The following is a 56,882-nucleotide window of genomic DNA, read 5'->3' as shown; positions in this document are numbered from 1 at the left end:
TGCAGGAAGGGCCGGATCCCGGGCCGCGCCGGTGGTACTGCGTCGTCGGGGCCCGGGTAGGTCATTGCTGGACGGCGTTCTTGAGCTCGGCGATGAGGCGCGGGCTGAGTGCGCCACCGGCGCGGGTGGCGAAGAGCGTCATCTCGTACGCGAGGGTGCCGAGGTTCGCGCTGCGGTCGGCGATCACACCGAGCACCGAGCCGGCGCTGATCGCGGTGACCAGCAGGTACCCGTCGGCCATGTCGATGATGACCCGGTTCAGGGCGCCCAGCCGGTACCAGCTCGCGGCGCCACCGGCGAGGCTGGTCAGGCCGGAGACCACAGCCGCGAGGCGCTCGGCGTTCGGCCGGTCCTTGATCGCGGACATGGCCATCAGCAGGCCGTCCGAGGAGACCGCGATGGCCTCGATCACACCCGCGGTACCGGAGGTGAAGGAGTCCAGCAGCCAGTTGAAGGTCTTGGCTTCAGCGCTGAGCTGGCTTTGTGCGGCAGCATAAGGGGAAGTCATCGCGGTTGTCCCTCGTGTTGTGGCTGGCTTTCATTCAGCGCGAGTGCGACGCCGTACTCGAACTGATCCATCAGAGCCCGCGCGGCTTCCGGGTCCAGTTGGGCCGGGGCCGGGGGCGGGGTCGGACGGTGCGGCTCGTCACTCGGCAGGGTGGCGCCGGGTACGCGACGAGTCAGCGGCATGCTGCCGGGCGTGGTCGGCGGAGCCGGCGGCGCGGGATCCGCCACCGGAACGTTCCACGCCGGGCTGCTGGCGGCCGGAGCCGGGGTGTTCCATTCCGGCTGGCCGGCCTGCGGGGCCGGGGTGTTCCACTCGGTCTGCGGGGCCGGGGTGTTCCACTCGGCCTGCGGAACCGGGGTGTTCCATTCGGCCTGCGGGGCCGGGGTGTTCCATTCGGCCTGCGGGGCCGGGGTGTTCCAGTCCGGCTGGCTGATCTGCGGCGCCGGCATGGAGACGCTGGTGTCGCCGGCGTCGAACTCGGCCCGGGAGACGCCCGCCTCGAACGCGTCGAAGGCGGCACGCGCCGCGAGGGCGTCGTCCTGAGAGGGCGCCGCGGCGTGCTGCTGCGGGGCGGTCTCGATCGGGAGCTGGCTGCCGGGAACCCGGCGGCGCAGCGGGGCGGACCCGTTACGGCCGGACGGCGCGGACGGCGCGACCGGCTCCGGGCCGGCCGACGTGTGGCCTGCCGGAGTGTTTCCGAAGGTGTCCGCGGTGCGCTGCTGCGGAAGCTGGGGGGCCTCCGGGGGAATGGCAGAAGCCATCGGGGCCTCCACGGCGGGAACGGGGGAGTTCCACGCCGGCTGTGCTTCGTTGCGGCTGAATGAGGTCTCGCTGTGGCCGGTCTCGTTCCAGCTCGCCTGGACCGGGGATTCGGTGTTCCAGGAGGTCCCGGCGGTCGGCGCGGACGGCAGTTCCGGCAGCGCGGCCGGACCCCGGCCCGCGACCGGGATGCCCCTGTCGTACGACGGGATCGGCTCCGAGTAGATCGGGGCGGACGGCTCCTGGTACGCGACACCGGGCGAGTAGATCGGCTCGGCGTCGTAGACCGGCGCGTTGACGTCGACGGCCGGCGAGACCGGCTGCGGCGCGAACGCGTTCCACGAGTGGCCGGTCTCCAGCGTCTGGGTGGCCCGGGTCAGGACGATCGGGTCGAACGGCTGGGCGCTGCCCGGCACCTGCCGGACGCCGGCGCTGGCGATCGCGACCTCGGTCGTGTTGCCACGCAGCGCTCCGGACCAGGCCGCGGCCGCGGGGACCGGCACCTCGGGCGCCTGGATCTGCGGCGGGGCGGCCGGCGCGGGGAACGCCGGAGCCGGAGCCGCGCTCAGGTTCTCCATCCGGGAGATGAGGTGCGACGGGTTGAGGTCGACCCAGGCGGTCAGACCGCCGTCCGGGGTGTCGGTCAGCGTGACCTCGATGCCGTGCCGGCGGGCCAGACGGCCGACCACGAACAGGCCGAGAACCTCGGTGGGCGCCAGGTCGAGACGCTCACGGCGGGTCAGTCGCGCGTTCTCCTCGGCCAGACGCTCGGGCGCGAGGCCAAGGCCGTGGTCGATGATCGCGAGACGGGCGCCGCCGCGCAGCTCCTCGGCGGTGACGGTCACGGTGGTGTGCGGCGGGGAGAACGCGGTGGAGTTCTCCAGCAGCTCGGCGAGGAGCAGCGTGAGGTCGGCCAGGACGGCCGGCACCACGACGATGTCCTCGGGGACGTCGACCTCGACACGGGTGTAGTCCTCGATCTCACCGAGGGCGAGACGGACCACGTCCTGCAGCGGCAGCGGCGCCATGTGCTCGTTCGCGCCGGCGCCACCGGAGAGCACGACCAGCGCGGACGCGTTCCGGCGCAGACGGCTGGACATGTGGTCCAGACGGTAGAGCTCGCGCAGGCGGTCGCTGTCGGTCTCCTTGCGCTCCAGGGAGTCGATCAGCGACAGCTGGCGGCCGACCAGGTTCTGGGTACGCCGGCCGACGTGCCCGAACATCTGGGCGACGTTACGGCGGCCGACCACCTGGCGTTCCACCAGCCGGGCGGCGGTGGTCTGCACCCGGTCGAACGCGCGGGCCAGGTCACCGATCTCGTCCCGGGCCTCCACGTCGACCGCGTCGAGTCGAATCGGGCGGACCTGGGCCTCGCCCTCGTCGTCAGCCACACGCTCGAGCTCGGACTCGGCCGCGCGGGCGATCCGGTCGGCGGAGACGGTCAGGCGGCGCAGCGGCCGGGCGACCGCGCGGGCCATGAAGATGCTCAGCGTGATAACCAGGATGAGCAGCAGGAACGAGCCACCACCGATGAGGATCGCCTGCCGGATGGCGCTTTCCCGGTTGTCGGTGGTGATGATGTCCACGTCCTTGGCCACGCGCTTCTCGACGAAGCTACCGAGGACGGTGACCGACTGCAGCGAGGGGAACAGCGTCTTGACGTCGAGGTCCCGGAGGGCCTGCGTCGGGTTCGTGGTGAGCGCCGTCTGGAACTCGTCGCCCACGCGGGACCGGAACGCGTCCTGGGTGTTGATGTACAGCTTGTACTGCGCGTCGGTGAAGTAGACCTTCGAGGTCGAGATGATCGACTCGATCTGGCTGAACGTCGAGCTGAACGCGCTCAGCAGCAGGCTCGCGGCCTGCGGGTCCTTGCCGAAGATCACCGCGGCGGCCAGGTAGCAGGACGCCTGGCCGATCAGGTCGTCGGAGCGCATGGCGCGTTCGAGTGCGTAGACCTGCCGGCCGACGCTGGTGGTGAGGTCGGCGTTCGTGGTCAGCCCGAGACCGTCGATCAGCGGGGTGATGACCTCGTTGTAGTCCTCCACGACCGCGGCCACGCTGGTGACGGCGTTGTTGAGGACGTTCTGCCGGGTCACGTTCAGTTTCGCGGCGCCAGCGATGGTGCGGCGCAGGTCCTGCGACAGGTCCTCGTTGTCGGCCAGCTTGGCCAGCGACTCGACGGCCTCGCTGCTCTGCACCACGAAGGTCGGGCGATCGACCACGCCGAGGAGGTAGCCGACCGCGAGCAGCCGGTCCTCCTGGATCTCGATCAGGGTGGAGCTGACCTCGGTGGCCAGCAGGACGGTGTCGGACGTTTCCTGGGCGATGCGTGCCGCATCGATTCGCTCGTAGATGACCGGGATGCTGAGGCCGACGACCCCGAGCAGCGGAACGAGCACCAGCAGGGCAAGTTTGCCCAGGATGCGGAACCTACCGAAGAGCACCGGAACGCTCCCGCCGCGTAGCGTTGTCGCCGTAGTTGGGGATCTCGCCGTAGTTCGGCGCCTGGTCGTACGGGTTGGGGCCGCTGTAGGGGTTCGCACCGGCGTCGCCCTGGACGGAGACGTCGCGGCTCGGCGCGTCGTCGATCGAGTCGGTGACCTGGCGGGCGCGGGCCCGGGTCCAGAACGTGGCGACCACGATCAGCGCGACGGCGACGGCGAGCAGGCCCCAGGCTTCGGCCCGGCGGTAGTTCAGCGCGTCGATGCGGTCGTCGAGCAGCGTCTTCATCTCCTTGAGCACGACGCCGGAGAGCGCGTTGAGCGCGGTCTGCAGGGTGCTCTGGGCGGTCACCATGGCGGAGACGTTCGGCGTGCCGCCGAAGTTGGCGCCACGGTTGGCGTCCTCGATGCCGCGCTTGAACGAGTTCAGGTTGGAGACCAGGTTGCCGGCGAGCGTCGCGCTCTCGGTGTCCTCCACCGCGGCCTGCAGGTTGTCGGTGAGCTCGTCACCGGCGTCCTGGACGGCGAGGACCTCGTAACCGAACCGGATGTTCAGCGGGGCCCGCTGCTTGGCCTTCGCGGCGGCGACCAGGTTCGCGGTGTCGCCCATCCGGCTCACCGCGGTGACCGCCTCCGGCATGTCGACGGCCGCGGCCTGCTGCAGGAACCAGACGTCGCTTTCCTCGTCACGGTTCAGCGTGGAGTTCTCGCGAACCGCGCTGTAGAGGGCGAGCGTCAGGTCGGAGACCTCGACGTGGGCCTCGTAGATGCTCGCCGCGTCGCCGGTGGCGTTCGGCAGGCGGCCGATCTTCTCCTTCAGGCCGGCCCAGCGCTCCGAGGTGTCCAGGGCCTCGCCGAGACGCGCGTCGGCGTCCTGCACGCGGGCCACCGCGGCCGTCAGCGAGGCGGGCTCCGCGGAGACGCCCTGCAGTGCCGACGACTGGGACTCGGCCAGGGCGCTGACCAGCGGCGAGAGCGCCATCAGGTACTCGACGCCCTGATTCTCGAGCATCAACCGGTCCCGCTGCTCCGTGTTGTCGTCCAGAACCCGCAGGAACAGGGCTGCGGCAGGCAGCAGGACGAGAACCGTCAGCACCACCGCGAGGGCGGAGCGTAAACGGGCTCGCCGGCTGTTCACCGAGACTGACATTGCTTTAGTCCTCCGCCATGCACACGCGATGGGCCATCAATTGACTACGGATAGTAGCCATGCGGGCGCACCGATCTGGGTCAATCTATCCGAGAAAACCTCGTAAAACCCCTTTCCAAGGGTCAGAGTTGTCTCGGCTGATCGGGGGATACGCGACGCTGCCGACTCGCCTGTACGGACGTCCATGATCGGGTCATAACTGAGAAGGCCCTGTCCATGGGGGCCCGGGAGTTGGAGTGACGAGCGCCGCGCAGATGGTATCCACACCCCGGGTGGCACGTGAATATGAGTTCTACTTCGGATTTGTTACGTCTTCCCCAGCTTGTGTTCACACAAAGTGTCGCCCTAATTGCTCTGGGCTAACAATTAACGGAGCGTGGTCATGCGCGTACATAAAGGTGGGCCTCTCCGTCCCGATTTCGGCGCGGAGAGACCCTAATGACTTAAATCCTCGCCAGTGCTTTTCGGAGTGGATCGAGGCCGAGCGAGCCGAGGTTGAGCGCGTCCCGGTGGAAGGTCTTGAGGTCGAAATCACTGCCTTTGCGGATCTTCGCCTCGTCCCGGGCCTGCAGCCAGATCCGTTCGCCGACCTTGTACGACGGCGCCTGCCCCGGCCAGCCCAGGTACCGCTTCCACTCGAACCGCAGGACGTCCTCGGGCTGCCGGGTGTGCGCCCGCAGGAACTCCCAGCCCAGTTCCGGCGTCCACCGAGCACCCGGGTGGAAGCCGAACGGGTTGTCCCGGGGGATCTCCAGCTCCAGGTGCATACCGATGTCGACGATCACCCGGGCGGCCCGCAGCGCCTGCCCGTCGAGCATGCCGAGACGGTCGCCGGGGTCGGTCAGATATCCCAGGTCGTCCATCAGTCGCTCGGCGTACAGGGCCCAGCCCTCGCCGTGCCCGGAGCACCAGCAGAGCAGCCGCTGCCAGCGGTTCAGCGAGTCGGCCCGGAGCAGCACCTGGCTCGTCTGCAGGTGATGGCCGGGAACGCCCTCGTGGTAGACGGTGGTCACCTCACGCCAGGTGGAGAACGAGGTCTGCCCCTCCGGCACGGCCCACCACATCCGGCCCGGCCGGGAGAAGTCCTCGCTCGGACCGGTGTAGTAGATGCCGCCGTCGCTGGTCGGGGTGAGACAGCACTCCAGCTTCTGGGCCGGCGGCTCGATGTCGAAGTGCGTGCCGTTCAGCTCGCTGATCGCCCGGTCGGAGAGGGCCTGCATCCAGTCCCGGAACTCCTCCTTGCTGGCGATGCTGCGGGCCGGGTCGGCGTCCAGCCGCGCGACCGCCTCGTCCACGGTGGCGCCACGGCCGGCGATCACGCCGGCCACCGCGCGCATCTCCCGCTCCAGCCGGTCCAGCTCGGCGAAACCCCAGTGGTACGTCTCCTCCTGGTCGACCTTCGCACCCAGGAAGTACTGCGAGGCGAGCGCGTAGCGTTCCGGGCCGGCGGCTTCCTTGTCCCGGCCGCGCGGGGCCATCTCGTCGATCAGGAACGTGCCGAAGTCGGCGGTGGCGGCGGTCGCGGCCTCCGCCCCCCGGCGCAGCTCGGTGGCGAGGGCGCCGGACGCCTCCAGACGCCGGGTCAGGCCGTGGAAGAAGTCGTCCCGGTTCGGGTCGGTCCACGCCACGCACTGCTCGGCCACCGCCAGCAACTGCGCGCGGGCGCTGACCTGACCGGCCGCGGCGCCCTCCAGGAGGGTCCGCCGGTACTGGTCCAGGGCCCGGGGCATGGCGTTCAGCCGGGCGGCGATGTTGGCGACCGCCTCCTCGCCCTCGGCCGGCATCATGTCGAAGACCATCCGCAGCCCGTGCAGGGCGCTGGTGATGACGTTGACCTCGGTCGCGGTGTAACCGGCGTCGTACCGCGCCAGCTCCAGGCCGAGGCGTTCCATCATGGCCTCCTTCGCGACCTCCTCCGACTCGTGCTCGGGGTCGGCCACGTCCAGGTCGTTGATGGCGCGGCGGGTCAGCTCGGCCTGCGCGGCGAAGCCTTCCGGCGAGAGGTCGTCGGTCTTGTCGTCGTACCCGGAGATGCCGACCGCTGTCGCCCCGGTGGGGTTGAGCGCGGCCCACTCATCGACGTAACGGTTGGCGATGTCGTCAATTCGTCCCACCCCGCCGACCCTACGGGAGTCACGTGTGCGAGCGGGTCCACTCCACCAGGCCGTCGGCGGTCCACGTGTTGACCACCCGGTCCGCAGGCACGTCGCAGAGCGCCGCCCGCTCGCAGCCGAACTCCAGCCAGTCCAGCTGACCCGGCGCGTGCGCGTCGGTGTCGATGCTGAACAGGCAGCCCGCCTCGACCGCCACGGTGAGCATCCGCTTCGGCGGGTCGAGCCGGTCCGGCCGCGAGTTGATCTCGATGGCCTTGCCGTTCTCGATCGCCGCGGCCAGCACCTTCTCCAGGTCGAACGTGCTCGGCGGCCGGGTGCGCGCGGCCCGGTGCGCGGCGTCGCCAGCACCTTTCGCGGACACCTTCCGCCCGGTCATGTGCCCGAGGATGTCCAGGTGCGGGTTGGCCAGCGCGGCCACCATCCGCCGGGTCATCCGGGGCGACTCGTCACGCAGCTTGCTGTGCACCGAACCGACCACCACGTCGAGCCGCTCCAGCAGCTCGTCCTCCTGGTCCAGCGAGCCGTCCTCCAGGATGTCCACCTCGATGCCGGTGAGGATGCGGAAGCCGTCCGGCATCAGCTCGTTCAGTTTCGCCACGTGGTCGAGCTGGCGGCGCAGCCGGTCGGCGGTCAGGCCGCGGGCCACGGTGAGCCGGGGCGAGTGGTCGGTGAGCACGAAGTACTCGTGGCCCAGCTCGGCGGCGGCCAGCGCCATCTCCTCGATCGGGGAGCCGCCGTCGGACCAGTCCGAGTGCACGTGGCAGTCGCCGCGCAGCGCCTCCCGCAACGCCGTGGCCGCCGCCGGCAGGTCACTGCCCTCGGTGCTGACCAGCCGGCGGAGGTAGACCGGCTCCTCACCGGCCAGTGACTCGGTGACACAGCGGGCGGTCACGTCGCCGACACCGGCGAGTTTCGCCAGGGTCCCGGCCGCGGCACGCTCGGCCAGCTCGTCCGGCGGGGTCTTCGCGACGGCCGCGGCCGCCGAGCGGAAGGCCTTCACCCGGTACGTCGCCTCGTTCGCCCGCTCCAGCAGGAACGCGATGCGCCGGAGATCGGCGACCGGATCACGGGATGCCATCCCGTCAGACTAGGCGCTTAAGCTCAGCGGAATGCGGACGATCGATTGGGTGAACGGCGCCGTCGAGATCATCGACCAGACGGCTCTCCCGGGTGAGCTGCGTGTTCTCCGGTTGCACACGGTGGGCGAGCTGATCGCGGCGATCCAGTCGCTGGCGGTGCGCGGCGCCCCGGCTCTCGGCGTCGCGGGCGCGTTCGGGGTGGCGCTGGCGGCGCGCGTCCATCATGACGACCCGGCGGCGCTGGCCGTGGCCGTACACAAGGTGGAAACCGCACGCCCGACGGCGGTGAACCTGGCCCGCGGAGCGCAACGTGCCGCCCGGCTGCTGCCCTATGGCCCCGACGCGGTGCTCGCCGAGGCCTGCGCGATCCGGGACTCCGAGATCGCGGCGTCGCAGGCGATGGCGGTCCTCGGCGCCGACCTGGTCACCGCGCTCTGCGGCGAGCGGCCACGGATGCTGACCCACTGCAACACCGGCGGCCTCTGCGCGGTCACCATCGGCACCGCGCTCGGCGTGGTCGGCGAGCTGCACCGGCGCGGGCGGCTGGCCGGGGTGATCGCGAGCGAGACCCGGCCGCTGCTGCAGGGCGCCCGGCTGACCTCCTGGGAGCTGACCCAGTGGGGGATCGAGCACCGGGTGGCGGTGGACTCGGCCGGGCCGTTCCTGATGGCGCGCGGCGAGATCGACGCGGTGATCCTGGGCGCGGACCGGATCTGCGCCAACGGCGACGTGATCAACAAGGTCGGCACCTACTCACACGCGCTCGGCGCGTGGCGGGCCGGCATCCCGTTCATCGTGGTGGCGCCGGAGACGACGGTCGACCTGGACACGCCGAGCGGCGACCGGGTGGAGATCGAGGACCGCGGTGCGGCCGAGGTCACCGCTTTCGGCGACGCGGTGAACCCGGCCTTCGACATCACCCCGCACGACCTGGTCACCGCGATCGTCACCGACCGTCGCGTGATCCGCCTGGACCGGGGTGAGAAGCCTTAGCTCACGCTTTCTTCCAGGGCTTCAGCCAGTCGGTTTCCGGCCAGCCTTCGGCGGCCGCCATCAACGGGTACGCCGTGGCCCCGTCCACACTCTCCCGGATGATGTCGGCGTGCCCGGTGTGCCGCGCGGTCTCCTGGATCAGGTGCAGGAGCACCCAGCGCAGCGACCAGAAGTCGGCGTCCTTCGGGTTCCACGGCACCGAGTGGTCGATCGGGACCGGATGGTCGAGGTTCGCGAGGTCCCGCACCGTCCTCTCGGTGGCGGCCGCGATCACGTCGTACCGGGTGAGGACGTCGTCGATGGTCTCCCCGCCGGCGAGCGCGAAGTTCGCCGCGTAAGCGCCGTAGTCGACCGGCTGCGGCTCGCCCCGGACGGTGGTCATCCAGCTCTCCTCGGTGGCGGCGCAGTGCTTGATCAGACCGCCGACGGTGAGCTCACTCGCGCTGGCGGCGGACCGCAGCTGCTCCTCGGTGAGCCCGTGAGCGGTCAGCCTGAGCACGTAACGCATCTGGGCGAGGTACGCGAGCAGGCCCTCCTGCTCGTTGGCGATCGGACCGACCTGACCGGGCATATCGACTCCTCGTGGGGTGGCGTCGTGCTGACACCTCACGTTAGGAGCTGTTGCGGTCACTTTCTGGCCGCAATGCTGCCTCTGGCCGCAATGCGACAACATCGGTGTCGCCCACCGACGTCACCCATCCGCCGGATCGTCCGAGATCCAGCAGGCTCTGAGTGGTGGCCGGGACCTTCTCCGGCCGGCCGGGCGTGGCCGGCCAGGCCCGCCGGGCCTGCGCGCCGAGCCGCAGATGAGGGACCAGCGCCGACACCGGATCGTCGGAATCCAGCGCGCCGGACATCTCCTCCAGGACCCCGATCAAACGGTGCAACTCCGTCCGCACCGCGTCCCGGTTGCCGCCGCACATCGCCGCGGTCAGCTCGGGTCGCGTCGCGGCCACCCGGGTCCCGTCCCGGAACGACCCCGCTCCCAGGGCGCCGGCCAGCGGGTTCGCCACGATCTGCTCGGCCAGCGCGGCGGCGAACAGATGCGGCACGTGGCTGATCTGTGCGGCCGCCGTGTCATGTTCGGCAGCGGTCACCGGCACCACGCGCGCGCCCATCCCGGTGAACAGCCGGGCCAGCGTCAGCCAGTCGCCGAAATCCGTCTCGTGCGGCTCCAGGCAGAGCACCCACGCGCACCCGGCGAACAGATCCTTCTCGGACGCCGCGAAACCGGACGTCTCCTTGCCGGCCATCGGGTGCCCGCCCACGAACCTCCGCACGCCATGCGCCTTCATCAGGTCCCGCACCGGACCTTTCACCGAGGTCACGTCGGTCACCAGGCCGTCGGCGCCGGCAAGCTGCGGAATCACTTCCGGCAGGACCGGCAGGGGTACGGCCAGAGCGGTCAGCTCCGAGCCCGCCGCTGCCCCGGCAACCGAGCCGGCGATCCGGAACCCTGCCGCACGGGCCGCCTCGCGCGTTGCCGAGTCGGCGTCGAAACCGGTCACCTCGTGGCCGGCCGCGGCGAGTGCCCGCAGCAGCGAACCACCGATCAGGCCGAGCCCGACGACCGCGACCCTCACGCCTTGCAGCCGTTCTTCTTCTCCCAGGCCTCGACTGTCGCGACCGGGCTCTTCTGCCCGCCCTTGCGCCACGACGTGAGGAAGGTGGCCGGCCAGATCACGCCGCGCCGCACCTTCCAGTCACCGGTCTCGGCGCACGGCGGCGAGATGCCGTAGTGCACGTGGCACACGTTGTTGGCGTTACCGGTCTTGCCGGTCATGCCCAGCAGCTGCCCGGCTTCGACCCGGGCGCCCGCCTCGATCCCGGACTGCACCTTGCTCAGGTGCGAGCCGTAGTAGCGCACCCCGTCGTCACCGAGGATCGACACCGACAGGCCGCCGTTGTTCGGGCCGTCCGGGCTGCCCTTCACGTACCTGTCGGTGAGGCTGATCTCCAGGACCACCCCGCTGGTCGTGGCGACGAACCGCTCGCCGCAGTCGACGAAGAGGTCGGTCGCCGGGTATTTCGAGTGCGTGGTGTGGAAGTCGACGTTCGACGCGTCGACCGGGAAGACGTACTTCACCTGCTGTGCCTTCGGCGCCGCGCTCGGGCTCGCGCTCGTCGCGGCGGCGCTTTCCGGGGCCGGGCTCGCGGCGGTCGCCGGGCTCGCGGCGGGCGGGTTCGCCGCCGCGGTCGCCGCGGTCGGTGCGGCGGCCGAGGTGGGTTCCACGAAGTGCGGCGTCGCCGCAGGCGATCCCGTACCGGCTGCGCCGCCGCATCCGGCCAGGCAGGCGGCCATCAGGGTCAGACCAGAGAGGGTACGGAGGTAGCGCACCGAGCCATCCTGACAGAAGCGACAGGGCACCGCCGAGTCGCGCTGGATACGCTGCAGGTGTCAGGCCCCGGTGACTGGGGGACACGGAGAGGGGAACCGGAATGGCTGACCGGCAGGGCATCTGGGCCGCGTCCGCGCCGCCGCCCGGCTACCTCCCGCCCTCGGACCGGCCGTTCGCGTCGAGTCCGCCCCGCCCGGTCTACCGCGAGCCGCACCCGGTCTCGGCCGGTGGGGTGCTCAGCGGGCTGGCCGCCGCGGCGATCTGGCTGATCATCTTCGGCAGCCTCGGGCGCGGTCTCGTGTCGTACGTGTGGTGGACGATCGGGGCGGCGGTCAGCGCCTGGCTCGTCGCGCTGCTCCTGACCGTGATCGGCGACCGCGGAGTGGCGGTCGGCGTGTCGGTGGCGAGCGGCCTCGGCCTGTCGGTCGCGATGACGTTCGTGGCGCTGCGATGGATCGGTACGAACGACTGGCCGCTGTGGTGAGAACCGGCCTCCGGTGACCACCTTTCGTGCCCTTCTCGTCGCGCTCGGAAGCGGGTCTGCCGAACTGTCCATCGACCCTTGACGAATGCCCTCCGGCTGGGCACTCTCGGCTTCATGGCCCCCTCGCCAGAACGGCTCGACCCCGAGCGCTGCCGTCGCCGACAGGCGTTGCTGGCGGCTCTCGCGCAGGCGAAATCGGTCCGCGAGTCCGACCCGTCACAACGCATGCGTGGCGTGCGGTTGCGTGAGCTGATCGCGACGCGCCGTCGTCCCGCGAACTGACTTCGTCACACGTGCAAGGCGTGGCGCGATGCGCCCGCCGTACTACCCGCTACCGTCAGGCGCTGAGGATAAGAACCGCGTTGGGGGAATCGTGTCGATTTTCGCTGCCGCCGTCAGCCGGACGAAGAGCGGGTGGACGGCGTCGGAGCTGGACCTTTCGGGCCTGGCCGACATTGACGAGGTGGTGGATGCGCTGCGCGATGCGGAGCCGGACGCCGACCTCGCGCTGCTGTTCGTCGAGAGCGACGACGAGTACCTCGCGATCCTGCGCCTGGACGAGGGCGAGGACCTGCGGGTCTTCGCGTCCGACTCGGCTTTCGCCGAGGAGTCCCGGATCGGATCGGTGCTGCTCGGCGAGGTGGAGACACCCGCGCTCGGGCTGGACGACCTGGCTGCCCGCGACGACGAGGACGAGGAGCGGCCGGCGGCCGAGCCGGACGCCGACCCGATCGGTGACCCGGAGCTGCTCGGCGACCTGGGCGTGAGCGCGCAGCGTCTGCTCGCGCTCTGCGGCATGGAGGGGATGCTGCCGTCCGACGTGACCGCGGAGATCTGCCAGAAGATCGGGTGCGGTGACGAGATGGAGGAGTTGCGCGAGGCGTGAACCGTCGCGCACAGCACGAGGAGTGGATGCGGCGCGCGCTTGCCGTCGCGTCCGCATCCCCGGCGGACGTGCCGGTCGGCGCGATCCTGCTCGGCCCGGACGGGACCGAGCTGGCGGCGGCCGGCAACGAAAGGGAGCTCTCCGGCGACCCGACCGCGCATGCCGAGGTGCTGGTGCTGCGGCAGGCCGCGGGCCGGCTCGGGGCCTGGCGGCTGGACGGCTGCACCCTGGTGGTGACGCTGGAGCCGTGCACGATGTGCGCGGGCGCGCTGGTGCTGGCCCGGGTGGCGACGGTGGTCTTCGGCGCCTGGGAGCCGAAGACCGGCGCGGTCGGCTCGCTCTGGGACGTGGTCCGGGACCGGCGCCTCAACCATCGTCCCGAGGTGTACTCGGGTGTGCTGGAGGACGAGTGCGCCGCTCGTCTGCGCGAGTTCTTCCGGTCGGAAGGGGCGGCCGGTGACCGTACCGATGAGGGGTGGGGAGTGACCGGCCGCCCAGCCGGCGCCTAAGCGCCCGCGATGGCCGTGTCGAGGCCGATGGTGACCATGTTGCTGAAGCCCTTCTCGCGCTGCGCCGAGTCCATCGCCTCGCCGCGCCGGATGTGGTCGCTGACGGTGAGGATGGTCAGCGCCTTGGCGCGGTAGCGGGCCGCGATCGTGTAGATGGCGGCGGACTCCATCTCGACCGCGAGGACGCCGTAGTCGGCGAGCCGGTCGTAGATCTCCGGGCGGTCGTTGTAGAAGGTGTCGCCGGCCAGGATCTGACCGACCCGGATCGGGATGTTCTGCGCCTCCGCCTTCTCCACGGCCGTGCGCAGCAGACCGAAGTCGGCGACCGGCGCGTAGTCGACCACGCCCTCGAAGCGATACCGGTTCATGTTCGAGTCGGTCGACGAGCCGATCGCGGCGATCACGTCACCGAGGTTCAGGTCGTCGGCGAGGGCGCCGCAGGAGCCGATCCGGATCACGGACTTCACGCCGTACTCGTTGATCAGCTCGTGGGTGTAGATCGAGGCCGACGGCATGCCCATGCCGGAGCCCTGCACCGAGACGCGCTCGCCCTTCCAGGTGCCCGTGAAGCCGAGCATTCCGCGGACCTGGGTGTAACAGACCGCGTCCTCGAGGAACGTCTCGGCGATCCACTTGGCCCGCATCGGGTCGCCGGGCAGCAGCACCCGCTCGGCGATGTCGCCCGGCTTGCCGCCGATGTGCACGCTCATGAGGTCTCTCCGCTTCGCTTGTCCATAGCGACGATCTTGCCAGTTCAGCGCGGTGCCGCAGGGTTATGGGTGACCCGGCGTCAGGGTCTCTCACGCGTCCCGTAAAGTACTTCCCGGTGGTGTGTCCGAGTGGCCTAAGGAGCACGCCTCGAAAGCGTGTGAGGGTTTACGCCCTCCGCGGGTTCAAATCCCGCCGCCACCGCCAATGGAAGAGCCCGGTCCGACGCGGACCGGGCTCTCTGTTTTCTCCCCCGTCTGTTACGCTGCGTGGCCTTGACGGGCATCCCCCGACCATGTGATCGCCGACTCGTCCGTTCGGCCGTTCTCCATGATCAGTGCCGGTCGGTGTAACGCGGATGTTTCGCTGCAGGTCAATGGCGTAATCACTTTCTGTAGTGAATCTTGGACGGCCCTGCGATGTGGGTAGTAGCGCAAGTCACGTGACCCAAATCCACCGGATCAGACAATGTGGTTCCGACCGGGCGGCGAGGAACTTCCGGCGGATTGCCCCACGCAGATGCTTCGATGTCTGTCCTAGATTTGACACGTGAGAGTTCAGCATCACTGGTGGAATGGCGATCTCCGTCTCCAGCGTCGCGACGTCTACATCCGGACCGACGGTGAGACGTGGGAGGTCGAGGCCCAACTGGGCGGCCCCGAGGGGAAGTCCAAGGTGCAGCAGTGTCCCGGCCGGGCGTCAGCGATGATCCTGGCCGACGCGTGGCGTGGTCCACGCTGGCAGTGGCGCGAGTTGTAAGAGGCGCGCCAGGAGCCGACGGGCTGTGCCGCTTGTGCTTGACTGATTCCGGCTCAGCCTTCGAACGGGTCGGACCCTGTGGGGTCCGGCCCGTTTGCGTGGGCAGCGCACGACACGCTGACGCACGTCTTGTCCGATGTGTCGGGAAGCTGTCGATCTAGCGTAGATTTCATGCGCGCCATTGTCATCGAGTACCGGTCCGACGTAGCGGTACTCCAGCTGTGCGGCGAACTTGATGCCGACACGGCGGCCCGGCTCTACACCGCGCTCGCCGATCTGCTGGAGCGCCCGGTGCCGAGGATCGTCGTGGATCTCACCGCCCTGAAATTCTGTGATTCGGTCGGGCTGAGCGCCTTCATCACGAGCAAGCAGGTGATCGCGGCGCGGGGCGGATGGCTGAGCTTCGCCGGCGCCGATCCGTTCCTGGCTCAGTTGCTGGAGACCGTCGGACTCAGTCGCTATTTCGCGATTTTTCCCGAAGTCGAGGACGCGATCGCGGCGGCGCGGCTGTAGGTCGATACGGGAGCGTTCCCGAGTCTGCGCTGCGCATTCCCGAATGCTGGAACGCATATAGGCCGTCGTTCATATCGATGACATGATCTCCGCGCTTAGTAGACTCAACTCGCGCGGGGGACGCCGTGAGGCGATGGCTCATATCAATAGGTGCGGCCTTGGCGGTCGCCGTCTCCGGGATTTCGCTGCCCGCTTCGGCGGCGCTCGCGGCCCCGGTGATCCAAACCGGTCTTCCGGACTCGGTCGATCCGGCAGCTTGTCCCGAGGTGACGGCGGGTGCCTTCGGCGCCGCGCCGGCCGGTCCGCTCGACGGTGGTGACTGCCGGCGGATCGTCGTGCGGAGCGCCGGTTGGCATCTGATCGAGGCCATCGACGAGCAGAACGACTGGCACGAGCGCAGGGTCTACGACGAGGCCGGCGCGGTGGCGTGTGCCGGCGGATACTGCGACCTGAAGGCCGGCGTCTACACGCTCGTCGCCGAGGGGATCACGGTGCCGTTCGCGACGGCGGTCGTGCCGTTCACCGCCGGTGGCTGCGAGGCCGCCGACGGGCAGGGCTTCACCGCTGAGCCGTACCGCGGCACCAGCGCCGTGGCCGGTCAGATCGACTGCCTGGAGATCGCCGGTGGCGCCGGCTCCTACCAGGTCGCGCTCTGGGATGCGGATAGCTCCAACGTGCCTGACCTGCGGCTGGTCCAGCCGTCCGGGCCGCTCGGCTGCGGCAACAAGGAACTCGTGCTCGGTGCGGGCTGCAAGGCGGTCAAGAACGAGCCGGTCCGTCTGATCGCCTCGATGCAGGAGTCGATCCCCGCGGGCGGCCGCTCCTACCTGCTCGCGGCGCAGCGGCTCACCGGTCAGACCAACTGCCCGGAGCTGCCGGCCAGCGCGGTCGGTAAGCCGGCCGGGAAGAGCTTCGAGGTCACCGAGAATCACTTCGCGGCCTGCTACACCGTCCCGGCCGGGCACGCGGCGCGGGAGATCGTCAGCGTGAACTCGGACGGGCGCGGCGGGGACGCGCGCGCTCGGATCTACGACTCGGCCGGCGCCGAGACCTGCGACCGGGTGGACAGCGGAACCCAGGATCTCTTCAGCTGCCGCGTCGCCCCGGGCGAGAAGTACACGGTCGTGCTGCAGGGCTCGAACCGGTACACGGAGTTCAACCGCAGCAGCATCAGTAATGTCAGCCGGATCGACGCCACCGGCCGGAACTGCGCGAACCCGGTCGCCACGAACTTCGGCGGCCCGGCCACCGAGGGCAGGCTCGCGCCGGCCAGTGAGATCCACTGCTACCTCAACACCGGACTCTCCTGGATCAACGCGCGGGCGACGGGCCGGATCTGGCAGCCCGAGTACCCGGGCGAGAACGATCCCGTGCCCACGCCGGTGATCCGGTACTTCGACAGTGCCGGCGAACTGCAGGTCTGCGGTTCCTCCTGCCAGCTCACCGCGCCCTACTACTTCCTCACCTCCAGCCTGCCCGCGATGTACGGGGTCGACACCTGGAGCATCGACGACCCCGCGGACTGCACGAGCAGCCCGGCCTCGATCGCCTACGGCTTCGGGCCGGTGAGCGTCACGCTCACTCCGGCGGACCGGGGCTGGTGCCAGATCGTGCCGATCCAAGCCGGTGATCGGTTCCTGGTGAAGGCGTCCTCCGACCGGCCCTACACGCTCAACGCCGATGGGACCGCGACGCTCTGCGGCGGCACGGAGACCAGCGGGTACAACTGCATGCCCAAGGTCGCGGCCGGGCAGACCCGGGGAACCGCGCGGATCGTGCTGGCCCCCACCGTCGTCGGCAGCCCTCGGACCTACACGGTGCAGGCGACCTGCTCCACCGGGCTGTGCGGCGGGAACACGTACTCGCTCTACCCCGCCCAGCAGATCAACGTGACCGCCGGCCGCAAGGCGACGTTCGAACTCGCCGGCACCTCGCTGCACAGCGGCGACAAGGTGCGCCTGACCCGCAGCGGGCACGCCTCGATCCCGGTCAGGGTCCTGTCGGTGTCGGCGACCCGCAACCACATGAAGGTGGAAGCCGACGTCACGAAGGCGGCGCCCGGAAAGTGGAACGTCGTCGGCACGTCGTACTCCTCGGCCAGCCGGACCGCTCAGATGAACAACCTGGTCAACGTGCTGGCGATGCCGAAGCTCGGCGTCAAGGCGAAGCCCTCGGTCACCGGGAAGGCGGCAGTCGGGCTCACCGTGCGGGCCACCGCCGGCACCTGGAACCCGAAGCCGGCGTCGGTCCGCTACCAGTGGACCGCCAACGGGGTCGCGATCAAGGGGGCGACCGGTTCGACGTACCGAATCCCGGCCTCTCTGCGCGGTAAGCGCATCGCCGTGATCGTCACCGCGCGGGCCACCGGGCACACCGACACCGCGGTCTCCTCGGCGGCGGTGACGGTCGGCTACGGCGTCGCGCCGAAGGCCACCAAGAAGCCGTCGATCTCCGGCACGGTGAAGACCGGCAAGACGGTGAAGGTCAAGGTGGGTGCCTGGTCGCCGTCGGCGAGTTCCTACAAGTACGTGTGGAAGCTCAACGGCAAGGTGATCAAGGGTGCCACCGGCGCGAAGCTGACGCTCAAGAAGTCCTGGAAGGGCAAGAAGCTGACCGTGACGGTGACCGCCAAGCGGGCCGGCCACTTCGACGGCAAGGCCACCTCGAAGGCCCTGAAGATCAAGTGACAGACGGCGAGGGCCGGCTCCGATCGGGAGCCGACCCTCGCCTGCACTGTTTTCAACCAGAACGATACGAGATCGCGCGATGACCTTCCGCAGCGGGTGGCTCTCTGTCCCTAGGACGATTGGCGGCTTCGTAAGCCCAGGTGCAGGGCCAGGGCTTCGCGGAGCGGTTCGTGCAGGGCCGCCGGCAGTCGCCCCAGGCGCCGGCTGACGCGCGCCACGTCGACGGCACGGATCTGCTCCACCTGAATCTTGGACTCCGCGGTGAGGCCGGTCCGGGTGTCGTCGGCAGCGATCAGAACCTGAAACGGGTAGACCTTGGCGACGTTGGACGTGATCGGCGCGACCGTGATGACGCCCCGGCCGAATCGCTCCGCGGCTTGATTGGCGCCGTCATTGCTGACGATGACGGCGGGCCTGACTTTGCTCGCTTCACTGCCGACAACGGGGTTCAGATCGACCCGGACGATGTCGCCCCACCTCATGAGGGAAGGCCGTCGGCGGAGGCGGCGTCCCACAGGGCCGCGTCGGGTGAGTCGTCCCAGGTGCTGAACGCCTCGGCGTACTGAGCGGTGAGCCGGCGTTCGCGGAGAAGGGCGACAGCCTCGTGAAGGACAGCTGACCGGTTCGTTCCCTGCTCGTCGAGGAACCTGACATCCTCCTCGGGAAGGCTGACGCTAATCTTCATGCTTCGATGCTACCGGCGGTGGCATCGGCGGTGCCACCATCGGGTCCGTTCTCCGGAAGGTTCTGGTGTGCGGAAAGCAAGAAGGCCGGACCCGCGGGTCCGGCCTAACCTGTTCGCCGATGAAGCTGGCGGAGGATACGAGATTCGAACTCGTGAGGGTGTTAACCCAACACGCTTTCCAAGCGTGCGCCCTAGGCCTCTAGGCGAATCCTCCGTGCGCCAGAGTACAGAGGTCCGTGCGGCGACACACGCACGGGGGTCGACGCAACACCGGTGACTGGAGCAGGTAGGCTTCACAACAGCCCCTCGTGCGGCGTGTATCTCGTGAACCTCCCCAGGGCCGGAAGGCAGCAAGGATAAGCGGGCTCTGACGGGTGCACGGGGGGTCCTTTCATTCCCTGGGGCACTTTGTTTGTTCTTGTCAGACCCTCGACGGACAATGGCGCGGTCGTCAGGAGGTGGCAGGAGTGGCGCTCGCCCTCTATCGGAAATACCGTCCGCGGACGTTTGCCGAGGTCATCGGCCAGGAGCACGTCACCGAGCCGCTCTCGCAGGCGTTGCGGAGCGGGCGGCTCAACCATGCGTACCTCTTCTCCGGCCCGCGTGGCTGTGGCAAGACCTCGAGCGCCCGCATTCTGGCCCGCTCGCTCAACTGTGAGCAGGGCCCCACCCCCGACCCGTGCGGTGTCTGCGCCTCCTGCAAGTCGCTGGCGAACGACGGCGGCGGCTCGATCGACGTCATCGAGATCGACGCGGCCAGCCACGGCGGTGTCGACGACGCCCGTGAGATCCGGGAGAAGGCGTTCTTCGCCCCGGCCAGCAGCCGCTACAAGATCTATGTGATCGACGAGGCGCACATGGTCTCGTCGGCCGGCTTCAACGCGCTGCTCAAGCTCGTCGAGGAGCCGCCGGACTTCGTGAAGTTCATCTTCGCGACCACCGAGCCGGAGAAGGTTCTCGGCACGATCCGCTCGCGGACGCACCACTACCCGTTCCGGCTGATCCCGCCGGCGACCCTCCGGCCGTACCTTCAGCAGCTCTGCGAGGCCGAGGGCGTCACCGTCGACCCGGCGGTGTTCCCGCTGGTGGTGCGGGCCGGCGGCGGCAGCGCGCGGGACTCCCTGTCGATCCTCGACCAGCTGATCGCCGGCTCCGGGCCGGAGGGCGTCTCCTACTCCCGGGCCGTCGCGCTGCTCGGCGTCACCGACGTGGCCCTGATCGACGAGATGTGCGAGGCGATCGCCTCGGCCGACGGCGCGGCCGCCTACGCCACGATCGATCGGGTCGCCGAGGCCGGCCACGACCCGCGCCGCTTCGCCTCCGACCTGCTCGAGCGCTTCCGCGACCTGATCGTCCTGCAGCAGGTCCCCGACGCGGTGTCGAAAGGCCTGATCGACGGCCCTGCCGACCAGCTCGAAGCGATGGCCGCCCAGGTCACCAAGCTCGGCCCGGCGACGCTGTCCCGCTGCGCCGACATCGTTCACAACGGCCTGGTCGAGATGCGTGGCACCACCGCGCCCCGCCTGCTGCTCGAGCTGATCACCGCCCGCATGCTGCTCCCCGGCGCGGACGACTCCTCGAACGCTCTCCTGCAGCGCCTGGAGCGTCTGGAGCGAGGCGGCGGCATGGCCGCCGGGCCGTCACTTGCTGGGGTACGGGGTGAGCCCACCACTCCCGCCGACTCCGCTGACGAGATCTCCCGTGCTCCCTCGGCACCGCAGGGCGCAGGAGGCGGGGGCAACGTCGGCTCCGGTGGCGACGCCGGGCTCGGCGGCGGGGGCAAGGCCGCGGCGATGGCTGCTGCCGCGGCGGCGGCCGCTGCGGCGAAGGCCCGGCCTGCTGGTGCGGGCGCTCGCGCGGCGGCCCCGGTCTCCCCGGCGCCGGTCTCGGAGGCGCCGGTCTCGGCCGTCCCTGTCTCACCGGCCGCTCCGGTCTCGCCCATGCCTGTCTCGGCTGCGCCGGTCTCCGCCGCGCCGGTCTCCGCCGCGCCCGCCTCGGCTGCGCCGGTTTCTGCGGCTCCGGCCGCTCCCGTCTCGCCGGCCGCTCCGGTTCCGGCCGTTCCGGGGGCACCCGACTGGAACGCGGTCGCCGACGGTGGCTACGACGAGGAACCGCCTCCGTGGGACGACGAGCCGGCCGCGCCCGCGCCCGCCGCGCCTCCCGTCGACCGGCTCGAGGACGTCCGTGCCGCCTGGCTGGACCTCGGCCGCTCGCACGAAAAGGTCGGCGTGATGCAGAAGAGCGGGATCGACCTGCGCGCGGTCGAGGGCGACACGGTCGTCTTCGGCGCGCCGAACCCGAAATACGCGGAACGGCTGGTCACCGGCTACCAGGACGTGATCACCGAGGCGTTCCGGCGGGCGCTCGGCGGGCAGTGGCAGATCCGCTGCGAGGTCGGCGAGGCCCCTCCGGCGCGGAGCGCTACCGCCGGCAGCCGGGACCAGTCACCGAACCGCCGCCCGTCGTCCGCCACTCCCGGCCGAGCGCCACAGCCAGCGCCGGTGGCGTCGTCCAGTGCCCCGGAGCGCAACACCGGCCGGACCGAGTCGCGCCCCTCCCGGCCTCAGCGGCCCTCATCACCGGACTCCGACGACGAATGGCCGGCCCCGGCCCGTCCTCCGGCCGTCGCCTCCCCGGAGCCGTCTTCCCCGGCGCAGGTGGCCGACGAGGGGGACACCGACTGGCCTGAGCCCGTTCGGCCGGGAAGTGCCGCTCCGCGGGCGTCAGCGCCGATCGCTGCCGACGACGACTGGCCTGAGCCGGTCAAGCCCGGTGCCGCTGCTCGGCCACCGACCAATCCGTCCCCGTCGGCAGAGCCCGCCGCGTCGGCGCCACCGGCCACGGCACCGGGTGCGCCCGCCGCTGCCGTGCCGCCCGCCGCCGCGCCGGCTGCTCCGGCGCCCTCGGCCACGGCACCGGGTGCGCCCGCGGCCGCCGTGCCGGTCGATCCGGCTCCGGCGCCTCCGCCCGCCAATGCGCCTGCCGCGAGAAGCACGCCGGCCGCGGGAAGCACGTCTGCCACGGGAAGCGCGTCTGCTGCGGTGAACGTTTCTGCTGCGGTGAGTCCGCCTGCCGCGGTGAGTCCGCCTGCTCCGGGGAAGGCGGCCCCTGCTCGGTCAGCGGCGATGGAAGCCGCACGCGCTGCCGCTGCCGCTGCTCGTAATGCCGCAGCGGCGCGACCCTCCGGCGGGTCCGCAGCCGGTGCCCCCGGCGGGCTCGGCACGGCTGGACCCGCTGGCGCCGGCGGTGGACCGGCGGCGCCTCGTGCGGCCGGCGCCGGTGCCGTAGGCGGTGGACTGGCGGCGGCCCGGGCGGCCAGCGCCGCCGGTGCTGGAATGGCGGCCGGCCGGGCAGCCGGTGGCGGGGCCGCGTGGTCGGATGGGACGCCGACCGAGGAGGCGCCCTACGACCCCGAGTTCGACGGTCCGCCGGCGGCTGCCGCCGCCATCGAGGGCTTCGACCCCGGTGACGAGCCGCTCGACGACGTGCTCGACGAGAAGACGGCCCGGCAGAGCGGCGAGGAGCTCGCCATGCAGCTGCTCCGGGACGCGTTCGGCGCCGAGAAGATCGGCGAGCTCTGACCCCAGGCCGCGCCACGGACAACCAGAACCGCAGGCCGCACCAGGACAACCAGAACCGCAGGCCGCACCAGGACGACCAGAACCGCAGGCCGCGCCACGGACGACCAGAACATCCCGCGATTGCCGCCGGTGAGATGACAAGCGGTTCTCCGACGCCGCGGGGTTTGCGGTGCCGGAGAACCGCCTGTCATCTCACCGGTTACAAGGCAATCGCCGCGGAGCGAAGCGGAGCCAGTTATACAGCTACGCTGGCGGCGGTAACTTTCGGCCGCCGTGGGTCATCGATGGCGGTTTAGGGAACGAAGATTGAGGAGCGGTGCCATGCGCCCCGGTGGACAGCCGAACATGCAGCAGATCATGAAGCAGGCGCAGAAGATGCAGCAGCAGGTCGCGCAGGCGCAGGCCGAGCTGGCTGAGGCGGAGCTGACCGGCACCGCCGGCGGCGGGCTGGTGACCGTGACGATCACCGGTCTGGGTGAGTTCAAGGCCGTCAAGATCGACCCGAAGGCGGTGGACGCCGACGACGTCGAGACGCTGGAGGATCTTCTGCTGGCGGCCATCCACAACGCCGCGGAGGCGCAGCGTGAGCTGGCCGAGTCGAAGATGGGACCGGCGACCGGTGGCTTCTCCCTGCCGGGGTTCTGATCCGTGTACGAAGGTGCCATCCAGGACCTGATCGATGAGCTGGGCCGGCTTCCGGGTGTGGGCCCGAAGTCGGCTCAGCGCATCGCGTTCCACATCCTCTCCGCCGACCCGGCGGACGTGAACCGGCTGGCCGGCGCGCTGCGCAAGGTCAAGGAGCTGGTTCGGTTCTGCACGACCTGTTTCAACGTGGCCGAGTCTGATCAGTGCCGGGTCTGCCGGGACACCCGCCGTACCAACGAGGTGCTCTGCGTGGTGGAGGAGCCGAAGGACGTCGTCGCGATCGAGCGGACCGGCGAGTTCCGGGGGCGGTACCACGTTCTCGGCGGTGCGATCAATCCGCTGGAGGGCGTCGGCCCGGACAACCTGAAGATCCGCGAGCTGCTGATCCGGCTGGGCACGGGTGAGGTGAAGGAGCTGATCCTGGCGACCGACCCGAACACCGAGGGTGAGGCCACGGCGACCTATCTGGGCCTCCTGGTGAAGCCGATGGGCATCGCCGTGACCCGTCTGGCGAGCGGTCTGCCGGTCGGCGGCGACCTGGAGTACGCCGACGAGATCACTCTAGGCCGGGCTTTCGAGGGTCGTAGAGCGATCTGAATCTACGTCTCGTAACGCGGATGTAACGCCTTGCGACCGGTTGCGTCCGATTCGCTCCTTAACGGCCGTCGACGAGGTAATTTCCGTTTGGTTCAACGTCTAGGTCACAGAGACATCACGAGGGAGACACGGAAGCGTCCGCGTGCCGTCCGTGAACTTGACCCGGAGCACTCACTAGGTGAATGTTCCTCTCGATGGCGGCCACACCCGCCGTCGAGTGCTCTCGTGGCGTCGATCTGATCTCGGCCGGCGCAGCGAGAGTCGGCACTCGAGGCATGCGATAACCGATCGGTTGCCGTTAGCTACGTGGGCCATCGTCACCGCTCGGGGGATTTTCCGTGTGTCCTCGACCTGTGGCTGTGGGCTCCCGTCGCTCGGCGACTGGGAGAGGACCGGCGAATAGATGTCGCTTGGCCCAGAAGCGTCGATCACCGACGACAAGACGGTGGCGACCATCGACGCGGCTGATGAGCGGGAGCCTGGCGAGAAGGCGATCGCCGGCCGGTCGCTGAGGCAGATCGCCTGGCGTCGGCTGAAGAAGGACCGCGTCGCCATGGGCGGCGGGATCGTCGTTCTGCTGCTGATCGCCCTGGCCATCCTCGCTCCGGTGCTGACCAAGCTGTTCGGGTACCCGATCGACGAGTACCACCAGGATCAGATCGACGCGACGTTCGGCACCCCGATCGGGGACTTCGGTGGCATCAGCTCCGACTTCCTCCTCGGTGTGGAGCCGACCTCCGGCCGGGACGTGTTCAGCCGGATTCTCTACGGCGCGCAGACGTCCCTCACTGTCGCTTTCCTCTCCGCGTTCGTCTCCACCTTCCTGGGTACGGTCTTCGGCGCGGCGGCCGGTTTCCTCGGCGGCTGGGTCGACTCGGTGATCAGCCGGGTGATGGACTTCCTGCTCGCGTTCCCGCAGTTGCTCTTCTCGATCGCCCTGGTGTCGGTGCTGCCCAGCACGATGTTCGGGCTGGACAGCCGCTGGTCGCGGATCGTCGTCCTGGTTGGCGTGATCGGGTTCTTCGGCTGGCCGTACATCGGCCGGATCGTGCGCGGTCAGACCCTGTCGCTGCGTGAGCGTGAGTTCGTCGAGGCGGCGCGCAGCATGGGCGCCCGATCGCCGCGAATCGTCTTCCGCGAGCTGCTGCCGAACCTGGCGGCCCCGATCCTCGTCTACGCGACGCTGATCATCCCGACCAACATCCTGACTGAGGCGGCGTTGAGCTTCCTCGGTGTCGGCATCCCCCCGCCCAACCCGTCGTGGGGCGGAATGCTCTCGGATGCCGTCGCCACGTATTCGATCAACCCGACCTACATGATCATTCCTGGCGCAATGATCTTCATCACGGTGCTGGCCTTCAACCTCTTCGGTGACGGCTTGCGCGACGCGCTCGACCCGAAGGCCCGCTGACACAGGGGTTGTCGAAGAACATCGCATGTTTGGCGGACCGTACGGCTCCGCTGTTCGAGGAGGTAGGAGAACAGGTGTCACGAAAGACAAGGGCGATAGCCTCAGCCGGCGTCGCCGTCGTGCTGGGACTGACCACTGCTGCGTGCGGTGGGTCGGACAGTGACGACAGCGGCAACACCAGCACTACGGGCGGCAAGGCTGCCTACAACGCCGCGATCACCAGCGTGGTGAACCCCTCCACCACCAAGGGCGGTACCCTCAACCTGTGGGGTGCGCAGGACGCTGACTACTGGGACCCGGCGCGTGGCTACTACGCGTTCGTCTGGAACCTGAACCGGCTCTACACCCGCAAGCTGGTCGACTACGCGGCCGAGCCGGGCAAGGGCGGTCTGGAGCTCCAGCCCGACCTCGCGGCGGCCCTGCCGGAGATCAGCGCGGACAAGCTGACCTACACCTTCAAGCTGAAGACCGGCACCAAGTTCGACGACGGCAGCCCGATCACGTCGAAGGACATCAAGTACGGCATCGAGCGCATCTTCGCGCAGGATGTCATCCCCGGCGGCCCGGTCTACCTGATCGACGTCCTGGACCAGGGCCAGAAGTACCCGGGCCCGTACAAGGACACCGACCCGAACAAGCTCGGCCTCAAGTCGGTCGAGACCCCGGACGACTCCACCATCATCTTCAAGCTGAAGAAGCCGCAGTCGGACTTCCTCTACATGCTGGCGATGCCGGGTGCCGGTCCGGTTCCGCAGAAGCGGGACACCGGCGCCAAGTACAACGCCGCGCCGGCCTCCTCGGGTCCGTACATGTTCAAGGAAGGCAGCATCCAGCCGGGTAAGGGCGCGGCCTGGGTCCGCAACCCGAACTGGGACCCTGCCACGGACACGATCCGCAAGGCGCTGCCGGACGCGATCAACCTGACGATCACCACCAACGCCGAGGACATGGACGCCCGGCTCATCGCCGGTACCGCGGACCTCGACGTCGGCCAGACCGGTGTGCAGGCGACGGCCCGGACCAAGATCCTCCAGGACCCGAACCTGAAGGCGAACGCCGACACCCCGACCACCGGCTTCATCCGGTACGCGGGCCTGGCGACCGACGTCGCTCCGCTGGACAACATCGAGTGCCGTAAGGCCGTGATGTACGCGGCCGACCCGACCTCGCTGCAGACGGCTCGTGGCGGCCCGATCGCGGGTGGCGACATCGGCACCAGCATGCTGCCGCCGAACATCGCCGGCTCGGACGCCAAGTACGACCCGTTCAACCGGCTCCAGGGCAAGCCGCAGATCGAGGAGGCCAAGAAGGCCCTCACCGCCTGTGGCAAGCCGAACGGCTTCGACACCAAGATCGCGGTCCGCAACAACAAGCCGGCCGAGATCAAGAGCGCCGAGGCGCTGCAGGCTTCGCTGAAGCAGGCCGGCATCAACGCCGCGATCGAGCAGTACGACGGCGCTCAGCTCTCCTCCGTGATCGGTTCGCCGGACAACGTGAAGAGCAAGGGCTACGGCATCATGATCGCTGGCTGGGGCGCCGACTACCCGACCGGTTCCGGTTACCTGCAGCCGCTGGTGGACAGCCGCTTCATCCTGGAGAACGGCAACTACAACCTCCCCCTGATCAAGGACCCGTCGATCGACGCGCTCTTCGACCAGGCGGCCGCGGAGACCGACCCGACGAAGGCCGCGGAGCTCTACAGCCAGGTGAACCACAAGGTCATGGAAGGCGCGTACTACCTGCCGTTCGTGGTCGACAAGGCGCTCAACTACCGCAACCCGCGGCTGACGAACGCCTACGTGCACGACAGCTTTGGCATGCTGGACTTCCAGGCCCTCGGCGTCAGCGACGGCAAGTAACAGTGAGCAATTTTCAACCTGACATCGGGCCTGAGGCTGCCGGGCCGTTGTCCAGCGCCGGCGAGCGAGGCCCTCGTCACGTTGAAAACGGCTCAGTCGTTCGCGGCTCTAACAGCAACGGGTAATTCGAAGGGTTGGTGAAGGCCGCCCGCGGCGGGCGGGCACCGGTTCTCGCAACCGGTGCCCGCCCGTCCTTTGGCCGAACGTCGTGCTGGCTTACCTCATCCGGCGGCTGATCAACGCCGTCATCACGCTGCTCGTGGTCACGTTCGTGACCTTCGGAATCTTCTTCATGGTGCCGAAGATCACCGGCAGTGATCCCGCGCTGCTTTATGTCGGCAAGCAAGCCGATGCGGTGTCGCTCGAGGGCATCCGCACGAAGATGGGCCTCGCCGACCCGATCCTGGTGCAGTACGGCAAGTTCCTGAAAGGGCTTGTGGTCGGCCGGGACTACTCGAACGGACCGGACGTCACCCATTGCCCGGCCCCGTGCCTGGGTTACTCGTTCAAGACCGAGCAGGAGGTGACTCCCCTTCTGCTCAGCGATCTACCGGTGACGTTGTCACTGGCGCTCGGTGCGGCGGTGCTCTGGCTCATCGGCGGTGTCACGACCGGTGTCATCTCCGCGCTCCGAAGAGGCAGCGTGATCGACCGGACGGCGATGACCGTCGCTCTGGCCGGTGTGTCGCTTCCGATCTACTTCACCGGTCTGCTCTCCTCGGCGATCTTCGTGTACGCACTGGGATGGCTGCCACAGAGCAACTACGTGCCGTTCACCGAGAGTCCCGGTGATTGGTTCGTCCAGATGCTGTTGCCCTGGATCACGCTGGCCTTCCTCTTCGCCGCCACGTACGCCCGCCTGACCCGGGCGAACATGCTGGAGACGCTCGGTGAGGACTACATCCGGACGGCCCGCGCCAAGGGTTTGCGGGAGCGCACGGTCATCGGCAAGCACGCCCTCCGGTCGGGCCTGACCCCGATCGTCACCGTGTTCGGTCTGGACCTCGGTGCGCTGCTCGGCGGCGCGATCCTCACCGAGACGGTCTTCAACCTGCGTGGCCTGGGCTACCAGGCGCTGCAGGCGATCCGCGGCAACGACCTGCCGGTGATCCTGGGGATCACGCTGATCGCCGCGTTCTTCATCGTCTTCGCCAACCTGATCGTGGACCTCGTCTACGGCGTCATCGACCCGCGCGTGCGGCTGAGCTGAGGGAGAGGAACATGTCCGCCAGTTCGGCTACCGACCGTCCGTTCCTCGAGGTCAAGGACCTCAACGTCCGCTTCGAGACGGACGACGGCATCGTCCAGGCCGTCTCCGGTTCGAGCTTCTCGCTCCGGGCCGGCCAGACGCTCGGCATCGTGGGCGAGTCCGGCTCCGGCAAGAGCGTCACCTCGCTCGCCGTGCTGGGCCTGCACCGCACCCGCAGCAACGCGAAGGTGGCCGGGGAGATCTGGCTCGACGACAAGGAGCTGGTCACCGCCACCGACGAAGAGGTCCGCGGGCTGCGCGGCGGCAAGATGTCGATGATCTTCCAGGACCCGCTGAGCGCGATGCACCCGTACTTCACGGTCGGGTCGCAGATCGTCGAGGCGTACCGGGTGCACCACCCCGGGGTGAACAAGAAGGCCGCCCGTGAGCGGGCCATCGACATGCTGGCCCGGGTCGGCATCCCGCAGCCGGAGCGGCGCTTCCACGACTACGCGCACCAGTTCTCCGGGGGTATGCGCCAGCGCGCGATGATCGCGATGGCGCTGGTCAACGACCCGAAGCTGCTGATCGCCGACGAGCCGACCACGGCTCTCGACGTGACAGTGCAGGCGCAGATCCTGGACCTGATCCGGGACCTGCAGGAGGAGTTCGGCTCCGCGGTCATCATGATCACGCACGACCTCGGTGTGGTGGCGGAGCTCGCCGACGAGGTGCTCGTCATGTACGGCGGCAAGGTCATCGAGCGGGGTCCCGCCGTGGACCTGTTCCAGCGTCCGCAGCACCCGTACACCTGGGGTCTGCTCGGCAGCATGCCGCGCCTCGACCGTGAGGTCCGCGAGCGGCTCAACCCGGTCAAGGGCTCGCCGCCCAGCCTGATCAACCTGCCGGACGGGTGCGCCTTCCACCCGCGCTGCCCCTACGCGGGCCGCAACGGCGACCGTTCCTTCAAAGAGGTGCCGGTCCTCAGCGGCGGTCCCCACGGGGTCGCCTGCCATCTGCCGCCCGACCTGCGCACGAAGATCTTCCAGGAAGAAGTGCTTCCGAACCTCTGAGCGGGGAGTAATAGAACGATGAGCGAGAACCTGCTCGAGGCGACCGGGGTGCAGAAGCACTTCCCGATCACAAAAGGGCTCTTCAAGCGCCAGGTCGGCGCCGTGCGCGCCGTCGACGGCATCGACCTGGAGGTTCGCTCCGGCGAGACGCTGGGTCTGGTCGGCGAGTCCGGCTGCGGCAAGTCGACGCTGGGCCGGCTCTTCACCCGGATCCTGGAGCCGACCGGCGGCAAGATCGTCTTCGAGGGTGAGGACATCACCCACAAGTCGGTGACGCAGATGCGGCCGCTCCGCCGGGACGTCCAGATGATCTTCCAGGACCCGTACTCGTCGCTGAACCCGCGGCACACGATCGGCTCGATCATCGCGGCGCCGCTGCAGATCCAGAACATCCCCACTCCGCAGGGCGTCAAGAAGGCCGTGCAGGAGCTCCTGGAACTGGTCGGCCTCAGCCCGGAGCACTACAACCGGTACCCGCACGAGTTCTCCGGCGGTCAGCGCCAGCGCATCGGCATCGCCCGGGCGCTCGCGCTGCGGCCGAAGCTGATCGTGGCGGACGAGCCGGTGTCGGCGCTCGACGTGTCGATCCAGGCCCAGGTCGTGAACCTGCTGGAAGACCTGCAGAACGAGTTCGACCTGACCTACGTCTTCATCGCGCACGACCTCTCGGTGGTCAGGCACATCTCCGATCGGGTCGCCGTGATGTACCTCGGCAAGGTCGTGGAGATCGCGGACCGGGACGATCTCTACAAGAACCCGCGTCACCCGTACACGGTGGCCCTGATGTCGGCGGTCCCGGTGCCCGACCCGGTCCGGCGTGATCGCGCGCAGCGCGAGCGCGTGCTGCTCACCGGCGACGTGCCGAGCCCGATCAACCCGCCGTCCGGCTGCCGGTTCCGCACCCGTTGCTGGAAGGCGCAGGACATCTGCGCGACCGAGGAGCCGCCGCTGGTCACCCGGCTCGACGACCCGGAGTCGCACCTCACCGCGTGCCACTTCCCGGTGGTGTCGGACGAGATCGTGGCGGGTCGCCGCCCGGCCGCTACGCCGGCCTGATCGACTTCTCCTCGCGTCTCACCTCGCCGCAGGTTCCCTAACTCCAGGGGATCTGCGGCGAGCTGTAGAACCGGACGCCCTGTCGCGTCCACCGTGGGCCGTAGGCGCCGAGCCGGGTCCGGAACGAGTCCCAGTCGCTTCGCGGCGACCAGCCGATCTCGGCGATCGCCACCAGCCGCGGAAAAGCCAGGAATTCGATGTCGTCGAGATCACGCAGGGTCTCCGACCAGAGCGGCGCTTCAACCCCGAAGACCCTTTCCTCCGGTACGGACCGAAGCAGCTTGCCGGGATTCCAGGAGTAGGCGTTGTCCACCTCGGTGGTGCCCGCCCAGTTGAGGCCGCCCGGAGTCAGCCTGTCGTACTGCATGTCCAGATAGGCGCGATCAGCCGGAGACATGATGACTTTTCCGGTCATCTTCGCCATCTTCGGGTCTTCATGCCAGTACTGGACGATGGCGTCCTGCGGGCTCGCGGCCGCGATCTCCTGCCAGCCGATCGCGGTTTTCCCGTATTTCCGGACCAGCGGCAGCACGCGCTTCTGGAACGTCACGTAATCCGCGTGCGGCGTGGAGTGCGCCTCGTCGCCGCCGATGTGCAGGTAGGGACCGGGCGTCATGGCGGCCAGCTCGCGGATCACGTCCTCGGCGAACCGGTAGGTGACCTCCTTGCCGGCGCAGAGCGAGCTGTAGCCCACCAACATGTCGGTCCGGGGTTTCGGCGCGACGCCGTCGCAGGTCAGCTCGGGGTAGGCGACCTGCGCCGCGTTCACGTGTCCGGGCATGTCGATCTCGGGGACTATCGTCACGTACCGCGCGGCGGCGTAGGCCACCAGATCGCGGTAGTCGCCCTTGGTGAGGAACCCGCCGCCCTCGCCGCCCACTCCGGTGCCGGGTGCGCCGCCGACGGCGGTCAGCCGGGGCCAGCTGTCGATCCGGATCCGCCAGCCCTGGTCGTCGGTGAGGTGCAGGTGCAGGTAGTTGATTTTGAAGCGGCTGATCTGATCGATGTACCGCTTGACCTCGTCCGGGGTGTGGAAATGGCGGGCCAGGTCGAGCATCGCGCCCCGGTAGGCGTACCGCGGGCGGTCGTCGATCCGCCCGCCCGGGATGACCCAGTCGGCTCGCTGGACCCGGTCCGACTCGACATCGGGCGGCAGGAGCTGGCGGAGGGTCTGCACGCCGTTGAAGAGCCCGGCCGGGGTGCCGGCGGTCAGATCGACGCGGTTCGCGGTGACGACCAGCCGATAGGCCTCGCCGGTCCCGCGGCCGGTGAGCCGCAGGTTGATCGCCCCAGCGGCCGGCTTCGTCGCGGTCGGCAGGGGAAAACCGGTGGCCGGGCGGAAGGCGGTGGCTAGCTGCTCGGCGATCGGCGTCGCGGCGCCGTCCGCGGTGATCACCGTGTCCGGGGTGAGCGTGAACGACGCCGCCGGGTCCGGGATCGCCCGGACCGGGGCCGGGAGGACGCTGGACAGCGAGACGGGCGGCGGAGGGGGTCCGGCGCTGGCGTCGGCCGACGTCACGACCAGCGGAAGCACGAGAACCGCTGAGACGGCCAGGTGGGTGACACGCACCCACCTAACTGTACAGAAGCTTTCCAATAGAAGCGATCATGGACGATGCAGCAGACCGACGGCGATCGCGTGGACGGCCTCCAGGTCGGCCGGGTCGGCGAGGGGCGCCTTGCCGCCGGTGACCGCGTACCACTCCTCGGCGTCCTTGTACTGCACGCGCAGCACCACGTCGCCGCCGGAGAGTTCGGTCCGCAGGGTGAGGTCACCGGTGACGACGCCGACCTCGTCGGTCATCACGCCGCCCGGACCGGGAACGATGTCCGTGGTCCGGTTCTGCCCGGTGGTCGGGCTCTGCTCTTTTGTCGGGCTCTGCTCTTTTGTCGGGCTCTGTTCGGGAGAAGCCATCAGCAGGTCTCCAGCATGTCGTTGAGCGCCACCTTCTCCTTCTCGGTGACGGTCAGCTTCCAGTAGCTCTTCACGGTTACCCAGTCCTGCGCGTACGTGCACCAGCTGTCCCGAGCCGGCGGCTTCCACGTCGACGGGTCCTGGTCGCCCTTCGACCGGTTCGAGCTCGCCGAGACCGCGATCAGCTGCGGGCGGTCCAGATCGTTGGCGAAGTCGCCGCGCTTGTCGTTGTCCCACTTCGAGGCGCCGGACCGCCAGGCGTTCGCGAGCGGAACCATGTGGTCGATGTCCACCTTGGTCGGCGAGTTCAGAACCTCATCGTCGTAGAGGCTGCGCCAGGTGCCGGCGACCACGTTGCAGCCGGAGCGCTTGACCTTCTCGCCGTCGCGCTCCAGAACCGAGTCGCGGACGTCGCAGTTCGAACCGGTGTCCCGCCAGTGGGGGAACTTCTCCCGGGTGTAACCCTTCATGCTGCCGGCCGCGGCGACGGTCAGTCCGTCCAGTTCGGCGTGGGTGTCGGTGGCGTCGGTCGGTGTGGACCCGCCGGTGGCGCCGGCGTCGACGACCTCGCACCCGGTGAGGGCGAGAGAGCCGGTGAGAGCGAGGGTGACGGTCAGAACCAGGGGGGCGTTGTAGCGTGGCACGACGCCAGCCTAAGTGCGAACCCCGCGTGCCGCCCGTCGGCGGCACGCGGGGGTGAATCTCAGCGTGCGCGGTTGATCGCGCTGGTCACTGCCTTGATCGACGCGCTCACGATGTTGGCGTCGATGCCGACGCCCCAGTAGGTCGCATCGCCGACCTGAACCTCCACATAGGCCGCGGCCTGCGCGTCGCCGCCCGAGGTCAGCGCGTGCTCCTGGTAGTCCAGCACCCGGGCGTTGATCCCCAGCGGCTCGACGGCCTGCACGAACGCGGCGATCGGGCCGTTGCCGACGCCGGCCAGCGGACGCCGTACGCCGCGGTGGAAGACCTCGACGTCGATCTCGACCTTGCCGTCGACGGTCGCGGTGCTGTAACTCTCCACGGTGAACGCCGAGGTGGCCTGGTGCTCCACCAGGTACTCGCCGGCGAAGATGTCCCACATCTGCTGCGGGCCGACCTCGCCGCCTGCGGCGTCGGTGTGGTGCTGCACCACGCCGGAGAACTCGATCTGCAGCCGGCGCGGCAGGTCCAGCTTGTGCTCTTCCTTCATGATGTACGCCACGCCGCCCTTGCCGGACTGCGAGTTGACCCGGATGACCGCCTCGTAGGTGCGGCCCACGTCCTTCGGGTCGATCGGCAGGTAGGGCACGCCCCACGTGAAGGAGTCGATCTCCACACCGGCCGCGTCGGCGTCGTCCTGCAGCGCGGCGAAGCCCTTCTTGATCGCGTCCTGGTGCGAGCCGGAGAACGCGGTGTAGACCAGGTCACCCGCGTACGGGTGCCGCTCGTGCACCGGCAGCTGGTTGCAGTACTCGACGGTCCGCTTGATCTCGTCGATGTTCGAGAAGTCCACCTGCGGGTCGATGCCCTGGGAGAACAGGTTCAGGCCCAGCGTCACCAGGTCGACGTTGCCGGTGCGCTCGCCGTTGCCGAACAGGCAGCCCTCGATCCGGTCCGCCCCGGCCAGCAGGCCCAGCTCGGCGGCGGCGACAGCGGTGCCCCGGTCGTTGTGCGGGTGCAGGCTCAGGATGACGCTGTCGCGCCGCGGCAGGTTGCGGTGCATCCACTCGATCGAGTCGGCGTAGACGTTCGGCGTCGCCATCTCGACGGTGGCCGGCAGGTTGATGATCAGCGGCCGGTCCGGGGTGGGGTCGATCACGTCGATGACGGCCGAGCAGATCTCCAGCGCGTAATCCAGCTCGGTGCCGGTGTACGACTCCGGCGAGTACTCGTAGAAGATCTCGGTGTCCGGCGTGTGGATCTCGGCGTACTTCTGGCAGAGCCGGGCGCCGGTCGTCGCGATGTCGGTGATGCCGTCCTTGTCCAGGCCGAACACCACGCGCCGCTGCAGCGTCGAGGTGGAGTTGTAGAAGTGCACGATGGCCCGCTTGGCGCCGCGGATCGACTCGAACGTCCGGTCGATCAGGTGCTCACGGCACTGCACCAGCACCTGGATCGTGACGTCGTCCGGGATCAGGTCCTGCTCGATCAGCTGGCGGACGAAGTCGAAGTCGGCCTGGCTGGCGGCCGGGAAGCCGACCTCGATCTCCTTGTAGCCCATCTTCACCTGCAGCATGAACATGCGCTTCTTGCGTTCCGGGGACATCGGGTCGATCAGCGCCTGATTGCCGTCCCGCAGGTCGACCGCGCACCAGCGGGGGGCGGTCTCGACCACGCGCGAGGGCCACTGCCGGTCGGTCAGCGGAACATCGAACTGCTTCTGGTACGCCTCGTAGCGCTGGACGGGCATGGCGCTGGGACGCTGGGTTTTGAAGGCATCGGACATGTGACTGCTCCAGTCAGGAAAGAAGACGAGCAGGCGGCGCGCGTCACCTCCGCGACGAGGTGCCGGCCTGGGATGGGGCCTCGTCGCGGCAGCGAAGGAGAAGGTTCACCTGCCACATGTCGTCACCGACGTTACGTGATCCGTTTCGAGGTGGCTAATGGAACGACCGGATCGTGGGAACCACGTGGTGGCCGCCGCTCAGCTCGGCGCGGGAACCGCCGACGGCACGACGACCGCTGACGGCGCGACCGCCGACGGCGCGACGACCGCGTCCATGCCCATCGGCGTGCCGGAGATCACCGGGCCGGGCAGCTGGACCGTGGCCGGCGCCGCGATCTGCTTGACCAGCTTCAGCACCCCGAAGTTGACCCGCGCCGCGGTGAGCAGCCCGTCCGGGGCGTAGCAGTAGATGCCGACGTCGACCGGCGCGTCCAGCCCGGCGGCGACCGAGTCGACCGAGAAGCAGGAGCCCTGCGCGCCGGCCAGCGGCTGGACCGCGGAGACCGCGAGCGCCTCGTGCCGATCGGTGAAGGCGGGCAGCCACTGCCGGAACAGGCGCTGCACCCGGGGGTCGTACCTGCCCGGCACCTTCTCGCCGTGGTCGGCGACCAGGACGCAGGTGGAGGTGACGCCGAGCGTGCACTGGTGCACGCCGGCGGCGGTGCGCACGATCGACACGTCGGTCGTGCCGCCCTGGGCGCCGCGCGGGATGTCGACCCGCCAGCTGCCGTCGTTCGCCACCATCGCGATGACGTTGCGGGGCTGGCTGTCGCCGACGTCCCAGGTGTAGAGCGCCGCGTACCGGCGGTCCAGAGCGAGCGCGGCCAGGCCGGCGAGGGCGTCGCTGGCGTCGGCGGCCGGCCCGGCCACGACCGAGGGCGCCGGTGAGCTGGGTGCCTGCTCCGGAGTGTCGCCGGAGCAGCCGGCGGTCAGGGCCAGCGCCAGCAGCGTGACGGTGAACGCGAAACGGCGCATCGGGTCATTCTGGCCGGGCCGGTCAACGTGCTGCTTCAGTGGGCTCCGGCGTGTCGCGCCCGGGTGGCCGGATTCTGGGATCGCCTGTCGAGCGGTCGTGGCCGCGCGGCTAGGGTGGGCAGGACTGAGCTGGAAGGAATGGTTTGCCGTGGCTCTAGTGGTGCAGAAATACGGTGGCTCCTCGGTGGCGACGGCCGAGCGCATCAAGCGCGTGGCCGAGCGCATCGTGGCCGCCCGCAAGGCGGGCGACGACGTCGTTGTCGTCGTCTCGGCGATGGGCGACACCACCGACGAGCTCGTGGACCTGGCGAACCAGGTCAGCCCGCTGCCGCCGGGCCGCGAGATGGACATGCTGCTCACCGCCGGCGAGCGGATCTCGATGGCGCTGCTCGCCATGGCGATCCACAACCTGGGGTACGAGGCTCGTTCCTACACCGGCTCCCAGGCCGGCGTGCTGACCACCTCGACGCACGGCAAGGCCCGGATCATCGACGTCACGCCGGGCCGGCTGCGCACCGCGCTCGACGAGGGCGCGATCGCCATCGTCGCCGGTTTCCAGGGCGTCTCGCAGGACACCAAGGACATCACCACGCTGGGCCGCGGTGGCTCGGACACCACGGCCGTCGCGCTGGCCGCGGCGCTGCACGCGGACGTGTGTGAGATCTACACCGACGTGGACGGCGTCTTCACCGCCGACCCCCGGATCGTGCCGAACGCCAAGCACATCAAGCAGATCACGTACGAGGAGATGCTCGAGCTTGCGGCGGGTGGGGCGAAGGTGCTGATGTTGCGATGCGTGGAGTACGCGCGCCGCTTCAAGGTGCCGATCCACGTACGCTCTTCGTACTCGAATAAAGAAGGCACGCTCGTCACCGGATCGATGGAGGACCCTGACGTGGAGCAAGCATTGATCACCGGGGTCGCGCACGAACGCAGCGAGGCCAAGATCACGATCGTCGGCGTCCCGGACGAGCCGGGCTCGGCCGGTCGCATCTTCGAGACGGTCGCCCAGGCCGAGATCAACATCGACATGATCGTGCAGAACATCTCCACCGAGGGCACCGGTCGCACGGACATCTCGTTCACCCTGCCGAAGGCGGACGGCCCGACCGCGATGACCGCCCTTGACAAGATCAAGGACCAGATCAAGTTCAAGAGCCTGCTCTTCGACGACCACGTGGGCAAGGTGTCGCTGATCGGCGCCGGCATGCGCTCGCACCCGGGCGTCGCGGCGGCCTTCTTCGCCTGCATCGGCGCGGCCGGCGTGAACATCGAGATGATCTCCACGTCGGAGATCCGGGTCTCGGTCGTCTGCCGCGACACCGACCTCGACACCGCGGTGCGTGCCGTCCACGACCAGTTCGATCTGGGTGGCAACGAGGAGGCCGTCGTCTACGCGGGCACCGGCCGGTAACCCGCGCGATGGCGCAGCCCACGCTCGCCGTCGTCGGAGCCACCGGCTCCGTCGGTTCCGTCATGCTCGAGCTGCTCTCGTCCCGGCGCAACGTCTGGGGCGAGATCCGGCTCATCGCTTCCGCCCGTTCCAGTGGCAAGGTGCTCACCTGCCGGGGCGAGGAGCTTGAAGTACGAGAACTGACCGCCGAAGCCTTCGACGGCGTCGACGTGGCGATGTTCGACGTTCCCGACGCCGTTTCGGTGCGGTGGGCGCCGATCGCGACCGCCCGTGGCGCCATCGTGGTCGACAACTCGTCCGCGTTCCGGATGGAACCGGACGTGCCGCTCGTGGTGCCCGAGGTGAACCGCGAGGTCCTGGGGTACCGCCCGCGCGGAATCGTGGCGAGCGCCAACTGCACCACCGCCGCGATGATCATGGCGGTGGCGCCGCTGCACTACGAGTTCGGCCTGCGTGAGCTGGTCCTGGCGTCGTACCAGTCGGCCTCCGGCGCCGGCCAGGACGGTGTGGACACCCTGCACGATCAGCTCACCAAGGTGGCCGGCGACAGGCTCCTCGGCTCCCGTCCCGGCAACGTGCGCCAGGCCGTCGGCGACGATCTCGGACCGTTCCCGGCACCGCTGGCGCTCAACGTGGTGCCGTGGTCCGGTGAGCTGGCCGCACTCGGCTGGTCCTCCGAGGAGCTGAAGCTCCGCAACGAATCCCGCAAGATCCTCGGCATGCCGGCGCTCAAGGTCTCGGCGACCTGCGTCCGGGTCCCGGTCGTGACCGGCCACTCGATCGCGGTGCACGCGGTCTTCGCCGCCGAGGTGACCGCCGACGCGGCCCGTCAGGTGCTGCGCAACGCGCCGGGTGTGATCGTGGTGGACGATCCGGAGGCGGGCGAGTTCCCGATGCCGATCGACGCGGTCGGCACCGATCCGTCCTGGGTGGGCCGGATCCGCCGGGCGATGGACGACCCGCGCGCCCTGTCGTTCTTCGTGACCGGGGACAACCGGCGCAAGGGCGCGGCGCTGAACACGGTCCAGATCGCCGAGCTGCTCGCTGCCGAGTTCGGGAAGAAGGACGCATGACCACGGACATCTGCGAGGTCGTGATCACGGCCGCCGATCCGGAGTGGCTGGCCGGGTTCACCCGCCGCCTGGTCGCCGACCGGCTGGCCGCCTGCGGTCAGCAGGTCGCAGCGATCCGCTCGATCTACCGCTGGGACGGCGAGGTGCAGGACGACCCGGAGGCCCGGGTGGCCCTGCACACTCGCGTGGATCTGGTGGACCGCATCATCGAGCGGGTCGGCGCCGAGCATCCGTATGACGTGCCCTGCGTGCTCGCGCTGCCGATCCTGGCGGCGAACCCGGCCTACGCCGACTGGGTCCGCCAGGAGACCGCTCAGAGCTAGGCGATCGCGTCAGCTAGGCGACCGCGTCGCGTCCAGCTTGGCGACCGCGTCGCGTCAGCTAGGCGACCGCGTCCAGGTCGGCGCGGGTCAGCAGCGCCCGCAGGGTGATCCCCTCGTCGGCGAGCGCCTGCGCGCCCCCCTCCTGCCGGTCGATCACGCATACCGCGTGGTCCACGTGCGCCCCGAGGCGCCGCAGGTCCTTCGTGGAGAGCACGACCTGTCCGCCGGAGGTCACCACGTCCTCGACGATCAGAACCCGCCGGCCGGCCACCTCGGCACCCTCGGCGAGCCGGGCGGTGCCGTACTTCTTGGCCTGCTTGCGGACGAACGCGGTGGGCAGCTTGGCGTGCCGGGCCAGGGCCGTGACGACCGCGATGCCGCCCATCTCCAGGCCGGCGAGGACCTCGGTGCCTTCCGGGATCAGCACTGCCAGCTGCTCGGCCAGCTTGTCGAGGAGCACCGGGTCGGCCTCGAACTGGTACTTGTCGAAGTATTCGGTAGCGGTGCGGCCGGAGCGCAGAGTGAATTCGCCGGTCAGCCGGCTCACAGTGCGAACCTGGCGGGCGAGGTCGGAGTCAGTCACAAGGTCCCAGCTTGTCACATGCCCCGGGACGCTTTTCCGTCACCCGTAGAGGTACTTGCTCCATGCAATACCGCAAAGTATGTCCGTTTGGGGTATTTTTCGCCTATTAAGTGGCTTGCGCCCCGGAAGGAAAGTTCTGTGACACCCTTCGCGATGCTCTTCCTGCTCGCCCTCGCCGGCTCCTCGTGCTTCGCGCTCGGCCGTGCCCTAGGCCGCGGCGAACGCTACGAGCGCGGCTACCGCGAGGGCTTCCGCGACGGCGAAACCGGCTCCCTGGCCCGCGCCACGAGGCTCATGCAGCTCGGCGACCGCCCCTCGGTGGCGCCCGCTGTCGAGCAGATGATCGGCCCCTACGCCGTACCCCAGCAGGTCGCGCCCCGCACGGTCGTCCCGCGGCCTCAGCTCGCTGTGTAGCACCGGCCCGTTCCAGGGTGTGGAGTTCGGGCGCGCTCGGCGCCGCGATTCCCCACGGAGGGGTGAGTCCGGCCGAGCGTGTGGAGTCGGGGTGCGATCCGCGCCTCAAATCCACACGCGGATGTGTTTGTGCCCCGGACAAGCGGAAGGCCCGGCTCCCCTGAGGGGACCGGGCCTTACCTGCAACTACGTGGTCGGGGTGGCGGGATTTGAACCCACGGCCTCTTCGTCCCGAACGAAGCGCGCTACCAAGCTGCGCCACACCCCGAGCTGCAGGAGAAATACTAGCCGACTGTCCCGGCTCCGCGAAAACGGGTACCCCTAATCCACGAAACCGCAGGTCAGCGCGATATCAAGGTGAGCAGGGTGGCCTCCGGGCGGCAGGCGAAGCGGATCGGGGCGGTCGGGTGGGTGCCCAGGCCGGCCGAGACGTGCAGCCAGGAGTCCGAGCCGGGCCAGCGGTGCAGGCCTTTCGCCATCGAGAGCGGGAGGTCGCAGTTGGTGGTGAGCGCGCCGACCAGCGGCACGCAGACCTGGCCGCCGTGGGTGTGCCCGGCCAGCAGCAGGTCGAAGCCGTCGGCGGCCATCGCGTCGAGGACCCGGGACGCCGGTGTGTGGGTGACGCCGAGGTGCAGGTCGACGCCGGGGCTGATCGGGCCGGCCACCGAGCCGTAGTCGTCCTGGCTGATGTGCGGATCGTCGACGCCGGCCAGCTCGATCGAGCGGCCGCCCGCTTTCAGCGTGGTGCGCGCGTTGTTCAGGTCGGCCCAGCCGGCGTCGGTGAGGGCGGCCCGCAGATCCTCGGTGGGCAGGTCGTTGCCCTGCACGTACTCCCGCTCGCCGGGCAGCACGTACCGCAGGGGGTTCTTGAAGATCGGGCCCTTGTAGTCGTTGGACCCGAAGACGAACGCGCCGGGCAGGTCGAGCAGCGGCTCCAGGGCACGCAGCACGCCGGGCACCGCGTGCGGCGACGAGAGGTTGTCCCCGGTGTTGATCACCAGGTCCGGGTCGGTGCCGATCAGCGCGGCCACCCAGTCCTGCTTGCGGCGCTGGTCGGGCATCATGTGCAGGTCCGAGATGTGCAGGATGCGCAGCGGTTCGGCATCCGGCTCCAGGACCGGCACGTCGAACCGGCGCAGGGCGAACGAGTTGCGCTCGATCAGGGAGGCATAGGCGAACGTCGCGCCACCCAGGGCGGTCAGTGCGGCGGCAGCGGTGATAAGGGGGCGCTTACGCATGACGGCAAGGGTAGTTTCTCCGTCCATGGGAACGCTGAAAGACCGCCTGAACGATGACCTGCACGCCGCCATGAAGTCCCGGGACGAGCTGACCACCTCCACGCTGCGGATGGCCCTGTCCGCCGTGCGCACCGCCGAGGTGGCCGGCGACGAGGCCCGTGAGCTCTCCGACGACGAGGTGCTGGCGGTGCTCACCAAGGAGGCGAAGAAGCGGCGTGAGGCCGCTACCGCGTTCTCCGGCGCGGGCCGGGCCGACCAGGCGGCGAAGGAGACCGCCGAGGGCGAGGTGCTGGACCGGTACCTGCCGAAGCAGCTGACCGACGAGGAGATCGCCTCGATCGTGACACAGGCGCTCACGGCCGGTGGCTTCAGCGGCAAGGCGCAGATGGGGCCGGCCATGAAGGCGGCTCAGGCCGCCGTTGCGGGCCGTGCGGAGGGTGGCCGGGTGGCAGCCGAGGTGCGGCGCCAGCTCGCCTGAGAGACCAAATGAAGCGGGCGGGAGATCATTTCGATCTCCCGCCCGCTTTCGTCCGGTCCGCTAGTTGCCGGGCCCGTTGTTGTTGCCCGGGCGCCCCGGCTCTTCGGACGCCTGGCCCTCCGGTGTCTCCGGCTTGTCCTGCTTGCCGTTGCTGATCTCCAGCACCACGACGCCGCCCTTGATCGTGCGGCCGGACGGGTTGGTGCCCGCCACGGTGCCGGCCGGGCACTTCGAGTCGACGGCCGAGCCGACCGAGACCGAGAAGCCCTGTCCCTCGAGCCGGTCACGAGCCGACCCGATCGAGTCACAGGTCACGTCCGCGATCGAGCGCTGGTCGCCGTACGCGATCTTGGTGCTGCTCGGCTTCTTGAACTGGACCTTGGGCTTGCCCTTCATGTAGTTCGCGACCGTGTACTGCACCGCCGGGTTGATGATCGGGTGCGACATGTGGTCCTTGTGGTCCGGGTAGTCCGGGTTGACCATGTAGCCCGCCACCACGATCGACGTGGTGCCGACGATCAGCGACGCGGTCTTGTCGGCGTCGGTGGTGCCGGACTTGCCGAACACCGGGTGACCGACGATGCCCTTGGTCGGACCGGCGGTCGCGCCGTTGCAGGCGCCCATCTGGGCCGAGTCGCCGACCGGGCAACGTGCCGCGTCGAGAGCGGCCCGGGCCACGTCCTTGGTGGTGGCCTGCATGCAGTGCGGCTTGCCGACGTCGAGCTTCTCGCCGTCCTTGGTGGTGATCTGCTCGACCGGGGTGGGCTGGCAGTACTTGCCGTCACCGGCGAGCGTGGCGTACGCGTTCGCCATGTCCAGCGGCGTGGACGCTGTCACGCCGAGGGAGAAGGCGCCCCACTGCTCGACGCCGCCCTCCTTGGTGGTCATGTAGGCGTCGTTCGGCTCGCGGAACTGCACGCCGAAGCGCTTGGCGACGGCGACCACCTTGTCGGTGCCGATCCGTTCCTGGAGCGGGATGAAGTACGTGTTGATCGACTTAGCGAAGGCGGACCACATCGTGTAGACCCCGCCGCCGCCACCACCCGAGTTCTTCGGGCAGTAGAAGTGCGTGCCGGGACAGGCGGCCGACGAGCCGCGTTGAACGATGTAGCCGGACTTGTACTGCTTCTCGGCCTTGATCGTCGTGCCCAGCGGAAGGCCCGACTCCAGCGCCGCGATGATCGGGAAGATCTTGAACACCGAGCCGGCCTGGTAACCGGTGATGTCGCCGCCACCGGTCATCAGCGGGTTGGTGGTGTTCGGGTACGTGCCGCGGATGCCCTTGGCGGCCTTCTTCGGGTCCGAGGAGATCTTGTTCTGCGGGTCCGACGGGTCGTCGAGCTTGTACTTCCGGTTCGTCGCGAGCAGCCGCACCTTGCCGGTGCCGGGCTGGATGCCGGCCAGCAGCAGCGCGTTCTTGTTGCTGTCCGTCTGCCGCTCGGTGATCTCCCGGCGCGCTCCGGCCTGGCCCTTGAGGTCCAGCGTGGTGACGACCCGGTAGCCACCGCTCTTCAGGCGACGCTCCCGGTCGTACTCGGTCGCGCCGAAGGCCTCCTGGCCCAGCCACCAGCGGTAGAAGTAGTCGCAGAAGAAGCCCCAGTTGTTCTTCGCCACCCAGGCGCAGCCGTTGCCGACCGAGCGGACCTTGGTGGGGATCTTCTCCTTCTTCGCCTTGTCGGCGTCCGCCTGCGTGATCGACCCCTGCGTGACCATGGCGGGGATGATGTAGTTGTCGCGGCGGTCGGTGATCTGCTCGTGTCCCGACGGGGTGGTCGGGTTGAAGCTGGTCGGGGCCTTCACCATGCCGGCGAGCATCGCGGACTCGGCGATCGACAGGTCCTTCGGCTTCTTGTTGAAGTAGACCTGGCTCGCGGCGAAGACGCCGTACGCCTGGTTGCCGAAGGGCGCGATGTTCAGGTAACGCTCGAGGATCTGCTCCTTCGTGAGCTGCTTCTCGACCTGCAGCGCGTACTTCATCTCGGTGACCTTGCGCTTCGGGCTGTCCTTCGTCGCGTCGATCACCTCCTGCGGGTTGGTCGCCGAGTAGGCCAGCGACATCCGCACGTACTGCATGGTGAGAGTCGAGGCGCCCTGCTGGGCGCCGCCTTGGCTGTTGCCCACGAATGCCCGGGCGACGCCCTTGAGGTCGACGCCGTTGTGCTCGTAGAACTTCCGGTCCTCGGCAGCGAGGATCGCGTTCTGCATGTTCTTGGAGATGTCCTTCAGCGGAACGTCGCTGCGGAACTCGTCGTAGAACTGCGAGATCTGGGTGCGCCCGTCGGACGCGTAGATCCGGGTGATCTGCGGTGAACTGAAGTCCTTGAGCTCACTGGGCAGGTCCGCGAACGTCTGACCGCCGGCTTTCGCGGCCAGACCGGTCATCGCCGCGGCGGGGAAAGCAGCGGCGGCCACGACCACGCCGGCCAGCAGGCCGCATATCAAAAGCGAGGTCGCGTTCGTGAAGATGTTGTGATCGCGTCTGCGAAGCCAGGAGGTCACCCGAGCAGGGTACGCGAACAGTGCACGCGACCGCCTGGCGAGAAGGTCCTCCTCGCCCGATATGAGTGTGGCCTGTCACTCCGCCTAGCGGAGTGTTTTTCGGCTTCTGCACCAAAGATACCCCCGTTCGGTCACCCTGGCCTGGCCGCTTTGCCCGGAACTACCGGGCTATACGTATTTGAGGGACAACGTTGCGTAATCGCCCAACTACGGAGCATGATGGTCCGGCGAGACATCGCACAGGGCGTCCGCGTGGCATGGGGGACATGGTCCGCGGACGTCGGGGGGAAACAAGGGGGGACGTTTACCGATGGGGATGATCAGCGACTGGCCCAGCATGGCGGCGTGTCAGAGTGGCGACCCTGACGCGCTGTTCGTGCAGGGCGCTGAGCAGAACGTGGCGAAGAGGATCTGCCGCAGCTGCCCGGTCCGCTACGAGTGCCTCGCCGACGCCCTGGACAACCGCATCGAGTTCGGCGTCTGGGGAGGCATGACGGAACGCGAGCGGCGGGCGCTCCTGCGCCGCCACCCGCATGTGGCGAGCTGGCGGAAGACGTTCGAGGCCGCGCTGCGGGAGAAGGGCGCCGACAAGGTGCTCGTCTCCAGCTGATCCCACGAGTGCCGCCCGGGGGGATCAAGCAGCCGGTCCCGCGAGCAGCGCTCCGATCGTTCGCAGCCCGTCGACGTCGTGAACGTCGGCGGGCTGCGCCGCGACAGCCGTCGTCGGCACGGCCGGGAAGGCGTCGGTGAACGTCGCGGCCACCCGCACCTCCCGCTCGGTCTGCCGCAGCAGACCCGCGTGGATACGCAGCACGTCGGCGGTGACCGGCTGATCGCCGGCGGCGTCCAGCTCCGCCGCGGCGGCCTCGCTCTGCTCGGCTGTCAGGCCGGCCGGCTCGGTCTGGTGCATCCGGTTCAGCACCAGGCCGCTCAGCGGCATCCGCTCGGCCACCAGCCGCTCCGCGAAGTACGCCGCCTCCCGGACCGCGTCCCGCTCGGGCGCCGCGACCAGCAGGAACGCCGTCTGCGGGTCCTGCAGAATGCGATAGGTCTGGTCGGCGCGGGCCCGGAAGCCGCCGAACATCGAGTCCAGCGCCGCGACGAAACCGGAGAGATCGGTCAGCAGCTGCGCGCCGAGGATTTTCTGGACCGCGCGGGAGAAGAGCCCGAACGACGCGGTGACCAGGCTGAACATGCTCCGGCCTCCGGTCCGCGCGGGCGCCAGCAGCATCCGCAGCATCCGTCCGTCGAGGAAGCGGGAGAGCCGGGCCGGGGCGTCCAGGAAGTCGAGCGCCGACCGCGACGGCGGGGTGTCCACCACGATCAGGTCCCACTCGTCGGTGGCCCGTAGCTGGCCCAGTTTCTCCATCGCCATGTATTCCTGCGTGCCGGAGAAGGTCGAGCTCATCGCCTGGTAGAAGGGGTTCGCGAAGATCTCCGCGGCGCGCTCCGGCTTGGTGTGCTGCTCCACCACCTCGTCGAAGGTGCGCTTCATGTCGAGCATCATGGCGTGCAGCTCACCGCCGCCCGCCACGTCGATGCCTTTCACCTGGCGGGGGGTGTTGTCCAGCTCGGTGAGACCCATCGACTGCGCGAGCCGGCGGGCCGGGTCGATGGTGAGCACCACCGTCTTGCGCCCGTGCACCTCGGCCGCGCGCAGGCCGAGCGCCGCGGCGGTGGTGGTCTTGCCGACGCCGCCGGCGCCACAGCACACCACGATGCGGACAGCCGGATCGGCGAGCAGGCCGTCGACGTCGAGTCGTGGAGCGGTCAAATCAGCCACCGCTCCAGCGTAATGCGTCGTGATCGGACCAAGACCTGCCTTGGGGCGGTCGGATGGCTGTCAAGCCCGGAGGAGCCGCCCGGCCAGATCCTGCAGGCCGGCCAGGTCGACCCCGTCCGGCAGCTGCGGCAGCTCCAGCATCGGGCGGCCCAGCTCGGTCAGTTCGAGGCGGAGCGACTCCTCCAGCTCACGCCGGGTCAGGTGGGCCTGGGCCTCGGCGGTGAGTTGGCTCACCGTGCCCGCCGAGGTGGGCAGACCGGCCGCCGTCAGCCCCCGTTTCACCTCTGCCTTGGTCACCTTGCCGGCCGGCAGCAGCGCCGGGCGGGCGCCGTTCACGATGATCCGGCCGACCGGGATGTGCAGGGCGGTCAGCTCGCCGATCGCGTCCAGGCTCTCCTGGACCGGCATCTCCTCGAGGAGCGTCACCACGTGCACCGCGGTCATCGGCGAGCGCAGCAGCGAGGCGACGCCGTCGCTCTGCGTCTTGATCGGACCGACCTTGGCGAGGCGCGCGGTCTCCGCCGTGACGTTCAGGAACCGGCCGACCCGGCCGGTCGGCGGCGCGTCCAGGACCACCGCGTCGTAGACCCGGCGGCCGTTCTCGGCCCGGGTGGTGGCCTCTTTCACCTTGCCGGTGAGCAGCACGTCCCGCAGACCGGGCGCGATCGTGGTGGCGAAGTCGATGGCGCCGACCTTGCGCAGCGCCCGGCCGGCCGCGCCCAGCTTGTAGAACATGTCCAGGTACTCGAGGAGGGCCTCCTCGGGGTCCACGGCCAGGGCGCGGACCTCGCCGCCGCCGCTGGTGGTGGCGATCCGCTTCTCCTGGTACGGCAGCGGGTCCAGGCCGAACAGCTGCGCGATGCCCTGCCGGCCCTCCACCTCGACCAGCAGCGTGCGCCGCCCGCCGGCGGCCAGGCCCAGCGCGAGAGCGGCAGCCACACTGGTCTTCCCGGTGCCGCCCTTGCCGGTCACCACGTGCAGTCGCTCCGGCCAGTTGCGGTGTTCGCCCATGCATCTAAGTTACGGCCAACCTCTCCACCGGCTAGCCGGAGACTTCGCAGACCAGCCAACCGGCCTTACGGACGACGGTGAACTCCAGGTCCTGCGCGGCGGACTTCTCGTCCTGCGTCGACACCACCACCCGTACCGCGACGGTGGCCTGCTCCTCGGTGGTGCTGGAGACCGCCGGATCGTCCCAGCGGAACACCGCGCCGGAGTAGCCGTCGGCATACGCGCTGATCTGGTCCACCCGCTCGGCGAGCTTCTGGTCGTCGCGGGACTTGCGGCACACCAGGTTCTCGGCGGCGTTCGCGTCCTGTTGCGTGTAGACGGCGGTCAGGAACCGGTTGACAGCGGTCGCCGGGTCCGGTGAGCCGGGGTTGTCGGCGTCCCGGAACAGGAAGTACGCGGAGACCGCCCCGCCGGCGCAGAGCACCAGCGTGGCCGCGAACGCCGACACCAGGAACACTGTCGACCGCCGGCTCCGGTCCGGCCGGATCGAGGACTGCCCGGCCGACATGCCCACCCAGATCGGCTCCGGCGGCGCCGAGTGCTCGAACGCCAGGTGCTGCGGTGGAGTGTGCTGCCACTCGCCGGGCTTCTCGTGCCGGGCGTGCCAGGGGCCGGGCACGCTGGAGATCACCTGGGTGGGATGCTCCCCGGCCGGGTCGTCCGCGCGGTGCGCCCCGATCGGCGGTGGCGCGCTCCCGGCAACCGGTAGCGCGTAGGTGGTCACGTGTGGCGGCTCGGGCACCGGAATGGGATTCGGCGGCGGAATCGGCTGCGGTGGTTCCGGGTCGGGCGAGGGTGGCGGCTCCGGATGCCCGCCGGGATCCTGAGTCATCTCACCCTCCGCAGTCACATAGTCGCAATACGTGCTGATCAGCCTAGCCAACCAGCCCTCGGCCGGGGTCCTAAGCTGTGCCGGTATCCGACCCATAGGGATCCAACTGATAGGGGAGAAACCAAGTCATGCAGAAGTGGGAGTACGTGACAGTGCCCCTGCTGGTACACGCGACCAAGCAGATCCTCGACAACTGGGGCGAGGACGGCTGGGAGCTCGTCCAGGTCGTGCCCGGTCCCAACCCTGAGCAACTGGTGGCTTACCTGAAGCGGCCGAAGGCATGACGGGCCCGGCTCCGGTCGCCGGTGAGGGCGCCGTCGACGCGTACGCGAAGCTCGCCGAGCTCGGACTGACCCTGCCGACCGTGGTGCCGCCGCTGGCGTCCTACGTCCCGGCCGTGCAGTCCGGCAACTACGTCTACGTCTCCGGTCAGCTTCCGCTGGTCGACGGCAAGCTGCCGAAGGCCGGCAAGGTCGGCGCCGAGGTGAGCCCCGAGGAGGCCGCCGAACTGGCGCAGATCTGCGGGCTCAACGCGCTCGCCGCGATCGAGTCGCTGGTCGGGCTCGGCCGGATCGTGAAGATCGTCAAGGTGACCGGATTCGTCGCGTCGGCCCCCGGCTTCACCGGACAGCCGGTCGTCATCAACGGCGCATCGAACCTCTTCGGCGAGGTCCTGGGCGAGCAGGGCCGGCACGCGCGCAGCGCGGTCGGCGTGTCCGAGCTGCCGCTGAACGCCCCCGTCGAGGTCGAAGTGATCGCCGAAGTGGCGTGATCTTCGGGTGATTCGGCCCCTTTTGGTCACCCAAGGTGACCGGAACGGACATCGTGTCTCGGCTACCGCCCCACCTCCGACGTACGATTCGGGTCATGGGGGGTGCTGAGCCCGAGTCGACGCAGGTCGACCGGTTACCGGGTTGGGTGACGTTGCTGCGAGCACCCAACCCGGGGCCGATGACGCTGGACGGCACCAACACCTGGATTCTCCGCGCGCCCGGCGCCGATTTCGCCACCGTGATCGACCCGGGGCCGCTGGACGAGGGTCACCTGCGGCGGATCGCCGATCACGGCCCATTCCAGTTCATTCTCGTCACGCACGGTCATCATGACCACGTCGAGGGCGCCGACCGTCTCTCCGAGCTGCTCGGCGGCACCGCCGTGCTGGCCGCCGACCCGGCGCACTGCCGGCACGGTGAGCCCTTGGACCCACGCGAGCATCTCGGTGGGAACGGGCTGGAAATACAGGTCCTGGACACTCCGGGGCACACCAGCGATTCGGTGTGTTTTCTCGTCGAGTGCGAGGGCGAGCGCGTGATCTTCACCGGTGACACGATCCTGGGCCGCGGGACCACCGTGGTGGCCCGGCCCGACGGCGACCTGAGCTCCTATCTGTCGAGCCTGGAGCTGCTCAGGACGTACCCGGAGGTGTTGATGCTGCCCGGTCACGGACCGGCCCGCAGCGACACCGCCGAGCGTGCCTCCTTCTACCTGGACCACCGCCGGGAGCGACTGGCGCAGGTGGCGGCCGCCATGGCGGCCGGAGCGGAAACCCCGGCCGCGGTGGTCGACATGGTGTACCCGGACATCGATCCGGCGGTGCGGTTCGCGGCCGAGTGGTCGGCGGGCGCGCAAATCGATCACCTGCGCCGGGAATCCGGCACCGGGCCGAACCGGTTGGATCGGCCGTGACCTGCCCCGTCTGCGGAACCGTCGCCGTCTCCGGCGCGCGCTTCTGCCACCACTGCGGCGCCGCCCTGCCCGGCGCGGCGTCATTCGACGCGGCCACGCTGCCGGCCGCCGAGCGCCGCATCGTGACGGTGCTCTTCGGCGACCTCTCCGACTTCACCTCCTGGTCGGAGGACCTGGACCCGGAGCGGGTCGGCGCGGTCACCGACCGGGTGCTGGCCGCGCTCGCCGGCGCGGTGAAAACGTTCGGCGGGCACGTGGACAAGCTGACCGGCGACGGGATCATGGCGGTCTTCGGCGCGCCGGTGGCCCACGAGGACGACGGTGAGCGGGCCGTCCGCGCCGCCCTGAGCATGCAGCGCGCGGTCCGCCGGGTGCTCGACGACGAGCGTGGCGGCGGCGCGCCGCTCGGCCTGCGCGTCGGACTCAACACCGGCGAGGTGGTCGCCGGCATGCAGGCCGGCATCGAATACACCGTCATCGGCGACACGGTGAACACCGCGGCCCGGCTGGCCGACGCCGCCGCGGTCGGCGCGGTCTACGCCGGCGAGCGGACCAGCGGCGGCACCCGGCACGTGGCCTCCTGGCGGCAGTTGCGCCCGCTGCGGCTCAAGGGCAAGCGGGAGCCGGTGCCGACGTACGAGCTGCTGGGTCTGCACGACGCGCCCGGCACCCGGTCCGGCCTCGGCGACGAGGCGCCGTTCGTGGGCCGGGAGACCGAGCTGGGCCGGGTCTCCGGCCGGCTCGCCGAGGCGATCGACTCCGGCACCCCGCGGATCATGGTGATGACCGCGGAGGCCGGCATCGGCAAGTCCCGGTTCGCCGGTGAGGTGAAACGGCTCGCCGCCGGCTACGAGGTGGGCTCCGGGCCGTACTCCGGGCACGGCGCCCGGGTGTTGCGGGTGCGCTGCCGCGCGTTCGGCGAGCGCCGCCGCTTCGCGCCACTGGCCGACCTGGTCCGCAAGGCCGCCGGTCTGCCCAAGGACGTCACCGCCACGGTCGGCCGCACGGTCGTCGAGGAACGCCTGCGCAAGCTGGCGAGCCGATTCGGTACGCAGTTCGACACCGACCGCCTGCTGGTGCTGCTCGGCTACGGCGAGTCGAAGTCGAACCCGGGCGGCCCGATCGCGCCCGCCGACTGGCCGCCCAGCGCGAAACGGGTCGACGCCGAGGCCATCTCCAACGCGGTCGCCGGCCTGCTGAACGCGCTCGCCGCCGAGGCGCCGCTGGTGGTCATCGTCGACGACCTGCACGACGCCACCGCCACCACCATCGACGCGCTCGGCGGGACGCTCTCCCAGCTGGACGGGCCGGTCGTCGTGCTGCTGCTGGGCCGGCCCGAGCTGGTCCGCACGGCCGGGGTGATGACCCGGCTCGCCGACGCCGAGGTGCACACCCTGCCCCCGCTGCGCGGTGCGGACGCCTCCCGGCTGCTCACGTCGTACCTGAACGGGGGCAAGCTGCCGCAGGCGGACAACGACCGGCTGCTCGCCACCGCGCAGGGCAACCCGTTCTACCTGGCCGAGATGGTCACCCTGCTGATGGAGAAAGGCGCGCTCACCCCGGCGGTCGGCGCCAACGCGGCCGGCCGCTGGCAGCTCACCGCCGGCTCGCTCGACAGTCAGCTGCTCTCCCGGGATCTGGCCGCCGTGCTGGCGGCCCGCATCGACGCGCTCTCCCCTGAGCCGCGGGCGGTGCTGCGGGACGCGTCGGTGGCCGGCACCACCGTGCCGAGCGGCGTGCTGGAGGCGCTGCAGGAACGCCGGGCGGCGGAGTCGCGGCCCGGTGCGGTGTCCTCGGTCGAGCTCGAGCGGACCATCGACGAGCTGTTGCAACGCCGCATGCTGCACCGGTCACGCGGCGGCTACCAGTTCACCACCCCGCTGATGCGGGAGGCGGCGTACGCCGGGATCGGCAAGGCGGACCTCGCGGAACGGCACGCGTACCTGGCGACCTGGGCGGCGCCGGAGGCGGTGCGGCGGCCCGGCCACGACGGCGCGGTCCGGCTGAACCTGACCGAGAACGAGCGGGACGCGTTCATCGCGACCCACGCCGAGTGCGCGGTCGAGCTGGCCAACCAGGTGCGGCTGCGCCCGGACGCGACGGCCCGTGAGGTGGCGCCGCTCGGTGTCGCCGCGCTCGGCCGGATGGCCCGCCGGGCGCTGGCCAACATCGAGCCCGCCGCCGCGATCGAGTACACGGAACGTGCCACCGCCCTCACCAGCAACAACAGCCTTCCCCTGCCGGACCGGCTGGTGCACGCCCGCGCGCTGCTGCGCCTGGGCCGCGCCGACGAGGCCCTCGCCGCCGGCGAGAAGATCACGAAGGCGTCGGCCGAGGACCCGCTGTGCCGGGCCGAGGCCCTGATCCTGGTCGGCCGGGCGTACGAGGCGCTCGGCGACACCGGTCAGTCCGTGGCGGCCTGGCAGGAGGCGCTCGAAGTGGCGACCGAGGCGCAGCTGCTGCCCGAGCGGGCGAACGCGATGCGCCGCCTCGGCATGGCCGACTTCCTGGCCGGCAAGCTGAGCCAGGCGAGCAGCCGGTTCGCCGCCGCGTACCAGGTCACGCTCGCGGCCGGGGACCGGCACGGGCAGGCCTGGGCGCTGCAGAACCTCGCCTGGGTGACCACCACCCGGGGCGACTTCGCCGGCACCGACGCGGTGCTCGGCCGGGCCGCACGGCTCTTCGCCGAACTCGGCGACCAGGTGGGCCGGGCCTGGCTGCGGGGCACCACGGCGTTCGCCCGGCTGCTGGCCGGCCGGCTGCAGGAGGCGCGCCGGCTCGCCCGGATCTTCCTGCCGTTCGGCGACCGGGTCGGTGAGGGCTGGGCGGTCGGCACGCTGCGCGTCGTGGAGGCGTACGCGGCTGCCGAGCTCGGTGACCTGGGCGCCGCCGACGGGCAGGCCAGGCGGGCGTACCGGGAGTTCAACGAGGTCTCCGACGACTGGGGCCGAGGGCTCGCCATGGTGGTCCGGGGCGCGATCGCGCGCGGGCTGGGCGAGCTCGACCACGCGCAGGACCTGCTGAGCGACGCGCTGATCTACGCCGACCGCACCGGGCACCCGCTGCTGCTCGGGATGGCCGGCACGCTGCACGGCTTCGTCGCGTTGCAGCGCGGGGACCTGGCGACAGCGGAAGCCGACGCGCAACGGGTGATGGTGGCCGTGGAGCCGCACAACCCGCTCGCCCCGGCTCAGGTCGGTCCGCGGGTGCTGCTGGCCGAGGCGCGTACCCGGGCAGGGGATGCGCGTACCGCGATCGGGCTGCTGGCGCCGATCGCGAGTGACACCTCGACGCCGTCGCTGCTCTTCTCGCGGCGGCACGCGCTTGCGGCGTACGCGTCGGCCCTGCTCGCCGAGGGCCGGGTGGAGTCCGCGATGACCTGGATCGAGCGGGCTCGTGAGGTGCCGGCCGAGGACGTGCGCAGTGGCGTGCTCGCCGCGATGGTGCGCGCCCGGGTGCTGGCGGCGGCCGAGCGCTTCGACGAGGCGCGCGCGTCGGCCGACGAGGCGGTGCGGCTCGCCTACTCCACCGAGCAGGTCAGTGAGCGTTCCGCGGCCGAGGAACTGCGCGACACACTGGCGCTCGCGGGCGTCGAACCGGAAACTGTCGCGTACGCGTCTGACGTGCCGGGATGATCTTCCGGCGGCCTGGCGTATTTTCTATTCCGTGACGGAGACTCCGCCTGGTGCCCTGCCTGTACCATACGTGCCGGGAATGTCCGGTTTATCCGTTATGGCGCGCGGGGGTTATGCGACCGTGTACCGGGCGACCCAGGATTCGGTGGGTCGCGAGGTCGCCATCAAGATGGAGAACCGGACCCTCGACAACGCGCGTGACCAGGCCCGATTCCTGCGGGAGGCACGGGCGGCCGGCCGCATGTCCTCGCACCCGCACGTCGTCGACCTCTTCGACGTCGGCGTCACGGTCGATCAGCACCCGTACCTGATCATGGAGCTCTGCGACGGGTCGTACCTCGACCGCATGCGCGTCTCCCCGCTCACCCCCGCCGAGGCCCGCGACGTCGGCATCAAGATCGCCGACGCGCTGGTGCACTCGCACGCCAACGGCGTCCTGCACCGCGACGTGAAACCGGCGAACATCCTCTACTCCCACTTCAACCCGGCCGTGCTCGCCGACTTCGGCCTGGCCGTCCTCGGCGAGATGCGGGACTCCTCGGTCACCCTCGAGGTGCTCACGCCGGCGTACGCCCCGCCCGAGATGTTCCGGCACGAGAACCCCTCCGGCGCGGCCGACGTCTACGCCCTCTGCGCGACGCTCTACGCGGTCATGAACGGCCGGCCACCCCGCTGGCAGGGCGACCGCAGCCCCAGCCTGATCACCCTGATGGACCTGTTCGCGCAGCCCGTCCCGGAGATCCCCGGCGTTCCGCGGGCGCTGACCGAGGTGCTGCGGTACGGCATGGCGAACGACCCGGGCGCGCGCCCGAGCGCCGAGCAACTGCGTGACCTGCTGAACAACCTCCAGCTCGACCCGAACACGCCCCAGCCGCCGCCGGTGGTGTACCGCTCCGCGCAGAACTTCGTCCCGCCGCGCCCGAGACCGATCGTCCCGAGCACGCCGACGCGCGAGGACGACACGCCCACCGTGCACCAGAGCAGCCGGAAGGGCTTCTTCAGCCGCTGGTTCAGCTGAAAACCTGTTCGGTACGCGTCCGACCGTCCCCAACCGCAGCCGACCCGTCCCGGACTACACCGCGGCCGTGTGCCGGCGCGCGGCCGCAGCGCGCCTCTCGCGACACTGCCGGCGTTTCACCACCGCGCCCGGTGTGTGAGTGCGCGCTTCCGGCGAAGTCGGGGTGGCGGCACACGGGACGGCTCCGGAGCGTCGACGGGAGCACACCGAAGACCGCGCCGGCATGGACGAGCGCACACGGAGGTCGTCCGTGTGCCGACGGCGATGCCGTGGCGAAGACGAGGGCGCACGATGACGTTGCGTGTGCTCCTCTCACTGCGGATGACTCGGCGCGGATGCCGGACCCGGCAGCGTAGCGATGGGCGCCGGACGGCCTTGAGTGGCACTTGGTCGCGTGGACTCTCGGGGACGGGGGTGCTGCTTCTGGGGACGGGGTCACGCGTACCCGATCATTCGGGGTCGAGGACCGCCAGGAGCTCTCCCATGTCCACCTCGGCGCCGGGATGCACCGGCAACGAGGCGACCACCCCGGCAGCCGGCGCGTGGACCGGGTGTTCGAGCTTCATCGCCTCCAGCGTCAGCAGCAGCTCACCGGCGCGGACTCGCTGGCCGGGGACCACGAGGATGCGGCGGACGGCGCCCGGGAGTGGGGCGATCAAGGAGCTTTCGGTGGCCTCGGGGGCGGGCAGCGGGAAGCGGGAGATCTCGCGGAGGGTGACCGAGCCCTCGGGGCTGTCCACGTATGACACGTCGCCGACCCGGTGGACCAGAACGGCCAGCCGGATGCCCTGCACGTTGAGCACCACGCGGTCGCCGTCGGCCTGGACCACGATGATCGGCGGATGCTCGTCGGACACCGGGGCCTGACCGAGACCGGCCAGGTCGAGCTCCTCCGGGTCGACCGCGCGGACCCACCAGCCGGCCAGGTCACCGTGGCGGTTCATCCGGTAGCCGACCTCCACCGGGCCGGTCGGGCCGTCGTAGACCGCGGTCTGCGAACCCGAGGGTACGTTGCGCCAGCCGGACGGGAGCGAGCCCAGCACCGGTGCCGTGGCGCGGCGGGCGGCGGCCCCGGCGAGCGCGGCGGCCAGGCAGGAGAGGCGGACCGCGTCGACCGAGGAGAGCAGCGGCGCGAAGACCTCGGGGTGGCGGTCCAGGAAACCGGTGTCGGTGTTGCCGCTGCGGAACGAGTGGTGGCGCAGCGTGCGGACCAGCAGGTCCCGGTTGGCGACGACGCCGTGGATCTGTGCGCGGGCCAGCGCGGACGCGAGCATCCGGGCGGCTTCCTGGCGGCTCGGCGCCCAGGCGATCAGCTTCGCGAGCATCGGGTCGTGGTGCATGCCGATCACCGAGCCGTCGGCGGCGCCCGCGTCCAGGCGCAGGCCGGGCTGGGCGAGCGGGCGGAACGAGCCGGCCACGTCCGGTACGGCGAACCGGTGCAGGGTGCCGGCCGCGGGCAGCCAGGCGTACGCCGGGTCCTCCGCGCAGATGCGCACCTCGATGGCGTGCCCGCGGATCGGCGGCGGGCCCGGCATCGGCAGGCTGCCGCCCTCGGCCACCAGCAGTTGCAGGCGGACCAGGTCGTATCCGGAGACGCACTCGGTGACCGCGTGGTCGGCCTGCAGGGTCGGCGTGAGCTCGAGGAACCAGAACTTGCCGTCCACGTCGAGCAGGAACTCGACGGCCCCGGCGCCGACGTACCCGAGGGCACGGACCACGACGATCGCGGCCCGGCACAGGTCCTCGCGCAGCGCGGCGTCGACGGCCGGCGACGGGGTCTCCTCGATGATCTTCTGATAGCGGCGCTGCACCGAGCACTCGCGCTCGCCGAACGGGACCACCGAGCCCTGCGCGTCGGCGAGGATCGGCACCTCGATGTGGCGGACGTTCGTGACGTACGGCTCGCAGAAGACGTCGCCGCCGACCTCACGGCGGGTCGACGCGACCGCCTCGGCCAGGGTGGCCGCGTCCCGGACGACGCGCATGCCGGCGCCGCCGGTGCCGGTCGCCGGCTTGATCAGCACCGGGAAGCCGGTCACCGACTCCGGGTCGGTGAACGTGGGCAGCACCGGCACCCGGGCCTCGGCGACGAGCTGTTTCATCTCGGGCTTCACGCTCAGCGCCCGCAACGTGGCAGGGGTCGGGCCCACCCAGATCATTCCGGCGTCGACCACGGCGGTCGCGAAATCCGGGTCCTCGGCGAGCACGCCGACGCCCGGGTGCACGGCGTTCGCGCCGGACCGCTGCGCGGCCGCGATCAGGGCCTCGGTACGCAGGTAGGTGCTGCTCGGGGTGTTGCCCGGCAGGTGAACCGCGTAGTCGGCCTCGTCGACGTGAGGCGCCGCGGAGTCGATGTCGGAGTAGACGGCGACCGTCTCGATGCCGACCAGCCGGCAGGTGGCGAACACCCGGCGGGCGACCTCTCCACGGTCGGCCACGAGAAGTCGTCGGATCACTGCACTACCTTTCAAGGTCGGAAAACGCCGACGTGTCCAGCACCCTCAACGGCGGCGCTGTGCACCGCGGAGAGACAGAGGCCGAGGACCGTACGGGTGTCACGGGGGTCGATGACGCCGTCGTCGGCGCAGGTGCGGCCCTTCGCGGGCCAGCTGAACGTGAAGCGCGGCTCGCCGATGCGGTCGCTCGAGTGCTCGGCGACCGGGCCGACGGTGAGTACCAGGTGGGGCACGGTGGAGCGGGACACCGCGTGGACCAGCGGGGCGTCGTGCCGGGCGTCGGGAGGTTCCGTGTCGTCGCCGCCCGGGGTGCCGGTGTGCCGGAGGAAGACCAGCGGGGTGGCGCTCGCGTTCGCCAGGTGCAGGAAGTGCACGGCCTTCTGCGCCTCGGCCGCCGAGCAGGGCGTGCTCGGGCTGGCGACCACGCCGACCGGATATCCGTGCAGCTCACCCCAGCCGGCCAGCAGGGCGACCGCCTGACCGGGTTTGAACTCGTCGAAGTCGCTGTCGTCGAGGATCCGGGCCAGCACCTCCCGGGGCTCGAACGCGGCCGGATCGATCGCGGCCACGGTGAGCAGGTCCTCGCAGTCGTACCGGGGTGGGATCGGATGCCGGGTGCGCGGGGGCGGGCCGTGTTTGCGCCAGTTCAGACGGCGTACGCACTGCCGGGCCAGCCGCAGGCCGTCACGTTCGTCCTCGGCGAGCTGGTCGGCGGGTCCGGCGGGCCCGGCCGGGACGACCGGGGTGGCCCGGACCTCGACGCCGTTGGCCGAGCTGCGGACCGGCTGCGGGTGGATGGTCAGCACCTTGGCGTGCCCACGCACCATGATCGTGTAGTCGGCGAGCGCCGGGAGGTACGCAGCGTCACCGGTGGTCAGCCCGAACGTCACACAGACGGTGGGTACCCGATCCGGGGTGAGCCGGCTCAGCTCGCGGGCGATGCCGCCGTCCGGGTTGCCGGCGCCGGCCGATTCCACCAGGGTGACGAGCGGCAGCCGGTTCACCGAGGCGATCCGCGCGGCGCGGCGGATCTTGGCGGCGGTGTACGGGTTGACCGCCCCGCCGTCCACTGTCGGATCGTTGGCGATCACCACGC

The 56,882-nt window shown here is 70.0% G+C and carries 52 protein-coding genes, 3 tRNA genes and 1 other RNA gene (2 of these 56 cut by a window edge); 29 read left to right on the top strand and 27 right to left on the bottom strand.

What is annotated here, in order from left to right:
• The 6 genes from AB0F72_RS29610 to AB0F72_RS29585 form a co-directional block, all read right to left on the bottom strand.
• On the bottom strand, positions 1–65 hold the 5' end (the start) of the coding sequence (locus AB0F72_RS29610; RefSeq protein ID WP_360437678.1) for a DUF742 domain-containing protein. It extends 397 nt beyond the left edge of the window; the window shows 65 of its 462 coding nt (coding positions 1–65); it begins with the start codon at positions 63–65; the stop codon falls past the left edge of the window.
• Complete coding sequence (locus AB0F72_RS29605; protein ID WP_014447974.1) at positions 62–508, bottom strand: roadblock/LC7 domain-containing protein; 447 nt, start codon at positions 506–508, stop codon at positions 62–64. Before AB0F72_RS29605 ends, AB0F72_RS29610 begins: the two co-directional genes overlap by 4 nt.
• Complete coding sequence (locus AB0F72_RS29600) at positions 505–3,711, bottom strand: ATP-binding protein (RefSeq protein ID WP_360437673.1); 3,207 nt, start codon at positions 3,709–3,711, stop codon at positions 505–507. The genes AB0F72_RS29605 and AB0F72_RS29600 overlap by 4 nt, the downstream gene beginning before the upstream one ends.
• A complete protein-coding gene (locus tag AB0F72_RS29595) occupies positions 3,698–4,858 on the bottom strand; it encodes a hypothetical protein (RefSeq protein ID WP_360437670.1) in 1,161 nt (386 codons plus the stop codon). Before AB0F72_RS29595 ends, AB0F72_RS29600 begins: the two co-directional genes overlap by 14 nt.
• Before the next feature lie 443 nt (positions 4,859–5,301).
• Positions 5,302–6,972 carry a DUF885 domain-containing protein gene (locus tag AB0F72_RS29590; RefSeq protein WP_360437667.1) on the bottom strand — a complete coding sequence of 557 codons (1,671 nt, stop codon included), beginning with the start codon at positions 6,970–6,972 and terminating at the stop codon, positions 5,302–5,304.
• Positions 6,973–6,991: 19 nt separating this feature from the next.
• Positions 6,992–8,050 (bottom strand): PHP domain-containing protein, encoded by a 1,059-nt coding sequence (locus AB0F72_RS29585; protein ID WP_360437664.1) that lies wholly within the window; start codon positions 8,048–8,050, stop codon positions 6,992–6,994.
• Between the two features lie 31 nt (positions 8,051–8,081).
• Here AB0F72_RS29585 and mtnA point away from each other — a divergent pair, with 31 nt between their 5' ends.
• Positions 8,082–9,044, top strand: coding sequence for an S-methyl-5-thioribose-1-phosphate isomerase (mtnA, locus tag AB0F72_RS29580; protein ID WP_360437661.1), 963 nt, complete (start codon positions 8,082–8,084; stop codon positions 9,042–9,044).
• Between the two features lies 1 nt (position 9,045).
• Here mtnA and AB0F72_RS29575 read toward each other — a convergent pair whose 3' ends face one another.
• The 3 genes from AB0F72_RS29575 to AB0F72_RS29565 are packed head-to-tail and all read right to left on the bottom strand — an operon-like array spanning position 9,046 to position 11,382.
• Positions 9,046–9,615, bottom strand: coding sequence for a DinB family protein (locus AB0F72_RS29575; protein WP_360437658.1), 570 nt, complete (start codon positions 9,613–9,615; stop codon positions 9,046–9,048).
• A gap of 40 nt (positions 9,616–9,655) precedes the next feature.
• The gene (locus AB0F72_RS29570) at positions 9,656–10,627 is read right to left on the bottom strand and encodes a prephenate dehydrogenase/arogenate dehydrogenase family protein (protein ID WP_360437655.1); all 972 of its coding nucleotides are present in this window, start codon (positions 10,625–10,627) and stop codon (positions 9,656–9,658) included.
• The gene (locus AB0F72_RS29565) at positions 10,624–11,382 is read right to left on the bottom strand and encodes a M23 family metallopeptidase (RefSeq protein WP_360437652.1); all 759 of its coding nucleotides are present in this window, start codon (positions 11,380–11,382) and stop codon (positions 10,624–10,626) included. Before AB0F72_RS29565 ends, AB0F72_RS29570 begins: the two co-directional genes overlap by 4 nt.
• A gap of 101 nt (positions 11,383–11,483) precedes the next feature.
• Here AB0F72_RS29565 and AB0F72_RS29560 point away from each other — a divergent pair, with 101 nt between their 5' ends.
• The 4 genes from AB0F72_RS29560 to AB0F72_RS29545 all read left to right on the top strand — a co-directional run bounded on the left by AB0F72_RS29560 (position 11,484) and on the right by AB0F72_RS29545 (position 13,262).
• The gene (locus AB0F72_RS29560) at positions 11,484–11,867 is read left to right on the top strand and encodes a hypothetical protein (protein WP_360437649.1); all 384 of its coding nucleotides are present in this window, start codon (positions 11,484–11,486) and stop codon (positions 11,865–11,867) included.
• Between the two features lie 114 nt (positions 11,868–11,981).
• Positions 11,982–12,149 (top strand): hypothetical protein, encoded by a 168-nt coding sequence (locus AB0F72_RS29555; RefSeq protein ID WP_360437646.1) that lies wholly within the window; start codon positions 11,982–11,984, stop codon positions 12,147–12,149.
• Between the two features lie 91 nt (positions 12,150–12,240).
• The gene (locus tag AB0F72_RS29550; RefSeq protein ID WP_360437643.1) at positions 12,241–12,753 is read left to right on the top strand and encodes a tRNA adenosine deaminase-associated protein; all 513 of its coding nucleotides are present in this window, start codon (positions 12,241–12,243) and stop codon (positions 12,751–12,753) included.
• Positions 12,750–13,262: a nucleoside deaminase gene (locus AB0F72_RS29545; protein ID WP_360437640.1), complete on the top strand. Its 513-nt coding sequence runs from the start codon at positions 12,750–12,752 to the stop codon at positions 13,260–13,262. Before AB0F72_RS29550 ends, AB0F72_RS29545 begins: the two co-directional genes overlap by 4 nt.
• Here AB0F72_RS29545 and deoD read toward each other — a convergent pair.
• The gene (gene deoD / locus AB0F72_RS29540) at positions 13,259–13,972 is read right to left on the bottom strand and encodes a purine-nucleoside phosphorylase (RefSeq protein ID WP_360437637.1); all 714 of its coding nucleotides are present in this window, start codon (positions 13,970–13,972) and stop codon (positions 13,259–13,261) included. The two genes, AB0F72_RS29545 and deoD, sit on opposite strands and share 4 nt — an antisense overlap.
• Before the next feature lie 115 nt (positions 13,973–14,087).
• On the opposite strand from deoD, the gene AB0F72_RS29535 reads away from it, so the two are divergent.
• The 4 genes from AB0F72_RS29535 to AB0F72_RS29520 all read left to right on the top strand — a co-directional run bounded on the left by AB0F72_RS29535 (position 14,088) and on the right by AB0F72_RS29520 (position 17,929).
• Positions 14,088–14,177 (top strand) — tRNA-Ser (locus AB0F72_RS29535).
• Positions 14,178–14,519: 342 nt separating this feature from the next.
• A complete protein-coding gene (locus AB0F72_RS29530; protein WP_014447961.1) occupies positions 14,520–14,729 on the top strand; it encodes a hypothetical protein in 210 nt (69 codons plus the stop codon).
• A 171-nt stretch (positions 14,730–14,900) separates the two neighbouring features.
• The gene (locus AB0F72_RS29525; protein ID WP_360437634.1) at positions 14,901–15,242 is read left to right on the top strand and encodes an STAS domain-containing protein; all 342 of its coding nucleotides are present in this window, start codon (positions 14,901–14,903) and stop codon (positions 15,240–15,242) included.
• A 158-nt stretch (positions 15,243–15,400) separates the two neighbouring features.
• The gene (locus AB0F72_RS29520) at positions 15,401–17,929 is read left to right on the top strand and encodes a hypothetical protein (protein ID WP_360437631.1); all 2,529 of its coding nucleotides are present in this window, start codon (positions 15,401–15,403) and stop codon (positions 17,927–17,929) included.
• 110 nt (positions 17,930–18,039) lie between these two features.
• Here AB0F72_RS29520 and AB0F72_RS29515 read toward each other — a convergent pair whose 3' ends face one another.
• The 3 genes from AB0F72_RS29515 to AB0F72_RS29505 all read right to left on the bottom strand — a co-directional run bounded on the left by AB0F72_RS29515 (position 18,040) and on the right by AB0F72_RS29505 (position 18,828).
• On the bottom strand, positions 18,040–18,411 hold the full coding sequence (locus AB0F72_RS29515; RefSeq protein ID WP_360437628.1) for a type II toxin-antitoxin system PemK/MazF family toxin: 372 nt from the start codon (positions 18,409–18,411) through the stop codon (positions 18,040–18,042).
• The gene (locus AB0F72_RS29510; protein ID WP_360437625.1) at positions 18,408–18,614 is read right to left on the bottom strand and encodes a hypothetical protein; all 207 of its coding nucleotides are present in this window, start codon (positions 18,612–18,614) and stop codon (positions 18,408–18,410) included. Before AB0F72_RS29510 ends, AB0F72_RS29515 begins: the two co-directional genes overlap by 4 nt.
• Positions 18,615–18,740: 126 nt before the next feature.
• Positions 18,741–18,828, bottom strand: a tRNA-Ser gene (locus tag AB0F72_RS29505).
• Positions 18,829–18,911: 83 nt separating this feature from the next.
• Here AB0F72_RS29505 and ffs point away from each other — a divergent pair.
• The 9 genes from ffs to AB0F72_RS29460 all read left to right on the top strand — a co-directional run bounded on the left by ffs (position 18,912) and on the right by AB0F72_RS29460 (position 30,025).
• An RNA gene (gene ffs, locus AB0F72_RS29500) (signal recognition particle sRNA small type) lies at positions 18,912–19,008 on the top strand.
• A gap of 73 nt (positions 19,009–19,081) precedes the next feature.
• Complete coding sequence (locus AB0F72_RS29495; RefSeq protein WP_360437622.1) at positions 19,082–22,195, top strand: DNA polymerase III subunit gamma and tau; 3,114 nt, start codon at positions 19,082–19,084, stop codon at positions 22,193–22,195.
• A 321-nt stretch (positions 22,196–22,516) separates the two neighbouring features.
• Positions 22,517–22,840: a YbaB/EbfC family nucleoid-associated protein gene (locus AB0F72_RS29490; protein WP_014447954.1), complete on the top strand. Its 324-nt coding sequence runs from the start codon at positions 22,517–22,519 to the stop codon at positions 22,838–22,840.
• A 3-nt stretch (positions 22,841–22,843) separates the two neighbouring features.
• Positions 22,844–23,437, top strand: a complete 594-nt coding sequence (gene recR / locus AB0F72_RS29485; RefSeq protein ID WP_014447953.1) for a recombination mediator RecR — start codon at positions 22,844–22,846, stop codon at positions 23,435–23,437.
• Between the two features lie 403 nt (positions 23,438–23,840).
• Positions 23,841–24,848, top strand: a complete 1,008-nt coding sequence (locus tag AB0F72_RS29480; RefSeq protein ID WP_360437617.1) for an ABC transporter permease — start codon at positions 23,841–23,843, stop codon at positions 24,846–24,848.
• Between the two features lie 74 nt (positions 24,849–24,922).
• Complete coding sequence (locus tag AB0F72_RS29475; RefSeq protein WP_360437614.1) at positions 24,923–26,707, top strand: ABC transporter substrate-binding protein; 1,785 nt, start codon at positions 24,923–24,925, stop codon at positions 26,705–26,707.
• 208 nt (positions 26,708–26,915) lie between these two features.
• Positions 26,916–27,917, top strand: a complete 1,002-nt coding sequence (locus tag AB0F72_RS29470) for an ABC transporter permease (protein ID WP_360437611.1) — start codon at positions 26,916–26,918, stop codon at positions 27,915–27,917.
• 11 nt (positions 27,918–27,928) lie between these two features.
• Positions 27,929–28,969 carry an ABC transporter ATP-binding protein gene (locus tag AB0F72_RS29465; RefSeq protein WP_360437608.1) on the top strand — a complete coding sequence of 347 codons (1,041 nt, stop codon included), beginning with the start codon at positions 27,929–27,931 and terminating at the stop codon, positions 28,967–28,969.
• An 18-nt stretch (positions 28,970–28,987) separates the two neighbouring features.
• On the top strand, positions 28,988–30,025 hold the full coding sequence (locus tag AB0F72_RS29460) for a dipeptide ABC transporter ATP-binding protein (protein ID WP_360437605.1): 1,038 nt from the start codon (positions 28,988–28,990) through the stop codon (positions 30,023–30,025).
• A gap of 37 nt (positions 30,026–30,062) precedes the next feature.
• On the opposite strand, the gene AB0F72_RS29455 is transcribed toward AB0F72_RS29460, so the two are convergent.
• The 5 genes from AB0F72_RS29455 to AB0F72_RS29435 all read right to left on the bottom strand — a co-directional run bounded on the left by AB0F72_RS29455 (position 30,063) and on the right by AB0F72_RS29435 (position 35,343).
• The gene (locus AB0F72_RS29455) at positions 30,063–31,595 is read right to left on the bottom strand and encodes a beta-N-acetylhexosaminidase (RefSeq protein ID WP_360437602.1); all 1,533 of its coding nucleotides are present in this window, start codon (positions 31,593–31,595) and stop codon (positions 30,063–30,065) included.
• 36 nt (positions 31,596–31,631) lie between these two features.
• Positions 31,632–32,045, bottom strand: coding sequence for a hypothetical protein (locus tag AB0F72_RS29450; RefSeq protein ID WP_360437711.1), 414 nt, complete (start codon positions 32,043–32,045; stop codon positions 31,632–31,634).
• A complete protein-coding gene (locus AB0F72_RS29445; RefSeq protein ID WP_360437599.1) occupies positions 31,940–32,584 on the bottom strand; it encodes an HNH endonuclease family protein in 645 nt (214 codons plus the stop codon). Before AB0F72_RS29445 ends, AB0F72_RS29450 begins: the two co-directional genes overlap by 106 nt.
• A 59-nt stretch (positions 32,585–32,643) precedes the next feature.
• Entirely contained in the window at positions 32,644–34,368 is a 1,725-nt protein-coding gene (gene leuA / locus AB0F72_RS29440) for a 2-isopropylmalate synthase (RefSeq protein ID WP_360437596.1), read from the bottom strand.
• 198 nt (positions 34,369–34,566) lie between these two features.
• Positions 34,567–35,343, bottom strand: a complete 777-nt coding sequence (locus tag AB0F72_RS29435) for a hypothetical protein (protein ID WP_360437593.1) — start codon at positions 35,341–35,343, stop codon at positions 34,567–34,569.
• Between the two features lie 148 nt (positions 35,344–35,491).
• On the opposite strand from AB0F72_RS29435, the gene AB0F72_RS29430 reads away from it, so the two are divergent.
• From AB0F72_RS29430 to cutA, 3 genes are read left to right on the top strand one after another with little or no spacing between them, the layout of a single operon-like run.
• Positions 35,492–36,757, top strand: a complete 1,266-nt coding sequence (locus AB0F72_RS29430) for an aspartate kinase (RefSeq protein WP_014447941.1) — start codon at positions 35,492–35,494, stop codon at positions 36,755–36,757.
• 8 nt (positions 36,758–36,765) lie between these two features.
• Entirely contained in the window at positions 36,766–37,830 is a 1,065-nt protein-coding gene (locus AB0F72_RS29425) for an aspartate-semialdehyde dehydrogenase (RefSeq protein WP_360437589.1), read from the top strand.
• Positions 37,827–38,153, top strand: a complete 327-nt coding sequence (gene cutA, locus AB0F72_RS29420) for a divalent-cation tolerance protein CutA (protein ID WP_360437586.1) — start codon at positions 37,827–37,829, stop codon at positions 38,151–38,153. The genes AB0F72_RS29425 and cutA overlap by 4 nt, the downstream gene beginning before the upstream one ends.
• Positions 38,154–38,211: 58 nt before the next feature.
• On the opposite strand, the gene pyrE is transcribed toward cutA, so the two are convergent.
• The gene (gene pyrE / locus AB0F72_RS29415) at positions 38,212–38,736 is read right to left on the bottom strand and encodes an orotate phosphoribosyltransferase (protein ID WP_360437583.1); all 525 of its coding nucleotides are present in this window, start codon (positions 38,734–38,736) and stop codon (positions 38,212–38,214) included.
• A 138-nt stretch (positions 38,737–38,874) separates the two neighbouring features.
• On the opposite strand from pyrE, the gene AB0F72_RS29410 reads away from it, so the two are divergent.
• A complete protein-coding gene (locus AB0F72_RS29410; protein WP_360437580.1) occupies positions 38,875–39,150 on the top strand; it encodes a hypothetical protein in 276 nt (91 codons plus the stop codon).
• Between the two features lie 191 nt (positions 39,151–39,341).
• On the opposite strand, the gene AB0F72_RS29405 is transcribed toward AB0F72_RS29410, so the two are convergent.
• Positions 39,342–39,418 (bottom strand) — tRNA-Pro (locus tag AB0F72_RS29405).
• Positions 39,419–39,491: 73 nt separating this feature from the next.
• A complete protein-coding gene (locus AB0F72_RS29400; RefSeq protein WP_360437577.1) occupies positions 39,492–40,388 on the bottom strand; it encodes a metallophosphoesterase in 897 nt (298 codons plus the stop codon).
• Positions 40,389–40,413: 25 nt separating this feature from the next.
• Here AB0F72_RS29400 and AB0F72_RS29395 point away from each other — a divergent pair, with 25 nt between their 5' ends.
• Positions 40,414–40,866 (top strand): GatB/YqeY domain-containing protein, encoded by a 453-nt coding sequence (locus tag AB0F72_RS29395; RefSeq protein ID WP_360437574.1) that lies wholly within the window; start codon positions 40,414–40,416, stop codon positions 40,864–40,866.
• 60 nt (positions 40,867–40,926) lie between these two features.
• Here the strand turns inward: AB0F72_RS29395 and AB0F72_RS29390 are convergent, their stop codons facing one another.
• Positions 40,927–43,365 (bottom strand): transglycosylase domain-containing protein, encoded by a 2,439-nt coding sequence (locus tag AB0F72_RS29390; protein WP_360437571.1) that lies wholly within the window; start codon positions 43,363–43,365, stop codon positions 40,927–40,929.
• Between the two features lie 310 nt (positions 43,366–43,675).
• Between AB0F72_RS29390 and AB0F72_RS29385 the strand changes: the two genes are divergently transcribed.
• Entirely contained in the window at positions 43,676–43,975 is a 300-nt protein-coding gene (locus AB0F72_RS29385) for a WhiB family transcriptional regulator (protein WP_014447932.1), read from the top strand.
• Positions 43,976–43,999: 24 nt separating this feature from the next.
• On the opposite strand, the gene AB0F72_RS29380 is transcribed toward AB0F72_RS29385, so the two are convergent.
• From AB0F72_RS29380 to AB0F72_RS29370, 3 genes are all read right to left on the bottom strand, one after another.
• The gene (locus AB0F72_RS29380; protein WP_360437708.1) at positions 44,000–45,139 is read right to left on the bottom strand and encodes an ArsA family ATPase; all 1,140 of its coding nucleotides are present in this window, start codon (positions 45,137–45,139) and stop codon (positions 44,000–44,002) included.
• A gap of 69 nt (positions 45,140–45,208) precedes the next feature.
• Entirely contained in the window at positions 45,209–46,159 is a 951-nt protein-coding gene (locus AB0F72_RS29375) for an ArsA-related P-loop ATPase (protein WP_360437567.1), read from the bottom strand.
• A gap of 31 nt (positions 46,160–46,190) precedes the next feature.
• On the bottom strand, positions 46,191–46,991 hold the full coding sequence (locus tag AB0F72_RS29370) for a hypothetical protein (RefSeq protein ID WP_360437564.1): 801 nt from the start codon (positions 46,989–46,991) through the stop codon (positions 46,191–46,193).
• A gap of 128 nt (positions 46,992–47,119) precedes the next feature.
• On the opposite strand from AB0F72_RS29370, the gene AB0F72_RS29365 reads away from it, so the two are divergent.
• From AB0F72_RS29365 to AB0F72_RS29345, 5 genes are all read left to right on the top strand, one after another.
• Positions 47,120–47,275, top strand: a complete 156-nt coding sequence (locus AB0F72_RS29365) for a DUF4177 domain-containing protein (protein ID WP_014447928.1) — start codon at positions 47,120–47,122, stop codon at positions 47,273–47,275.
• Positions 47,272–47,763, top strand: coding sequence for a RidA family protein (locus tag AB0F72_RS29360; RefSeq protein WP_360437560.1), 492 nt, complete (start codon positions 47,272–47,274; stop codon positions 47,761–47,763). Before AB0F72_RS29365 ends, AB0F72_RS29360 begins: the two co-directional genes overlap by 4 nt.
• Before the next feature lie 95 nt (positions 47,764–47,858).
• Positions 47,859–48,677 carry an MBL fold metallo-hydrolase gene (locus AB0F72_RS29355; RefSeq protein ID WP_360437557.1) on the top strand — a complete coding sequence of 273 codons (819 nt, stop codon included), beginning with the start codon at positions 47,859–47,861 and terminating at the stop codon, positions 48,675–48,677.
• Positions 48,674–52,312, top strand: coding sequence for an adenylate/guanylate cyclase domain-containing protein (locus tag AB0F72_RS29350; RefSeq protein ID WP_360437554.1), 3,639 nt, complete (start codon positions 48,674–48,676; stop codon positions 52,310–52,312). Before AB0F72_RS29355 ends, AB0F72_RS29350 begins: the two co-directional genes overlap by 4 nt.
• Positions 52,313–52,343: 31 nt before the next feature.
• Positions 52,344–53,330, top strand: coding sequence for a serine/threonine-protein kinase (locus tag AB0F72_RS29345; RefSeq protein ID WP_360437551.1), 987 nt, complete (start codon positions 52,344–52,346; stop codon positions 53,328–53,330).
• A gap of 449 nt (positions 53,331–53,779) precedes the next feature.
• Here AB0F72_RS29345 and AB0F72_RS29340 read toward each other — a convergent pair whose 3' ends face one another.
• Both AB0F72_RS29340 and AB0F72_RS29335 read right to left on the bottom strand, forming a co-directional pair.
• Positions 53,780–55,786, bottom strand: a complete 2,007-nt coding sequence (locus AB0F72_RS29340) for a biotin carboxylase N-terminal domain-containing protein (RefSeq protein WP_360437548.1) — start codon at positions 55,784–55,786, stop codon at positions 53,780–53,782.
• Positions 55,787–55,797: 11 nt separating this feature from the next.
• Positions 55,798–56,882, bottom strand: partial view of a carboxyl transferase domain-containing protein gene (locus AB0F72_RS29335; protein ID WP_360437545.1) — the 3' portion only. 301 nt of this gene lie beyond the right edge of the window; the window shows 1,085 of its 1,386 coding nt (coding positions 302–1,386); the start codon falls outside the window, past its right edge; its stop codon occupies positions 55,798–55,800.

Source organism: Actinoplanes sp. NPDC023936, assembly GCF_040639325.1.
Taxonomy (GTDB): domain Bacteria; phylum Actinomycetota; class Actinomycetes; order Mycobacteriales; family Micromonosporaceae; genus Actinoplanes.
The sequence above is the reverse complement of the archived record's forward strand: the minus strand, read 5'-3'. Positions and strand labels throughout refer to the sequence as shown.

Excerpts from the sequence above, each read along its gene's own strand:
- AB0F72_RS29525 (WP_360437634.1), top strand. The coding sequence starts at position 14,901 with ATGCGCGCCATTGTCATCGAGTACCGGTCCGACGTAGCGGTACTCCAG.
- mtnA (WP_360437661.1), top strand. The coding sequence starts at position 8,082 with ATGCGGACGATCGATTGGGTGAACGGCGCCGTCGAGATCATCGACCAG.
- AB0F72_RS29555 (WP_360437646.1), top strand. The coding sequence starts at position 11,982 with ATGGCCCCCTCGCCAGAACGGCTCGACCCCGAGCGCTGCCGTCGCCGA.
- AB0F72_RS29575 (WP_360437658.1), bottom strand. The coding sequence starts at position 9,615 with ATGCCCGGTCAGGTCGGTCCGATCGCCAACGAGCAGGAGGGCCTGCTC.
- AB0F72_RS29460 (WP_360437605.1), top strand. The coding sequence starts at position 28,988 with ATGAGCGAGAACCTGCTCGAGGCGACCGGGGTGCAGAAGCACTTCCCG.
- AB0F72_RS29465 (WP_360437608.1), top strand. The coding sequence starts at position 27,929 with ATGTCCGCCAGTTCGGCTACCGACCGTCCGTTCCTCGAGGTCAAGGAC.
- AB0F72_RS29490 (WP_014447954.1), top strand. The coding sequence starts at position 22,517 with ATGCGCCCCGGTGGACAGCCGAACATGCAGCAGATCATGAAGCAGGCG.
- AB0F72_RS29605 (WP_014447974.1), bottom strand. The coding sequence starts at position 508 with ATGACTTCCCCTTATGCTGCCGCACAAAGCCAGCTCAGCGCTGAAGCC.
- AB0F72_RS29435 (WP_360437593.1), bottom strand. The coding sequence starts at position 35,343 with ATGCGCCGTTTCGCGTTCACCGTCACGCTGCTGGCGCTGGCCCTGACC.
- AB0F72_RS29375 (WP_360437567.1), bottom strand. The coding sequence starts at position 46,159 with ATGGGCGAACACCGCAACTGGCCGGAGCGACTGCACGTGGTGACCGGC.
- AB0F72_RS29370 (WP_360437564.1), bottom strand. The coding sequence starts at position 46,991 with ATGACTCAGGATCCCGGCGGGCATCCGGAGCCGCCACCCTCGCCCGAC.
- AB0F72_RS29560 (WP_360437649.1), top strand. The coding sequence starts at position 11,484 with ATGGCTGACCGGCAGGGCATCTGGGCCGCGTCCGCGCCGCCGCCCGGC.
- AB0F72_RS29595 (WP_360437670.1), bottom strand. The coding sequence starts at position 4,858 with ATGTCAGTCTCGGTGAACAGCCGGCGAGCCCGTTTACGCTCCGCCCTC.
- AB0F72_RS29360 (WP_360437560.1), top strand. The coding sequence starts at position 47,272 with ATGACGGGCCCGGCTCCGGTCGCCGGTGAGGGCGCCGTCGACGCGTAC.
- AB0F72_RS29365 (WP_014447928.1), top strand. The coding sequence starts at position 47,120 with ATGCAGAAGTGGGAGTACGTGACAGTGCCCCTGCTGGTACACGCGACC.
- AB0F72_RS29510 (WP_360437625.1), bottom strand. The coding sequence starts at position 18,614 with ATGAAGATTAGCGTCAGCCTTCCCGAGGAGGATGTCAGGTTCCTCGAC.
- AB0F72_RS29385 (WP_014447932.1), top strand. The coding sequence starts at position 43,676 with ATGGGGATGATCAGCGACTGGCCCAGCATGGCGGCGTGTCAGAGTGGC.
- AB0F72_RS29585 (WP_360437664.1), bottom strand. The coding sequence starts at position 8,050 with ATGGCATCCCGTGATCCGGTCGCCGATCTCCGGCGCATCGCGTTCCTG.
- AB0F72_RS29395 (WP_360437574.1), top strand. The coding sequence starts at position 40,414 with ATGGGAACGCTGAAAGACCGCCTGAACGATGACCTGCACGCCGCCATG.
- deoD (WP_360437637.1), bottom strand. The coding sequence starts at position 13,972 with ATGAGCGTGCACATCGGCGGCAAGCCGGGCGACATCGCCGAGCGGGTG.
- leuA (WP_360437596.1), bottom strand. The coding sequence starts at position 34,368 with ATGTCCGATGCCTTCAAAACCCAGCGTCCCAGCGCCATGCCCGTCCAG.
- AB0F72_RS29355 (WP_360437557.1), top strand. The coding sequence starts at position 47,859 with ATGGGGGGTGCTGAGCCCGAGTCGACGCAGGTCGACCGGTTACCGGGT.
- AB0F72_RS29480 (WP_360437617.1), top strand. The coding sequence starts at position 23,841 with ATGTCGCTTGGCCCAGAAGCGTCGATCACCGACGACAAGACGGTGGCG.
- AB0F72_RS29425 (WP_360437589.1), top strand. The coding sequence starts at position 36,766 with ATGGCGCAGCCCACGCTCGCCGTCGTCGGAGCCACCGGCTCCGTCGGT.
- AB0F72_RS29515 (WP_360437628.1), bottom strand. The coding sequence starts at position 18,411 with ATGAGGTGGGGCGACATCGTCCGGGTCGATCTGAACCCCGTTGTCGGC.
- cutA (WP_360437586.1), top strand. The coding sequence starts at position 37,827 with ATGACCACGGACATCTGCGAGGTCGTGATCACGGCCGCCGATCCGGAG.
- AB0F72_RS29400 (WP_360437577.1), bottom strand. The coding sequence starts at position 40,388 with ATGCGTAAGCGCCCCCTTATCACCGCTGCCGCCGCACTGACCGCCCTG.